Annotated in this window: 46 protein-coding genes (1 of these 46 running past the window's edge); 30 read left to right on the top strand and 16 right to left on the bottom strand. The window is 71.8% G+C overall.

Annotation, left to right across the window (positions count from 1 at the left end):
* Positions 1-472 precede the first annotated feature (472 nt).
* From WMF27_RS10165 to WMF27_RS10155, 3 genes are all read right to left on the bottom strand, one after another.
* Positions 473-1,039, bottom strand: coding sequence for a hypothetical protein (locus WMF27_RS10165; RefSeq protein WP_437769106.1), 567 nt, complete (start codon positions 1,037-1,039; stop codon positions 473-475).
* Between the two features lie 37 nt (positions 1,040-1,076).
* Entirely contained in the window at positions 1,077-1,850 is a 774-nt protein-coding gene (locus tag WMF27_RS10160) for an esterase/lipase family protein (protein WP_437769107.1), read from the bottom strand.
* Between the two features lie 209 nt (positions 1,851-2,059).
* Positions 2,060-4,120: a hypothetical protein gene (locus WMF27_RS10155; protein ID WP_437769108.1), complete on the bottom strand. Its 2,061-nt coding sequence runs from the start codon at positions 4,118-4,120 to the stop codon at positions 2,060-2,062.
* Positions 4,121-4,182: 62 nt separating this feature from the next.
* Here WMF27_RS10155 and WMF27_RS10150 point away from each other — a divergent pair, with 62 nt between their 5' ends.
* The 3 genes from WMF27_RS10150 to WMF27_RS10140 all read left to right on the top strand — a co-directional run bounded on the left by WMF27_RS10150 (position 4,183) and on the right by WMF27_RS10140 (position 6,958).
* Entirely contained in the window at positions 4,183-4,710 is a 528-nt protein-coding gene (locus WMF27_RS10150) for a tetratricopeptide repeat protein (protein ID WP_437769109.1), read from the top strand.
* Positions 4,711-4,754: 44 nt separating this feature from the next.
* Positions 4,755-6,152 (top strand): Si-specific NAD(P)(+) transhydrogenase, encoded by a 1,398-nt coding sequence (gene sthA / locus WMF27_RS10145; protein ID WP_437769110.1) that lies wholly within the window; start codon positions 4,755-4,757, stop codon positions 6,150-6,152.
* A gap of 161 nt (positions 6,153-6,313) precedes the next feature.
* A complete protein-coding gene (locus WMF27_RS10140; RefSeq protein ID WP_437769111.1) occupies positions 6,314-6,958 on the top strand; it encodes a Uma2 family endonuclease in 645 nt (214 codons plus the stop codon).
* A 56-nt stretch (positions 6,959-7,014) separates the two neighbouring features.
* Here WMF27_RS10140 and WMF27_RS10135 read toward each other — a convergent pair whose 3' ends face one another.
* Together WMF27_RS10135 and WMF27_RS10130 are read right to left on the bottom strand one after the other, a co-directional pair.
* Positions 7,015-7,776, bottom strand: a complete 762-nt coding sequence (locus WMF27_RS10135) for a hypothetical protein (RefSeq protein WP_437769112.1) — start codon at positions 7,774-7,776, stop codon at positions 7,015-7,017.
* Complete coding sequence (locus tag WMF27_RS10130) at positions 7,773-7,964, bottom strand: hypothetical protein (protein WP_437769113.1); 192 nt, start codon at positions 7,962-7,964, stop codon at positions 7,773-7,775. The genes WMF27_RS10135 and WMF27_RS10130 overlap by 4 nt, the downstream gene beginning before the upstream one ends.
* 362 nt (positions 7,965-8,326) lie before the next feature.
* On the opposite strand from WMF27_RS10130, the gene WMF27_RS10125 reads away from it, so the two are divergent.
* From WMF27_RS10125 to WMF27_RS10065, 13 genes are all read left to right on the top strand, one after another.
* The gene (locus tag WMF27_RS10125; RefSeq protein ID WP_437769874.1) at positions 8,327-9,088 is read left to right on the top strand and encodes an SDR family NAD(P)-dependent oxidoreductase; all 762 of its coding nucleotides are present in this window, start codon (positions 8,327-8,329) and stop codon (positions 9,086-9,088) included.
* Entirely contained in the window at positions 9,085-9,510 is a 426-nt protein-coding gene (locus tag WMF27_RS10120) for a RidA family protein (protein WP_437769114.1), read from the top strand. Before WMF27_RS10125 ends, WMF27_RS10120 begins: the two co-directional genes overlap by 4 nt.
* A 32-nt stretch (positions 9,511-9,542) precedes the next feature.
* Positions 9,543-10,085 carry a MarR family winged helix-turn-helix transcriptional regulator gene (locus tag WMF27_RS10115; protein WP_437769115.1) on the top strand — a complete coding sequence of 181 codons (543 nt, stop codon included), beginning with the start codon at positions 9,543-9,545 and terminating at the stop codon, positions 10,083-10,085.
* Positions 10,086-10,125: 40 nt separating this feature from the next.
* Positions 10,126-11,013 carry an enoyl-CoA hydratase family protein gene (locus WMF27_RS10110; RefSeq protein ID WP_437769116.1) on the top strand — a complete coding sequence of 296 codons (888 nt, stop codon included), beginning with the start codon at positions 10,126-10,128 and terminating at the stop codon, positions 11,011-11,013.
* Positions 11,010-12,299, top strand: coding sequence for an acyl-CoA dehydrogenase family protein (locus WMF27_RS10105; protein ID WP_437769117.1), 1,290 nt, complete (start codon positions 11,010-11,012; stop codon positions 12,297-12,299). Before WMF27_RS10110 ends, WMF27_RS10105 begins: the two co-directional genes overlap by 4 nt.
* Positions 12,300-12,301: 2 nt before the next feature.
* Complete coding sequence (locus WMF27_RS10100; RefSeq protein ID WP_437769118.1) at positions 12,302-13,786, top strand: NADH:flavin oxidoreductase; 1,485 nt, start codon at positions 12,302-12,304, stop codon at positions 13,784-13,786.
* Between the two features lie 2 nt (positions 13,787-13,788).
* Entirely contained in the window at positions 13,789-15,492 is a 1,704-nt protein-coding gene (locus WMF27_RS10095; protein WP_437769119.1) for a benzoate-CoA ligase family protein, read from the top strand.
* A gap of 3 nt (positions 15,493-15,495) precedes the next feature.
* Positions 15,496-16,290, top strand: a complete 795-nt coding sequence (locus WMF27_RS10090; RefSeq protein ID WP_437769120.1) for a creatininase family protein — start codon at positions 15,496-15,498, stop codon at positions 16,288-16,290.
* Positions 16,291-16,804: 514 nt separating this feature from the next.
* A complete protein-coding gene (locus tag WMF27_RS10085) occupies positions 16,805-18,670 on the top strand; it encodes a DNRLRE domain-containing protein (RefSeq protein ID WP_437944113.1) in 1,866 nt (621 codons plus the stop codon).
* Positions 18,671-18,850: 180 nt separating this feature from the next.
* Complete coding sequence (locus WMF27_RS10080) at positions 18,851-20,902, top strand: L,D-transpeptidase family protein (RefSeq protein ID WP_437944112.1); 2,052 nt, start codon at positions 18,851-18,853, stop codon at positions 20,900-20,902.
* Positions 20,903-20,964: 62 nt separating this feature from the next.
* On the top strand, positions 20,965-22,149 hold the full coding sequence (locus tag WMF27_RS10075) for an acyl-CoA dehydrogenase family protein (protein ID WP_437769123.1): 1,185 nt from the start codon (positions 20,965-20,967) through the stop codon (positions 22,147-22,149).
* 134 nt (positions 22,150-22,283) lie between these two features.
* On the top strand, positions 22,284-26,795 hold the full coding sequence (locus tag WMF27_RS10070; RefSeq protein WP_437769124.1) for a HipA N-terminal domain-containing protein: 4,512 nt from the start codon (positions 22,284-22,286) through the stop codon (positions 26,793-26,795).
* A 4-nt stretch (positions 26,796-26,799) separates the two neighbouring features.
* On the top strand, positions 26,800-27,732 hold the full coding sequence (locus WMF27_RS10065) for a type II toxin-antitoxin system HipA family toxin (RefSeq protein WP_437769125.1): 933 nt from the start codon (positions 26,800-26,802) through the stop codon (positions 27,730-27,732).
* Between the two features lie 325 nt (positions 27,733-28,057).
* Here WMF27_RS10065 and WMF27_RS10060 read toward each other — a convergent pair whose 3' ends face one another.
* The 4 genes from WMF27_RS10060 to WMF27_RS10045 form a co-directional block, all read right to left on the bottom strand.
* Positions 28,058-28,675 carry an SAM-dependent methyltransferase gene (locus WMF27_RS10060; RefSeq protein ID WP_437769126.1) on the bottom strand — a complete coding sequence of 206 codons (618 nt, stop codon included), beginning with the start codon at positions 28,673-28,675 and terminating at the stop codon, positions 28,058-28,060.
* 69 nt (positions 28,676-28,744) lie between these two features.
* On the bottom strand, positions 28,745-29,443 hold the full coding sequence (rplC, locus tag WMF27_RS10055) for a 50S ribosomal protein L3 (RefSeq protein WP_437769127.1): 699 nt from the start codon (positions 29,441-29,443) through the stop codon (positions 28,745-28,747).
* A gap of 442 nt (positions 29,444-29,885) precedes the next feature.
* A complete protein-coding gene (locus WMF27_RS10050) occupies positions 29,886-30,299 on the bottom strand; it encodes a cupredoxin domain-containing protein (protein WP_437769128.1) in 414 nt (137 codons plus the stop codon).
* Positions 30,300-30,429: 130 nt separating this feature from the next.
* Entirely contained in the window at positions 30,430-31,176 is a 747-nt protein-coding gene (locus WMF27_RS10045) for a Bax inhibitor-1/YccA family protein (protein WP_437769129.1), read from the bottom strand.
* A 167-nt stretch (positions 31,177-31,343) separates the two neighbouring features.
* Between WMF27_RS10045 and WMF27_RS10040 the strand changes: the two genes are divergently transcribed.
* The 8 genes from WMF27_RS10040 to WMF27_RS10005 all read left to right on the top strand — a co-directional run bounded on the left by WMF27_RS10040 (position 31,344) and on the right by WMF27_RS10005 (position 41,771).
* The gene (locus WMF27_RS10040) at positions 31,344-32,111 is read left to right on the top strand and encodes a hypothetical protein (RefSeq protein ID WP_437944111.1); all 768 of its coding nucleotides are present in this window, start codon (positions 31,344-31,346) and stop codon (positions 32,109-32,111) included.
* Entirely contained in the window at positions 32,108-33,229 is a 1,122-nt protein-coding gene (locus WMF27_RS10035) for a DUF4419 domain-containing protein (RefSeq protein WP_437944110.1), read from the top strand. Before WMF27_RS10040 ends, WMF27_RS10035 begins: the two co-directional genes overlap by 4 nt.
* Before the next feature lie 144 nt (positions 33,230-33,373).
* Positions 33,374-34,627 (top strand): hypothetical protein, encoded by a 1,254-nt coding sequence (locus tag WMF27_RS10030; RefSeq protein ID WP_437769131.1) that lies wholly within the window; start codon positions 33,374-33,376, stop codon positions 34,625-34,627.
* Between the two features lie 45 nt (positions 34,628-34,672).
* Positions 34,673-35,791 carry a hypothetical protein gene (locus tag WMF27_RS10025; RefSeq protein ID WP_437769132.1) on the top strand — a complete coding sequence of 373 codons (1,119 nt, stop codon included), beginning with the start codon at positions 34,673-34,675 and terminating at the stop codon, positions 35,789-35,791.
* Between the two features lie 25 nt (positions 35,792-35,816).
* Positions 35,817-38,246, top strand: a complete 2,430-nt coding sequence (locus tag WMF27_RS10020) for a DUF2169 domain-containing protein (RefSeq protein ID WP_437944109.1) — start codon at positions 35,817-35,819, stop codon at positions 38,244-38,246.
* Positions 38,243-39,982 carry a pentapeptide repeat-containing protein gene (locus WMF27_RS10015; RefSeq protein WP_437944108.1) on the top strand — a complete coding sequence of 580 codons (1,740 nt, stop codon included), beginning with the start codon at positions 38,243-38,245 and terminating at the stop codon, positions 39,980-39,982. Before WMF27_RS10020 ends, WMF27_RS10015 begins: the two co-directional genes overlap by 4 nt.
* A gap of 16 nt (positions 39,983-39,998) precedes the next feature.
* The gene (locus WMF27_RS10010; protein WP_437769135.1) at positions 39,999-40,691 is read left to right on the top strand and encodes a DUF3540 domain-containing protein; all 693 of its coding nucleotides are present in this window, start codon (positions 39,999-40,001) and stop codon (positions 40,689-40,691) included.
* A gap of 12 nt (positions 40,692-40,703) precedes the next feature.
* The gene (locus WMF27_RS10005) at positions 40,704-41,771 is read left to right on the top strand and encodes a S41 family peptidase (RefSeq protein ID WP_437944107.1); all 1,068 of its coding nucleotides are present in this window, start codon (positions 40,704-40,706) and stop codon (positions 41,769-41,771) included.
* Positions 41,772-41,970: 199 nt separating this feature from the next.
* On the opposite strand, the gene WMF27_RS10000 is transcribed toward WMF27_RS10005, so the two are convergent.
* The gene (locus WMF27_RS10000) at positions 41,971-44,001 is read right to left on the bottom strand and encodes a hypothetical protein (RefSeq protein WP_437944106.1); all 2,031 of its coding nucleotides are present in this window, start codon (positions 43,999-44,001) and stop codon (positions 41,971-41,973) included.
* 454 nt (positions 44,002-44,455) lie between these two features.
* Between WMF27_RS10000 and WMF27_RS09995 the strand changes: the two genes are divergently transcribed.
* Positions 44,456-44,665, top strand: a complete 210-nt coding sequence (locus WMF27_RS09995; RefSeq protein WP_437944105.1) for a hypothetical protein — start codon at positions 44,456-44,458, stop codon at positions 44,663-44,665.
* Between the two features lie 57 nt (positions 44,666-44,722).
* Here the strand turns inward: WMF27_RS09995 and WMF27_RS09990 are convergent, their stop codons facing one another.
* On the bottom strand, positions 44,723-46,756 hold the full coding sequence (locus WMF27_RS09990; protein WP_437944104.1) for a hypothetical protein: 2,034 nt from the start codon (positions 46,754-46,756) through the stop codon (positions 44,723-44,725).
* Between the two features lie 124 nt (positions 46,757-46,880).
* Between WMF27_RS09990 and WMF27_RS09985 the strand changes: the two genes are divergently transcribed.
* Positions 46,881-47,678 carry a sulfite exporter TauE/SafE family protein gene (locus WMF27_RS09985; RefSeq protein ID WP_437769140.1) on the top strand — a complete coding sequence of 266 codons (798 nt, stop codon included), beginning with the start codon at positions 46,881-46,883 and terminating at the stop codon, positions 47,676-47,678.
* An 8-nt stretch (positions 47,679-47,686) separates the two neighbouring features.
* Here WMF27_RS09985 and WMF27_RS09980 read toward each other — a convergent pair whose 3' ends face one another.
* Together WMF27_RS09980 and WMF27_RS09975 are read right to left on the bottom strand one after the other, a co-directional pair.
* Positions 47,687-48,307 carry an SAM-dependent methyltransferase gene (locus WMF27_RS09980; protein ID WP_437944103.1) on the bottom strand — a complete coding sequence of 207 codons (621 nt, stop codon included), beginning with the start codon at positions 48,305-48,307 and terminating at the stop codon, positions 47,687-47,689.
* A 15-nt stretch (positions 48,308-48,322) separates the two neighbouring features.
* Positions 48,323-49,456 carry a lysylphosphatidylglycerol synthase domain-containing protein gene (locus WMF27_RS09975; protein WP_437944102.1) on the bottom strand — a complete coding sequence of 378 codons (1,134 nt, stop codon included), beginning with the start codon at positions 49,454-49,456 and terminating at the stop codon, positions 48,323-48,325.
* Between the two features lie 114 nt (positions 49,457-49,570).
* Between WMF27_RS09975 and rfbF the strand changes: the two genes are divergently transcribed.
* The 4 genes from rfbF to WMF27_RS09955 are packed head-to-tail and all read left to right on the top strand — an operon-like array spanning position 49,571 to position 53,395.
* Positions 49,571-50,341, top strand: coding sequence for a glucose-1-phosphate cytidylyltransferase (gene rfbF / locus WMF27_RS09970; RefSeq protein WP_437873846.1), 771 nt, complete (start codon positions 49,571-49,573; stop codon positions 50,339-50,341).
* On the top strand, positions 50,338-51,414 hold the full coding sequence (rfbG, locus tag WMF27_RS09965; RefSeq protein ID WP_437944101.1) for a CDP-glucose 4,6-dehydratase: 1,077 nt from the start codon (positions 50,338-50,340) through the stop codon (positions 51,412-51,414). The genes rfbF and rfbG overlap by 4 nt, the downstream gene beginning before the upstream one ends.
* Positions 51,411-52,361 (top strand): NAD-dependent epimerase/dehydratase family protein, encoded by a 951-nt coding sequence (locus WMF27_RS09960; protein ID WP_437944100.1) that lies wholly within the window; start codon positions 51,411-51,413, stop codon positions 52,359-52,361. Before rfbG ends, WMF27_RS09960 begins: the two co-directional genes overlap by 4 nt.
* Positions 52,358-53,395, top strand: coding sequence for a glycosyltransferase family 2 protein (locus WMF27_RS09955; protein WP_437944099.1), 1,038 nt, complete (start codon positions 52,358-52,360; stop codon positions 53,393-53,395). The genes WMF27_RS09960 and WMF27_RS09955 overlap by 4 nt, the downstream gene beginning before the upstream one ends.
* On the opposite strand, the gene WMF27_RS09950 is transcribed toward WMF27_RS09955, so the two are convergent.
* The 3 genes from WMF27_RS09950 to WMF27_RS09940 all read right to left on the bottom strand — a co-directional run.
* Positions 53,353-55,086, bottom strand: a complete 1,734-nt coding sequence (locus tag WMF27_RS09950) for a DUF6798 domain-containing protein (protein WP_437944098.1) — start codon at positions 55,084-55,086, stop codon at positions 53,353-53,355. The genes WMF27_RS09955 and WMF27_RS09950 overlap by 43 nt on opposite strands.
* Positions 55,087-55,213: 127 nt before the next feature.
* On the bottom strand, positions 55,214-55,945 hold the full coding sequence (aqpZ, locus tag WMF27_RS09945; RefSeq protein ID WP_437944097.1) for an aquaporin Z: 732 nt from the start codon (positions 55,943-55,945) through the stop codon (positions 55,214-55,216).
* 211 nt (positions 55,946-56,156) lie between these two features.
* Positions 56,157-57,671, bottom strand: partial view of a GNAT family N-acetyltransferase gene (locus WMF27_RS09940; RefSeq protein WP_437944096.1) — the 3' portion only. 426 nt of this gene lie beyond the right edge of the window; only the last 1,515 of its 1,941 coding nucleotides appear in the window; its start codon lies beyond the right edge, outside the window — the gene reads right to left on this strand; it ends in the stop codon at positions 56,157-56,159.

Raw genomic sequence — 57,671 nt, 5'->3', positions numbered from 1 at the left:
TCGGCATAGAGACAGAACACGTCGATGAGACCACCCCGCTAATGCCGGCCGGGCGGGGTGGTCTGCCTCACGCGATTCCGGCCCGTCCCGTCGCCCACTTCGTTCACATCTAATTCGCGGCATCGGCGGGATCTGGGACTTCAATCCCACAGAGGCTCGACTCGTCTTACGGTTGATCTCGCCGTCGCGGCAGGACGGCCCTCGCCTTGCTTCGGGTATGGACAGCCGTCCACGCGTGACATCCGATCCGGCGAGGGGCAACGTGAATGAACGCGAGGAGGAGGATGACGAACGCGGCGACGACATCTATGACGCCCCCTGGCCGCACCCTCCCGGGGTACGACTTCGCCGGTCAACCGGCCTCCGCTGCGCCAATGCGCGTCGCGCGTCCGGTCTTCGACCGCCCCCTCGACTGCCCACTTCCCGGCTCGATGGCTCCCCATCGTGTCCGGAGAGATGCGTCGCGCGCCCTTCAGCGCGAGGCGACGTCCTGCCCGCGCTGCTGCGCGGGGAACGGGTTCGGCCACACCGGCAGGAGCGACTGCCGGTAGACGGTGAGACGCAGCAGGTCGACGCCCGCGATGGCGGCGAACGCCATCGCCTTGTCGGTCCCGTAGCTCCCCTGGAGCGAGAGGCTGATACCGAGCGGCGCCCCCAGCGTGAGCGCGCCGGCCACGCCCGTGGAACCTGCGCCCCAGAAGCGGCGGTAGCCGCCCGCGTCGAGGGCGAGGCCCAGCTGGCCAGCCTGGAAGCCGCGCGTCGCGACCCGGGCGAGCAGCGCGAGATCGATGCCGCTGTCGAGGATCGGCGTCGCGCGCATCAGGCCGCCGACGATGACGGGCGCGTCGGGCGTGGTCCCGACGCCGACGTCGCACGACAGCGCGCCGTCGAAGACGAGATCGCTTTCTCCCTGCTTCCAGCCGATCGCGCCGGCGCCCACGAAGGTCCACGCGGAGGCGTCCGCGCGCGAAGGCGAGGACCAGGCGAGCGGGGCGAGCAAGGCCCCGACGGCGGCGAGGCAGGCGATGGGCGAGCGCACGCGAGCGAGCTAGCACGAAGCGCCGAGCGGCGATAGGTCAGCGCGCGGGGCCGCGCCGCTCGACGATGCGCCGCGCCACGAGCGCGGCCACCTCGGGATCGAAGAGGAGCGAGTTGTGCCCCCGCCCCTCGATCACCCGCACCTCGCCGCCCGGCAGCGCGTGCGCGATGGGCGAGCGGACCAGCGTGTCGGCCCCCGCGACGATCGACAGGTGCGGGACGCTCGACCGCGCCGTCCCGAGGAGGACGCGCCGGAGGACCGGGCTCGACGCGTCGAGATCGCGCGCGCCGCCGAAGCCGAGCAGCCCTGCGCGCGGGATGCCGCCGAACGGGCTCGCCATGGAGATGGTCTGCGCGACGCGCGGATCGCCGACCTCCTGCGCGAAGAAACGGCACACGATGCCGCCCATGCTGTGGCCGACGAGGTGCAAGCGCGCCCCGTCCGGCAACGCCGCGACGAGCGCCTCGAGGCGCGCCGACAGCGCCTCGACGCCGGGCCCCGGCGCGTAGGACATCGTCGCCGTGTGGACCGACCACGACGGCTCGGCGCGCGCCGGATCCGTCCGGCCGCGCGCCCGCGAGGCGCGCGACATCGCGGCGTGGCGCTCGATCGCCGTGCGCAACGGCCGGAGGACGCCGGCGGAGGCGAAGAGCCCGTGAAGGATGACCACCACCTCGTCGCCGTCGCGCGCCCCGTCGGGGATCACCGGCGCGAGGGTGTCGTACGGCAGGAGGACCGCCTGCCTCGCGAACGAGGCCACCTCCCTGCCAGCTGTCGCCGCGAAGGCCGACGCACGGAACCACCTCGCCACGTGGTGGCTCTTACCATGGATCCGTCGCGCGACGTCCTCGTGGCGCGCGACGCGCTGTGTCGCGGTCGGACGATGGGCGCGGGCGGCAAGGAGGCCGCTCACGGGTAGTGCTCAAAATTGAACATGAAGGCGGGAAGGCGGGAAGAAAAGATCAATGATCTTCCCGCCTTCATGTGAACTCTCTCCGGGCAAATTCGAGCACTACCCGCTCACGGCCGCAGCAGCCAGACATGGAAGCTGCGGAACGTCCCCCGGAGCGCGCGGATCCGGACGATGTCCCCCGGCGCGATGTCGCGCAGCGGCACCCGGATCTCGGACCAGCGGTCCGGAGGGCGCTCTGGCACCTCGACGCGCGCCTCGTCCGCGGCGCGCTCGATCGCCACGCCGATCGCGATCGGGCCGCCCCCGTCGGTGCGCAGCGCGAGCACGGCGGGCCCGCGGGCGCTCGCGGCGGCCGCGGCGGCCGCGGCGTCTGCTCTGATTGCGAACGACTGCTCGCGCCCCTCGGGGATGATCCTGCCGGCGTCGAACCGCGGCGCACCGCCGCCGTCGCTCCCGTCCCGCAGCACGGCGCCGACGACCCAGCCGCCGCGCGGCGACGGGAACGCGTAGCCGTGCGCCCGCTCGTCGACCAGGTCGGCGATGTCCACCTCGTCGATGGCCCCGTCGCGGCGCTCCCCCGGCGGCGCGAGCGCCGACCAGTCCGCCTCGTAGATCACCTTCTCGTCGGCGGCGCACATCACGTTGTCCTCGATCTTCACCGCGTCGACGCGCCGGCCGAAGACGTCCGCGAGCCCGCCCCACCAGGAGGGATACAGGGCGAAGACGTCCGGCCGCTCGGCGGCGTCGAGCCGCTCGATGAGCTCGACAACGGCCGGCACCCCGTGCACCGAGGCCCGCGCGAACGGCATCCCCCGGTACCCGCCGAGCCCGAGCCCGTCGATGGCGGGGATCCCCGACAGGTACGGGATCGCGCCCGCGTCGCCGAGCAGCACCCGCCGCGGCCGCGGCGCTCGTGCGGCGAGGCGCCGCGCGACCTCGACCTGCTGCCCGGCGATGTTGGCCGAGGAGCGGGCGAAGTGGTCGATCTGCCGCGCAAACCAGGCGGAGGGCGCCGCGAGGGCCGCGAGCGCGAGCGCCGCGGCGGCGCCCGCCGCGAGCCGCCCCCGCCGCGCGAGCGCCTCGGTCCCGAGGGCCGCCGCGACGAGCAGCATCGCGAGCGCCGGGGCGGCGTAGCGGAGGTTCTGGTAGCGCGCCGTCGCGTTGAGCGCGACGAGGAGCAGCGAGCCGTAGGCGCCGATCAGGAGCGGCACGGCGAGGCGCCGCGCGCGCCGGTCGAGCGCCGCGATCGCGCCGAGCAGCGGCAAGAGGAGGGCGTAAGACGGGCCGCCGAGCGCGCTCTCCAGCGCCTGCACCCGCAGCGCGGCGAGGTTCTTGATCACCTCCAGCGCCTTCTCGAGCGGCGCCGGGTACGGGTTCGCGAGGATGAGCTTGCGCACCGCCCCCGCCGCGCTCCACTCCCCCGTGAGCGCGCGGTTCGCGGCGGCCTGCGCGGCGAGGAGCAGCGCGGTCGGCAGGGACGCGCGCGCGAGCGACGCCGCCGCGCCCAGCGAGCCCGCCGCGTGGGCCACGGCGACCGCGAGCGGCGCCGCGAGCGCGACGGCCTCGGGCCGGGTCGCGACGAGCAGCGCGGCGAGGAGCCCTGCCCGGAGCTGCTCGGCCGGGCGCTGCGCCGGGGGGGCGAGCTCGGCGCGCCGCACCGCGACGAGCGCCCGGCCCATCACCGCGCCGAGCAGCGCGACCTCCATCCCGGAGAACCAGCTCCAGTCGAGCAGCGGCACGGCCACGACGAAGAGCGGCGCTGCCCAGGCGACCCAGCGGGAGTACGGGGCGCCGGGCCCGCCGCGCGGATCGAGCAGCCACCGGAGCGAGCGGCAGAGGTCGAGCAGCGCGGCGCACGCGAGGAGCGCGGCGAAGAGGCCGAGCCACGCGCCGCGAAAGCCGAGCAGGTACCCGGGCGCCAGGGCGAGGGGGTACGCCAGGCTGGTCCCGCCCGAGGAGTAGCCGTTGCCCGGGATCCACGAGAACGGGTGGCCCAGGGCCGCGGCGCGGGCGAACCCGAAGTGGATGTAGACGTCGTCGAGGGGCGCCGGCCAGACGCCGCCCGTCCTGGCGAGCGCGGGCCCGTAGAACGCCGCGGCGGCGCCGAGCACCGGGAGCGCGGCGCTCGCGTGCCACAAGAGCAGCCGGATCCACGGCGGGCGCCTCACGGCCCGGCCGGTACCACGAAGGAGCCCGGGACGGCGCGCCGATTCTGGCTAAACTGCGCGCCATGGTGCTCAGAGCCGTGGTGGACGAATCGATCGACGCCGCCCACTGGGAGGCCGTCGAGGAGGCGGCCGAGCTCCTGCAAGAGGAGCAAGTCCAGGAGGCGCTCGTCGTGCTGCGCGACGTGATCAAGGCCTCCCCGTCGAACCCGTACGCGTACAACCTGCTCGGGCACGCGCTCTACGAGCTCGGCCAGCTCGAGCCGGCGCGCGACGCGTACCGCGCCGCCGTGCGGCTCGCGCCGAGCTTCCTCGGGGCGCGGGTGGCCCTGTCGCACGCGCTCCGTCGCCTCGGCGATACGGACGGCGCGATCGCGCAGGCGAAGGAGGCGCTCCGCCGGTTCCCGAAGGACGGCGAGGCGATGCACGCGATGGGGCTCTCGTACGCGGCCCGCGGCAACCGCGCGCTCGCGCGGAAGCACCTCCAGGGCTTCCTGGACGCGGGCCCGGAGGTCGAGGCCGCCATGGAGGTGCGGCAGATCCTCGAGATGCTCGGCGTCGGGGGCGACGACGAGCCGCTCCAGTTCGAGTAGCCTTCCCGGCGCGCGCGCGCGGCGCGCCGGAGGCAAGGAACTCGATGGCGACCACCCCGCACTTCGATCTCATCATCATCGGCACGGGGCCGGGCGGCGAAGGCGCCGCCATGACGGCCGCGAAGCATGGCAAATCGGTCGCGGCGATCGAGCGTTACACGCGGGTCGGCGGGGGCTGCACCCACTGGGGGACGATCCCCAGCAAGGCGCTGCGCCGCGCGATTTACCACATGAACCTGATCAACCAGAGCCCCATCTACAAGCGGATGGATGTGGTTCCGGAGTACCCGTTCGCCGAGCTGCTCGCGAACGCGAACCGCGTCATCGACGAGCAGGTCGACCTGCGGGAGAGCTTCTACGACCGGAACCGCGTCCAGCTCGTCCCGGGGCAGGCCAGGTTCGTCGATCCGCGCACGATCGAGGTGGAGGGCGACGGCGGCCAGCGCCGGCGGTACACGGCCGACAGCTTCGTCATCGCGACCGGCTCGCGCCCGTACCGGCCGGCCGACATCGACTTCAGCCACCCGCGCGTCTTCGACAGCGACACGCTGCTGCGCATGGATCACACCCCGCGGAGCATCACCATCTTCGGGGCGGGCGTCATCGGCTGCGAGTACGCGTCGATGCTGCGCAACATGCAGGTCGCCGTGAACCTCGTGAACACGCGCGCCCATCTGCTGGAGTTCCTCGACGACGAGATCACCGACGCGCTCGGGTACCACTTCTGCGACAAGGGGATCCGCGTCCTGAACGGCGAGGAGCACGAGGCGGTCGAGGCCACGAAGGAGGGCGTCGTGCTCTCCCTGAAGAGCGGGAAGAAGCTCCGGAGCGAGGTCTTCCTCTGGGCCAACGGGAGGTCGGGCAACACGGCCGATCTCGGCCTGGAGAGCGTCGGCATCACGCCGAACAAGCGCGGTCAGCTCGAGGTGAGCGAGACCTTCCAGACGAGCCAGCCGCACATCTACGCGGTCGGCGACGTGGTCGGCTTCCCGGCGCTCGCGAGCGCGAGCTACGACCAGGGCCGGTACGCGGCCAGCCACCTCTGCGGCCACGCCGACGACAAGCTGGTCCGGGACATCCCCACGGGCATCTACACGACGCCCGAGATCTCGTCGCTGGGCAAGAGCGAGCGGGAGCTCACGGCGGAGAAGGTGCCCTACGAGGTGGGGAAGTCGACGTTCAAGACGCTCGCGCGCGCGCAGATCACGGGCCAGCAGGTCGGGATGCTGAAGCTGATCTTCCACCGCGAGACGCTCGCGCTGCTCGGCATCCACTGCTTCGGCGAGAACGCCGCGGAGATCATCCACATCGGGCAGGCGATCATGTCGCAGCCTGCGCCGCAGAACACGATCCGGTACTTCGTGAACACGACGTTCAACTACCCCACCATGGCCGAGGCCTACCGCGTCGCGGCGCTCGACGGGCTGGGGCGCGTGTTCTGAGGGCGCGGCTGCCGGGCGCGCCCGGGCCCGCCCCTGGCAGCGTCCGGCGAGGCCGTGGCGCGCGTCAGGGCCGTCGAGGAGGACAGCGGCGCGCGGGCGCTCGGATCGGCGGTTGCCAGCGCGCGGCCCGGCGGTGATACTCCGCAGAGGAGCACGCTGTCATGGCCGCCGCTGCACCCCTCCTCGCCCCCCCTGCCGGCGCCGCCGACGCTGTCGCGGCGGACGGCTCGGAAGACCAGATCTTCGTCGTTCATGACGTGTCGTGGGAGCAGTACGAGGCCATCCTGGCCGCCCTCGGCGACCGGGCTGGCGTGCGGGTGACGTACTGCGAGGGAGTGCTGGAGCTGATGAGCCCGGGCGGACCGCACGAGGGGCGGAAGACGATCCTGGCCCGCCTCGTCGAGGCCTACGCGGAGGAGGCGGAGCTGCCGCTCAGCGGGTACGGCAGCATGACCGTCCGCAATCGGCTCGCGGAGCGGGGGGTGGAGCCGGATGAGTGCTACGTGCTCGGGACGGTCGACGACGGGGAGATCCCGGAGCTCGCGATCGAGATCATCGAGAAGAGCGGGACGATCAACAAGCTCTCCGTCTATGCGGGGCTCGGCGTGCCCGAGGTCTGGTTCCTGAAGAAGGGGAAGCTCTCCCTTCACGTCCTCGGCCCGGATGGCTACGCCGAGACGGAGCGAAGCCGGTTCTTGCCGGGGCTCGACACCGCGGAGCTGACGGAGTTCATGGTGCGCAAGGGTGACCAGACGACGGTCGTGCGCGCGTGGCGAGCGATGCTCCGGAACCGCGGCCGACGGTGAGCGCGATCCGCTGAGCGGCGAGGCGCCGCCTCCGCCGCTACCCCCGCGCCGCTCGCCTACCCCCCGCCGCTCGCCCGCGCCGCGCACGCCGCCGCGATCGCCTCCGACCCCGCCTCTCGCGCCACGATCTCGCACGCGCGCCACGCCGCGAGCCGCTCCGGCCCCGCGGCGCCCCGCGGCGCCGCCGCGACCCGCGCCTCGACCGAGCGCGCGAAGGCGTCCAGCGCCGCCTCGTCCCCGCGCTCCGACAGGAGCGCGCCCAGCGCGAGCGCCGCGTGCGCGACCTGCCGCTCCGCGCCCGGGTACATCTGCTCCGCGAGCGCCTCGACGAGCGCCGGGAGATCGCGGCGCGCCGCGGCCTCGTGCGCCCGCACCTCGGGCGCCGCGGCCTCGGCCCCTGCGACGCCGAGGCGCCGCTCCAGGTAGCCGACCACCGAGCGGGCGACGCGCTGGAACGAGGCGAGCCCGTCGGTCGGCGCCTCGAGCACGCCGCCCCCGGCGCGCGCGCCCGCGACGTCGAGGTCGAGCACGATGACGAGATCCTCCCGCTCCCCGATGACCAGGAGGTCATGCGCCCAGTCGAGCGAGCGCTCCTCCGCGAGCCACGCGGTCGCCCGCGCGACGTCGCCGCGCGGCAGGATCAGCGTGCCGTCCGGGAGCGCGATGCCGTCCGCCGCCGCGTAGAGCGCCGCGAGATCCGGCGGCTCGGCCAGCGCGAGGGACCACGCGCCCGCCCCTGCCGCCGGGGGCCGCGCCTCCACGCCGGCGCATGCGAGCAGCGCGGCGACGCGCGACGCGAGCACGCCGGCCGCGCTCACGGCGCCCGCCCCGGCAGCTGCAGCGGCGCGCCCATCGCCAGGGCGTGCACCTCGATGCCGCGAGGCGGCGCGTACGTGTCGCCGGTGCCATCCGGCTCGATGCCCTCGGTCATGTGGATGCTCTTCGTCGCGAAGCCGTCGCGGGGCGCGACGAACAGGCGCGCAGCGTAGTGGATCGGATCGACCACGTCGACGATCGACTGCGCGAGCGAGATCGCGGGGTGGAGCTCGCGCTCCGCGCCCCGGCGAGCCCGGAGCAGCCGTCGAGCCGGACCATGCCGCCCTCGCCGGCGCGGATCGTTCGGCCACGCCCGCTCAGGTCTTCGTCCATGCTCTCCGCCCACTACGTTCCAGACGACGACGCGCCGCGCGGCGCGCGCGGCGAGCGCAGCGTGCGCCGGACGAGCGAGGAAAACGAGGAAAACGAGGCCGAGCCGCGCGTTCCGTCGCGAGGTGGCCGACGCCGACCTCAGCAGACGGGCGGCGCTGCGAGCGCAGACGAGGGTGACTTCGCCTTGTGCTTCATATATATATGATTTAGGTGCTCCGGATGTCCCTCGAAGGCAGGATCGCGCTCGTCACGGGCGGGGGTCGCGGCATCGGCCGGGCGATCGCCGAGCGGCTCGCGCAGGGCGGCGCGCGCGTCGCCGTCGCAGGCCGCACGCAGGCCGAGATCGAGGAGACGGCGGCGGCCATCGGGGGCGTCGCCGTCCGGCTCGACGTCGGCGATCGCGAGGGCGCGCCGCCGGCGATCGCCGCGCTCGAAGCCCAGCTCGGGCGCATCGACGTGCTCGTCAACAACGCGGGCGTCGCCGAGAGCGCGCCGTTCGACAGGACCAGCGACGCGCTCTGGGACCGCATGCTCGCGGTCAACGTGACCGGCGCCTTCGCGCTCTGCCGCGCCCTGATCCCGAAGATGATCGCGCGCGGGTTCGGCCGCGTCGTCAACGTCGCCTCGACCGCCGGGCTCGTCGGGTGCGCCTACTCGACCGCGTACTGCGCGTCGAAGCACGCCCTGGTCGGCATGACCCGCGCCATCGCGCTGGAGATCGCCCGGACGCCGGTGACCATCAACTGCGTCTGCCCCGGGTGGGTGAGCACGAGGATGGCGGACGAGGCGATCTCCCGCATCGCCGAGAAGACCGGGCGGGGCGAGGACGCGGCGCGGCGGTCGCTCGAGTCGATGTCGCCTCAGGGCCGGATGGTCGAGCCCGGCGAGGTCGCGCTCGTCGTGGCGATGCTCTGCAGCGACGAGGCGCGCAGCATCCATGGCCAGGCGATCCCGGTCGACGGGGGGCAGGTGATGCGGTGAGCGGCGCTCTCGAGATCGTGCAGCCGGCCGGGTGGCCTGCGCCGCAAGGCTACGCCAACGGCGTCGTGACGAGCGGCAGGACGCTGCACATCGCGGGGCAGATCGGGTGGGACCCCGCGTCCGGGCGGTTCCGGAGCGACGATCTGGCCGAGCAGTTCGCCCAGGCGCTCGACAACGTGCTCGCGGTCGTCGCGGCCGCCGGCGGAGAGCCGGGCGACGTCGCGCGCATGACCGTCTACGTGACCGATCTCGAGGCGTACAGGGGCTCGCTCCGCGCGATCGGCGCCGCGTGGCGGGCGCGGTTCGGCAAGCATTTCCCGGCGATGGCCCTCCTCGGCGTCGCGGGGCTCGTCGAGCGGCGCGCGCTCGTGGAGATCGAGGCCGTCGCGGCGCTCGACGCGCGCGGCGGGGGCGGCCCGTGAGGCGCGGGGCGCCGGCGAGGCGGCCGCTCGCCGTGGTCCCCCCGCCGGAGAGCGCGCGCGGCAACCAGGCCGCCGTGCGCGCCTGGGTGCGCATCCTTGCGGTCCACAAGCGCGCGCTCGCGGCCATCCGGGAGGACCTGGAGCACGAGATGACCCTCCCGCGCTTCGACCTCCTGGCGAACCTCGTGCGCAGCGACGGGCAGACGCTCGCGTCGCTCTCCCGCAGCATGCTCGTCACGGCGGGCAACCTCACCGGGCTCGTCGATCGCGCGGCGCGCGACGGCATGGTCGAGCGGCGGGCCGACCCGAGCGACCGCCGCGCGTGGCGGGTGCACCTGACCGCCAAGGGGCAGCGCGCGTTCCGCGACGCCGAGCGGCGGCACGCCGCGCGCGTGGCGAAGGTGTTCTCCGGGCTGAGCCCGGCCGAGCTCTCCACGCTGACGCGGCTGCTCGACAAGCTGCGCACCACGCTCCGCGAGCCGGCCACGCCCGTCCCGTCGCGCCCCGGCAGCGCCCGCGCGCACGCCGAGCGGAGCGCGCGGAGCCCCCCGCGGCGCACACGGACGAAGCCCTGATCGCGCGAGGCTCGCGTCCGGCGCGCGCCGGACCCAGGAGATGCCCATGACCCTCACTCCCCGCTCCTTCCATCTCGATCTCAGCCGCGGCGTCGCGGAGATCACGCTGAGCCGCCCCGACCGCCTGAACGCCCTCACCTTCGAGGTCTACGGCGAGCTCACGGCCACGTTCCGCTCGCTCGAGCGCTCGGCCGCGCGCGCGGTCGTGCTCACCGGAGCGGGGCGCGGCTTCTGCTCGGGCGGCGACGTCGAGGGGATCATCGCCGAGCTGTTCGCGCGCGACGCGCGGGGGCTGCTCGAGTTCACCCGCGCGACCGGCGCGCTCATCCAGAGCATCTGCGAGCTCCGGCGCCCGGTCATCGCCGCCGTCAACGGGGTCGCCGTCGGCGCGGGCGCGGTGATCGCCGCCGCCTGCGACCTGCGCATCGCCGCGGCGAGCGCCCGCTTCGGGTTCATCTTCCCCAAGGTCGGCCTGTCCGGCGCCGACATGGGCGCCTCGTACCTCCTGCCCCGCATCGTCGGCCGGGGGCGCGCCGCCGAGCTGCTCTTCTTCGGCGATCTCATCGGCGCCGACGAGGCGCTCCGCATCGGCCTCGTGAACCGCGTCGTCGCCGACAGCGACGCGCTGGGCGTGGCGCGCGGCTGGGCCGAGCGCCTCGCGCGCGGGCCGGCGTTCGCGCACGCGATCACCAAGCAGATGCTCGAGAGCGAGCGCACGATGCCCCTCGCCGCCGCGATCGAGGCCGAGGCGCAGGCGCAGGCCATCTGCATGGCCCACCCCGACTTCCGCGAGGCCCACGAGGCGAACAGGGCGAAGCGCCCGCCGCGCTTCGAGGGCGCCGACCTGGGCGACGCGCCGGCCGCGCCCGGCGACGCCGACGCGCCCCCCACCCCGCGGTCCACCGGCCACGAGGCGCACCGCGTATGAGCGGGCTCGCGCTCTCCTCGGCCGAGCTCCCCGTCTTCTTCGAGGAGCGCCACGCCGCGCTCGCCGCGCGCCTGACGCCCGAGGCGCTCGCGCCGCTCGCGCCGCTCGTCGAAGCGCGCGACGCCGCCGCCCTGGCGCGCAGCATGGGCGAGCCGCTCGGGCTCTACGCGCACCTCGTCCCCGAGGCGCTCGGCGGCGCGCCGAGCGGCGGCGGCCTCCCCGCGGACGCGACCGCCATCGACGTGCGCTCGCTCGTCCTCATCCGCGAGGCGCTCGGCCAGGTCGCCCCGCTCGCCGACGCGATCTTCGCGGTGCAAGGGCTCGGCTCGTACCCGATCGTGCTGGCCGGCAGCGACGCGCAGCGCCGCGCGATCCTGCCCGACGTGCTCTCGGGGCGGCGCATCGGGGCCTTCGCGCTGACCGAGCCCGAGGCGGGCAGCGACGTCGCCTCGCTGAGGACCGAGGCCCGCCGCGAGGGCGACGGATGGGTCCTCGACGGCGAGAAGGTGCTGATCTCGAACGTGCCGCTCGCGCACCACCTCGTGGTCTTCGCCCGCACGGGCGCGCCGCCCCACGACGGCGGCGGCGGCGCGGCGCGCGAGCGCGAGCGCGGCGGCGGGCGCGCCGCGATCACGGCGTTCCTCGTCGACAGCGGCGCGGAGGGCGTCGCCTCGGAGCCGCTCCCGATGTCGGTCCCGCACCCGATCGGCCGGCTCCGCTTCGAGCGCTGCCGCGTGCCGGACAGCGCGCGGCTCGGCGAGGTGGGCGGCGGCTTCAAGCTCGCGATGCAGACGCTCGACGCCTTCCGGATCTCGGTCGGCGCGGCGGCGAACGGGATGGCGGCGCGCGCGCTCCGCGAGGCGATCGCGCACGTCACGCGGCGGAGGCAGTTCGGTGCGCCCCTGTCCGAGCAGCAGATGGTGCGCGCCTACCTCGCCGAGATGGCGACCGAGCTCGACGCGGCCCGCCTGCTCGTCGCCCGCGCGGCCCACAAGCGCGACACGGCGCCGGCCGGCGCGGCGGCGCGCGTCTCGACCGAGGCGGCCATGGCGAAGATGTTCGCCACCGAGGCGGCGCAGCGGATCATCGACCGCGCGGTCCAGCTCCACGGCGGCATGGGGGTCATCGAGGGGACCGAGGTCGAGCGGCTGTACCGCGAGATCCGGCCGCTGCGCATCTACGAGGGGACGACGGAGATCCAGAAGCTCATCATCGCGAAGGGCATCCTGGAGCGCGCCGCCGCGGAGCCCCCGGCCGACGAGCGCGCTCGCGACGGGGCGCGGTAGCCATGTGGAGGCCGCCGGAGCGGATCCGCCACGCGCTGCCCCGCGAGGAGCCCAAGGCCGCGGGCGAGGCGGCGCGCGCGCGCCTCTTCTCGCCGCTCCGCCTCGCCTCGGGCCTCGAGCTCGCCGAGCGCTCGTGGGTGCCCGCGATGGTCCCGTGGCGCGCGACGGAGGAGGGCGTCGTCACGCAGGACGTGCTCGACTGGTACGGCCGCTTCGCCGAGGGCCAGCCCGGCGCCCTCGTGGTCGAGGCGACCGGGATCCGCGACGTGCCGAGCGGCCCGCTGCTCCGCGCCGGGCACGATCGGTTCGTCCCGGGGCTCCGGGAGCTCGTCCGGACGGTCCGCGCGCGGAGCGCCGGCAGGACGCGCGTGTTCCTGCAGCTCATCGACTTCCTCCGCATCCGCAGGCGCCCGGCGAAGGACAGGTTCCTGCGGGAGTTCCTCGAGATCACCGGCGCGCACCGGCGCGCCCTGTCCGAGGCGCTCGGGGAGCCGCCGCTCCGGGACGCGCCGGAGATCGAGGTGCGCGAGCGGCTGCTCGCGCTCGACGACGCGCGGCTCGAGGCCGTGCTCGCGCCCCGCGAGCTCGAGGCGCTGCGCTTCGGCGAGCGCGAGCGCGTCACCGACGTCGCGCTCCCTCACATCCGCGATCTGCCGCGGACGCTGCCGGGCCTCTTCGCCGAGGCCGCCGTGAGGGCGCGCGAGGCGGGCTTCGACGGGGTCGAGCTCCACTACGCGCACGCCTACACCATGGCCTCGTTCCTGTCCGCGCTGAACACCCGCCCGGACGGCTACGGCGGCGATCGCGAGCGCCGCGCGCGCCTCCCGCTCGAGGTCTACGCGGCGGTGCGCGCCGCCGTCTCCGCTCGCTTCACGGTGGGCTGCCGCTTCCTCTGCGACGATGTCATCGCGGGGGGCAGCCGGGTCGACGACGCGGCGTTCTTCGCGCTCGCGTTCGCGCGCGCCGGCATGGACTTCCTCTCGCTGTCGACCGGCGGCAAGTTCGAGGACGCGAAGCAGCCCAAGGTCGGCGAGGCCGCGTACCCCTACACCGGCCCGAGCGGGTACGAGTGCATGCCGACCGCGCTCTCGGACGCGGCGGGGCCGTTCGGGCGGCAGGTGCCGAAGCAGGCGCAGATCCGGCGCGCCCTGCGCGAGGCCGGCCTCGGGACGCCGGTCGTCGTGGCGGGGGGGATCTGCACGTTCGCCCAGGCCGAGGCGATCCTCGCGCGCGGCGAGGCCGATCTCATCGGGGCGGCACGGCAGACGCTCGCGGATCCCGACTGGTTCCTGAAGGTGCGGCTCGGGCGCAGCGGAGAGGTCCGACGTTGCATCTATTCCAATTACTGCGAGGCGCTCGATCAGCGCCACCGGGCCGTGACGTGCCAGCTCTGGGATCGCGAGGGGCTCGACGAGCCGGGGGTCGCGACCACGGAGGGCGGAAAGCGGCGGCTCACGGCGCCGCGATGGAGGCGAGAGGAGGCGTGACGATGACCGCACCGACGTTCCCTGACGAGCTCAACCTCGCCGACTACTTCCTGTTCGATCGGCTGCGCGAGGGGCTCGGCGACAAGGTCGCGCTGCTCTTCGGCGATCAGCGGCACACCTACGCCGACGTCGCCGAGAAGGTCCGGATGCTAGAGGCGCACCTCGCCGTCGAGGGCGTCGCGCTCGAGCAGCGGGTGCTCATCGTCCTGCACGACTCGCCCGCGTTCGTCTGGGCCTTCTTCGCGGCGCTGAGCCACGGCGCGGTCGTGGCGATGGGCAACCCCGAGGCGCCCGCGCCCGACCTCGCGCACCTCGTCGAGTACACGCGGGCCGCCGCGGTCGTCACGATCCCGCGCGTGGCCGAGGCGCTCGCGCTTCAAGGCGCGCTCGCGGCGGCGAACGTCCGCACCGTCGTGCTGGTGCCCGAGGTCCCGACCGGCGGCGATCTCGAGGCCGATCTCCCGGTCTCGCCCGCCCTCGCGGCGCTGCGGGGCACCTCGCTCCGCGGCGCCCTCGCGCAGGGGCGCGCGGCGCTCGCGGCGAAGCGCGCCCCGGCAGGCCCCCGCCCCACCCGGCGCGACGACATCGCCATCTGGCTCTTCACGTCCGGCTCCACCGGCAGGAGCAAAGCGGCCATGCACACGCACCGCGACTTCGCCTTCAACACCGAGCGCTACGCCAAGGCGACCGTGGGCTACCGCGAGGACGACATCACCGTCTCGGTGCCGCGCCTCTTCTTCGGCTACGCCACGGGCACCAACCTGCTGTTCCCCTTCGCCGTCGGCGCGACGTCGGGCCTCTTCGTCGAGCGGCCGACGCCGGAGTCGCTCGCGCGGTACATCGAGCGCTATCGCCCGACGGTCGTCACCAACGTCCCGACGATGATGGGCAAGCTGCTCGATGACGACGACGCCCGCGCGGCGCGCGGCGCGCCGCGCCTCGACCTCGCGAGCGTCCGCTTCCACCTGTCCGCGGGCGAGGCGCTGCCGCCGGCGCTCCTCGAGCGCTTCCGCGCGCGGTTCCACGCCGACGTCTATGACGGCATCGGCTCCGCGGAGATGTTCCACATCTACTGCACGAACCGCCCCGGCGACGTGCGTCCGGGGTCGCTCGGCCGCGTCGTGGAGGGGTACACGATCAAGATCCTCCCCTCGGACGCGGCCGGGCCTGGCGCGCCCGAGCTCCCGCCCGGCGAGACCGGCGTCATGTGGGTGAAGGGCGACTCGGTCGCGCTCGGCTACTTCCAGGATCGCGAGAAGAGCTGGGGCACCTTCCACGGCCACTGGTGCCGCACCGGAGATCTCTTCCGCATGGATGCCGAGGGCTACCTCTGGTTCAGCGGGCGCGCCGACGAGCTGCTCAAGGTGGGCGGCGTCTGGGTCGCGCCGGTCGAGGTGGAGGAGTGCCTGACCGAGCACCCGGCCGTCAGCCTCGCCGCGGTGATCGGCGCCGAGGAGGCGGGCCTCGTGAAGCCGAAGGCGTTCATCGTGGTCCGCGACGACGCGCGCGGCCGCGTCGCCACCGACGAGGGGAGGGCCGAGCTCGCCGGGGAGCTCAAGGCCTTCGTGAAGGACCGGCTGAGCAAGCACAAGTACCCGCGCTGGGTCGCCTTCGTCGATGACGTCCCCAGGAACGATCGCGGCAAGGTCGATCGCAGGGCGCTCCGGCAGCGCGAGGCCGCCGGCGAGACCCCGGCGGGCCTGTAGACCATGCAGGCCGCGCCGCGCCTCGCGGACCTCACGACGGAGGAGCTCGCCGCGCTCCTGTCGGGCGGCGCGCCGTGCGTCGCGCTCGTGCCGGTCGGGTCGGTCGAGCCGCACGGCCCGCACCTGCCGCTCGGTACGGACACGCTCATCGGCGAGGCCGCGGCCGAGCAGGCCGGCCGCCGGCTGCGGGCGCGCGGCGTCGCCGCGCTCCTCGCCCCGCCCGTCGGTTATGGCGTGACCGACTTCGCGGCGGGCTTCGCCGGCGCGATCTCGATCCCGGCGCCCGCGCTCACCGCCTTTCTGCGCGCCGTCGCCGAGGCCTACCTGTCGGCCGGCCTGTCGCATGTCTGCTTCATCAACAACCACCTCGAGCCGGCGCACGACCGCGCCGTGCGCGCCGCCACCGGCGACCTGCCCCTGGGCCGCGCCTCGGTCGCGTGCCCGCTCGCGCGCCGCTGGGCACGGACGCTCTCCGCGGAGTTCCGGAGCGGCGCCTGCCACGCGGGCCGTTACGAGACCTCGCTCGTCCTCGCCGCGGCCTCCGCGCTCGTCCGGAAGGACATCGCCGAGGCCCTGCCGGACCTCGACCTGAGCCTGTCGGAGGGCATCAAGGCAGGAGCGAAGAGCTTCCGCGCGCTGGGCATGGACGCCGCCTACACGGGATCTCCGCGCGAGGCGTCCGGGGAAGAAGGCCGCGCGTTGCTCGATCTGCTCGCGACGATGATTGTCACCGAGGTCGAGGAGGGGCTCTCCAGGGCTGCCGGTCACGAGCCCATGCCAGGAAAAGGCAGCGGGTAAGCCAAAGGGCGGCCAGGTAGACAAAGCAGGCATTTCTGCTCCATCGCCGCTGCCTCACGCTCGCCTGAACGGCAGAATCCGCCATCGACTCACGCGCCTCGGCAAGCTGAACAGCTCACTCAGGCCGCGCATGCCGCGCAGAACGCAGAACGTGAGCGGCATCACAAATGTGCTTCACGGCGCTCGACAATCACCATCGACTTGAGCAATAATAATTATTTTTGTTCTGACATCACAAACAAATTTATCCGATTTTTGACAACAAACCTCGCTTCCCAATTGACGTATTCAAAGAGAAGCCGTAAAACGGTATCGTTTTCCTCGCGCGCTGTTTTGACGCCAGAACGATCCGACGGCTGACCTGATGAAGGTGATGCTTTACGGCGCGCATCCGGATGGTGGCTTTGGCGGGGGCGCTCTCTGGCGTTCCTGCGCGACGGCATCACATGCAGCCTCGCGGGCGGAGCTGGCCCGGCGATGCGGATCGGAGAGCATCATGAGGAATCGAACGTTCATGAGAGGGTCTCGGCATCTGCTCCTGGCCACCTTTGCGGCCGCCTCCGGCGCGGCGCTCGCCGGGTGCGTCGGCGCGCAAGACGAAGGTGGCGAGCTGATCGGTGAGGCCCAGCAGGCGGCGAGGGTCTGCGTGACGCTCAAGCGCACCGGAGCTACGGGCGGGGCCACGGATGCGCACATCATGGAGGCGTATCCCAGCTACGTGCCCGGCGGAACGGACATGTATGCCGGGGTGAGCTCCGACAAGAGAATCTATTCGCTGCTCGCGTTCGATCTCTCGTCGATCCCAGCCGACGCAATCATCGTCTCCGCGGACCTCGGCGTGAACATGGGCGCCGCGATTCCCGAAGAGATGCGCGTACACAGGGTCACGGCGCTATGGAACGAGAGCACCGTGACGTGGAACAGCCACAGTACGTCCTGGGATCCCGAGGTCCTAGGGAGTCTCAGGGCAAGCGCGGGATACATCTACGGATACCATACGCTCAGCCTGACCGGGCTCGTACAGAGCTGGGTGAACGGCACCCCGAACCATGGGGTGCTCTTCGAACAGACCGTGAATCGAACCGGAATCAAGTCGAGCGAGACCGCCGAGACCGCCACGGATCCCAAGCGGCCGTATCTCTACGTCTGCTATGACAGCGCCACGGGCACCGGCTCGACCACGAGCTCCACGACCACCGCGGCCACGACCACGAGCTCCACGACCACCGCGGCCACGACCACGAGCTCCACGACCACCGCGGCCACGACCACGAGCTCCACGACCACGACGTCGAGCGCCACCGGCACGGGTGGTGCTGGGGGCGCCGGTGGTGCTGGGGGCGCGGGCGGCGCGGGCGGTGCCGGCGGCGGGGGCGGCGGGGGCGGCGGCGGCGTGCCTGGCCTGCCGATCAGCTGCGACAGCAGCACACCTGGCGCAGGTGCCAATTGCGGCGTCGAGGGGAGCGATGACTGCTGCTCGACCCTTCCGGTCCCGGGCGGCACGTTCGACCGGCTCAACAACGCGGGCCTGCCGGCAACGGTCAGCAGCTTCTACCTCGACAAGTACACGGTCACGGTGGGGCGCTTCCGGCAGTACCTCGAGCAGACCGGCGGCCCGACCCAGGCCAACCCGCCGGCCGCCGGCGCGGGTGCGCACCCGAAGATCGCGAACAGCGGCTGGGACCCGTCGTGGAACACGTATCTCACGGCCAACACGAGCGCGCTCAAGACGGCGCTCATCTGCGATCCCTATGGATGGCCGTCCTGGAGCGACACGCCGGGAGCCAAGGAGAAGAAGCCGATCGTCTGCGCGACGTGGTACGAGCTGTTCGCGTTCTGCGCGTGGGACGGCGGCCGGCTGCCGACCCAGGCGGAGATCAACTACGCCTCTGCCGGCGGCGACGAGCAGCGCATCTTCCCGTGGGGCGGCACGGGCTTCGAGAGCATCATCGGCGTCAACCAGGACGGCTCCACCGATGTCACACGGTATGCCTCCTGGTGCTGCCAGGGGGACGGCACGGTCGCGGGTGATGGAACGAACCGCTGCCTGGTGGAGCCGTACCCGAGCAACTATCCCTGCGCGCACTCGGATCTCACGGACGTCGGCGCCTTCCCCGCCGGCGCAGGGCGGTGGGGGCAGCTCGACCTGTCCGGCAACGCGTACAAGGCCACCCGTGACGGTTCGGATAACTATCAGCTGCTGACGCCCTGCAACGACTGCTCGCGGCTCGACAACACCTCGAACGCACGCTTCATGCACGGCGGCAGCTTCCTGGCCGCCGGGTACAAGCAGACGACGGACTTTCGGGCTTCCTACGCGGGCACCTCGCGGCGCTACTACGTCACGGCGACGTGCGCGCGCGATCTCCCCACGCCGTGACGCCGCTCCAGCCGGCGGCGCGGCGAGGCGACCGCGCGCCGCCCTGGTGAAGCCGGCGGGCGCGGAGCCGCCGCACACCGCGCCAAGGCGCCCGCCGGCCCTGCCGGGCCTCCCAGGCGGGCGCCTCCTGCCGGCGAGCCGCTCGCCCCGTGCCCTTCCGCTCTCCTGAATGATCCCCCCTTGAATTTGGCCCTCGCCGGCGCCTCCTGGTACGCGCGCTCCATGCGCGTGAGAGGCGTTTTCCTCCTGCCGGCGATGGCGCTCGCGACGCTGAGCGTGAGCTGCCCGCGCCCTGCCTCCGAGCCCGCCGCGACGTCCCCGGCCCCTGCGCCCGCCTCCGCCGTCACCGCGCCGCTCGCCGAGGCCGCGCCCGCCGTCGCTGCCCCGGCGCCCTCCGGCGCCCGCGCGGAGGACGTCGCGCCGCCCGGCGAGGACGCCACGATGGCGCCGGGCGCGCTCGCCGCGGCGCCGGGCGGCGACCCGCTCGCGTTGCCGGCGCTGCCGCCGGAGCTCGTCGACGACGGATCCGACGCGCTGCCCGAGATCGATCCTCCCCCGGCCACCGCGCCGACGGCGGCCGAGGAGGAGGTCCACGAGCTCGCGAGCGTCGCCAGGGAGACGTGGATCTTCGCCGAACCGCGCTGGACCAGCCGGCGCATCGGGTACCTGCGCGCCGGCGCCGTTGTCGCGCGCAGGCCGGAGCCGTCCGGCAGGACGTCGTGCGCCGACGGCTGGTACCACATCGAGCCGAACGGCTACGTCTGCATCGGCGCCAGCGCGACGCTCAACATTCACGACCTCGCGGTCGAGGCATCGTCTCGCCGACCGGTCCGCCGGTTCGCCTCGCCCACCTTGCCGGTCGTTCGTGGCGAGGCCGCGCCTGCCGCGACGCAGCCGGGCGAGACCGTACTTGCCGCGATGCAGCCGGGCGAGACCGCACTTGCCGCAATGCAGCCGGACGCAAACGCACTTGCCGCGACGCAGCCGGACGCAAACGCACTTGCCGCGACGCACCCGGGCGCAAACGCACTTGCCGCGACGCACCCGGGCGCAAACGCACTTGCCGCAATGCAGCCGGACGCAAACGCACTTGCCGCGACACACCCGGGCGAGACCGCACGTGCCGCGACGCAGGCAGGAGACGCGACAACCCTGCTCGGCGGCCTGCCCTACACATACGTGATGTCTCGCTCCCCCACCCCGCCGCTCTATGCGCGCCTTCCGGACGAGGACGAGCAGCGCGGCGCCGAGCCCGACCTCGCCGCGCACCTGCTCCGCGCCGCGACCGCCGCGCGCGCGCCCGACTTCGTCGCGCCGCCGCCTCCGGACGCGACCCCCTCGGTCCTGCTCTACGGGCGGCCGGCGCCCGGGCTCGCCGGCGATCGCCGCTCGCCCGGCGCGCTCGTCCTGGGCCGCGCCCGGACGCGCTCCGGCTTCGCCCTGCTCTCGACGTTCGATCACGACGGGCGCCGCTTCGGCCTGACGACCGACCTCGCCGTCCTGCCGCTCGACCGCACCCGGGTCATCCGGCCGAGCGCCTTCGCCGGGCTGGCGCTCCCGGAGGGCGTCCCCTTGCCCGTGGCCTTCGCCAGGCGCCGCCACGCCGCGCGCCTCGTCCCGGGCGAGCGCGGCGGCGTCACCCGCGCCCCGCTCCGCTTCCGCGAGGCGATCCCGCTGTCCGGCGCCTCGCGGCGCCTCGGCGGCATCGACTACCTCGAGGCGCGGGACGGCTCGCTCGTCCGCTCGGACGAGGTCGTGCGCGTCGACCCGCTCCCCAGGACGCCCGCGTGGGCGGTGCGCGGGCGGAAGTGGATCGACGTCTCGATCGACAAGCAGAGCCTCGTCGCCTACGAGGGCACCCGCCCGGTCTACGTGACGCTCGTCTCGACGGGGGCGGACGGCCTCGGCGACCCGAAGACGACGCGCTCTACCATCCAGGGGCTGTTCCGCATCCACACGAAGCACGTCACGGTCACGATGGACGGCGACGAGGAGGACGAGGATCCGTTCGACTTCCGCGACGTGCCTTTCGTCCAGTACTTCACGGAGGGCTTCGCGTTCCACGCGGCCTACTGGCACGATGATTTCGGCACCCCGCGCAGCCACGGTTGTGTGAACCTCTCTCCGCTCGACGCCGCCTGGCTGTTCGAGTGGACGACCCCCGAGGTCCCGGCCGAATGGCACGGCGCGCTCTCGCTACGGAAGGGCACGCTCGTCTCCATCCGCCCCTGAGCCGGCGGCCCGCCGGCGCTGCCCCTTCCGCGCCGCGCGCAGGCACGCTACACGCTCGCTCCATGGCCACCCAGGAGCCCCTCTCGCTCGATCAGCTCATGGCGTTCGATCCGCTGCTCTCCGAGGAAGAGCGCATGATCCGCGACGCCGTCCGTCGCTTCGTGCGCGAGCGGTACCTGCCGCGCGCCGCGGACCTGTTCGCGCGCGAGGAGTTCGCGACCGACCTGATCCCCGAGATCGCCGCGCTCGGCCTGCTCGGGGGCTCGCTGACCGGCTACGGCTGCGCCGGCATGAACTCGGTCGCTTACGGCCTCGCGCTGCAGGAGCTCGAGTATGGCGACAGCGGCCTGCGCAGCTTCGTGAGCGTCCAGGGCTCGCTGGCGATGTATCCGATCTGGAAGTACGGCTCCGAGGCGCAGAAGCAGCGCTGGCTGCCGAGGATGGCCGCCGCCGAGCTGATCGGGTGCTTCGGCCTGACGGAGCCCGACAGCGGGTCGGATCCGAGCTCGATGAAGACCCGCGCCCGGAAGGACGGGAGCTCGTACGTCCTGACGGGCACGAAGATGTGGATCACGAGCGCGCCCATTGCGGACCTCTGCGTTGTGTGGGCCAAGGTCGACGACGGAGGGGCCGAGTCCATCCGCGGCTTCGTGGTGGAGCGCGGGATGAAGGGGCTGGAGACCCCGCTCATCCACGGCAAGATGAGCCTGCGCGCGAGCCCGACCGGGGAGATCGTGCTCAACGAGGTGCGCGTGCCGGAGGAGAACGTGCTGCCGGGCGTGGTCGGCCTGAAGGGCCCGCTCGGCTGCCTGACCCAGGCGCGCTTCGGCATCGCGTGGGGCGCGCTGGGCGCCGCGCGCGCCTGCTACGAGACGGCGGTCTCCTATGCGCGCGAGCGCGTCCAGTTCGGCCAGCCGATCGCGTCGCGTCAGCTCATCCAGTCGGAGCTCGTCGAGATGGCGACGGAGATCGCGAAGGGGCAGCTCATGGCGCTCCACTTCGGGCGGCTGAAGGACACGACCGGCATCAGCCCGGTGCAGGTCTCGCTCTGCAAGCGGAACAACGTGGGCTGGGCGCTCAAGATCGCGCGGACCGCGCGGAGCGTGCTCGGCGCGAACGGGATCCTGCTCGATTACCCGGTCATCCGGCACATGCTCAACCTGGAGAGCGTGTACACGTACGAGGGCACCGACGAGGTGCATTGCCTGATCCTCGGCAACGCGATCACGGGGCACAACGCGTTCTGAGGGGATATCGGCGGGTGGTCCGCGCTGGCGGGCGGCTGCGCGCGTGACCCGCCGCGCGCCGAGGTAGGGCTCGCCCGTCGGCCAGGCGAGCGAGAGGAGTCGTGGTACGCTCGCGGCCTGGAGGCTAGCGGAGCGTGGTCCATCGGAAGCCTGTCACCCTGCTGCACCTGTCCGATCTGCAGTTCGGCCCGCACCATCGCTTCGAAGGGCCGAGCTCGCCGGGCAGCCTCCTCCAGCGCCTCCGCGACGACCTCGATCGGCTGCGCGAGGAGGAAGGGACGCGCCCGGACCTCGTTCTCCTCACCGGCGACCTCACCGAGTACGGCATGAAGTCGCAGTTCGATCAGCTCCTCTCGTTCGCCCACGGGCTGACCGAGGTCACGGAGCTGCCGCCGCGCCGAGTGGTCGTCGTGCCCGGAAACCACGACGTCAACTGGAAGCTCTGCGAGGCGTACTTCGCGGAGCGCGCGGGCAACGAGCAGCAGCCATCGCTACCGTACTGGCCGAAGCTGCGTCCCTACGCGGAGTTCTTCGCCCGCTTCTACGAGGGGCAGACCGGCATCGAGTTCACCGAGGCGGAGCCGTGGACCCTGTTCGAGTACCCCGACCTCCGGGTGGTGGTCGCCGGCGTGAACTCGGCGATCGCCGAGAGCCATCGGGCCGAGGACCATTACGGCTTCGTTGGCGAGCAGCAGCTCCGGTTCTTCGCGGGCAAGCTGCGGCCTTACAAGGAGCAGGGGTTCCTCAGGATCGCGGCGATCCATCACGATCCGCTCCATCCGGGCGAGAACGACATCGCGAGGCAGGACGCGAAGGACCTGAAGGGGATGCTCCGGCCCTACCTGAACCTCGTGGTGCACGGGCACCTCCACGAGGAGCAGCTCGGGTGGCTCGACAACGACGTGCCGGTCCTCGGGATCGGCAGCGCCGGCGTGAAGGTGCCGGAGCGGCCGCCGGAGGTGCCGAATCAGTACCAGATCGTGCAAGTCTACCCGGATCGGCTGGCGTATGGCACGCGGGCCTATGTCCCTGACCAAAAGAGGTGGATCGGCTGCCTGAGATCCGACCCCGAGGGGCGCACGTGGCGGGTCGAGAAGAGGGTGGGGTTCGAGCGGGTCGAGGGCACGTTCTCCGGCAGCGCTGAAGCGGTTGCGTCCCCGCTCGCCGATCTCGCCCAGATGGTCGATGCGTACCGCCGTCACTGGGCAGACTTTTACCGGCGGGAGACGTTGTTCGACCTGGCGACGATGGGCGAGGACGCGGACATTCCGGCAGGGCTCGACCTGCTGCACGTCTTTCTGCCGCAGACTGCGCGCCGCGAGCCACCCCGCCTGGATCTGCCGCGCGACCTCGGCGGCGATCTGGACGACGAGGAGAGGCTCGGCAGGTTCCCGCAACGAACCAACGCGGAAGATGCGAGGCATCGCACGGCCATCGTCGGTCCACCGCAGCCGATCGATCGGGTCGTCACCTCGTTGGGGGAATCCTGGGTCCTGATTCTAGGCGCCCCCGGAGCAGGCAAGAGCGCCCTCACCCGCTGGCTCGTCCTTAAGCTCTGCGCGCCAGGCGAGTCACTCGGCGACCTGCCCGCCGACCTGGTGCCGGTGCGCGTCGAGCTCCGGCGGTTCGATCTCCATTATCGTCAGTGCCAGCAAGCAAGCCGATCCTGCGATTTCTTCGACTACCTCGACAAGGTCCATCGGGAGCACAACCTTTCGCTCCAGGGAGAGCCATTGCGCCGACTCGCCGAGGCGGGGCGCCTCCTGTGGCTCTTCGATGGGCTTGACGAGGTGGCTGACCCGCATGCCCGGCGGGACTACGCCGCCATGATCGTGGGCTTGCGCGACCGCTATGCGGGGCGGGGCATCGTGACGAGCCGAATCGTCGGCGCCCGCCCGGCCCAGCCGCTCTTCCAGCAAGCCGGGCTCGCGACCTACACGCTGCAGGAGTTCGATGAGCAGCAGATCGAAGCCTTCCTGGAGCGCTGGCACCGCCTCGCCTTCCCCGGCGCACCGGAGGCCGCGGCGCGAAGGCTGGAACGCCTACGCCAGACGCTCAAGGAGAGCAGGCCCGTGCGCGAGCTGTGCAGCAACCCTCTGCTACTCACGCTCATCGCAATGCTCAACCGCGGCGCGGAGTTGCCTCGGCAGCGGCACCGGCTCTATGAGCGCGCCGTAGACCTCATGGCAGAGCAGTGGGAGGTGAACAAGCACCTGGCCGCGGCCGGTGCGGTCCAGTTCGATCTGCCCAGCAAGAAGCGGTTCTTGCGGAAGCTCGCCTTCCAGATGATGACCGAGCTCACGGGCGGCAGCGGTAACGCCGTCCAGCAGCGGGACCTGAGCACCTTCGCGGCGTCCTTCTGCACCGAGGAGTACGGGCTCAGGGCCGAGGAGGCGCAGGCGACGGCCGAACAGCTCATTCAGCACCTGCGGGAGAGGAACTACATCCTCGCATTGATCGGCGGTCAGACCTTCGGGTTCGTTCACAAGACGTTCCTGGAGTACCTCGCTGCAGCGGAGATCCATGCGCGGTTCCGGGCTCATGACTGGGGGCTCGACGAGATCAAGGCGGTCTTCCAGATGAATTGGCTGGACCAGGCATGGAGCGAGACGCTGACCCTGATCTGCGGGATGATCGAGGAGGAGCGCCCGCAGCAGGTGATCGAGCTGCTGCAGGGAGTCCTAGCGCGGTTGGGCCCCTTCGACGACGGCAATATGAATTCATTCGTAACGTTTGCGCTTCGATGCCTGGCCGAGATCCGTCTGCTCGATCAGGAACCCGTCCGCACCTTCGCGCGCGAGATCACAGACTTCATCCTGGTTCCCGAGTTCCCTTCATGGCCACGTGACGATGAGCAACTCTCGTCTGCCCTCCGGCTTCGCGGTCCGGAGTGGCCGGATGCCGCCCGCTTCACTACTGCTGCCCTTGAAGCGAGCTCGCGCGATGTCAACCCCAACAAGATCGCCTTGCTGAACGAGCTCGCCCTCGCCGTATGCCCCAGGCAAGATCGAATCAGCCTACTAACACAGAATCTCCTGGACCAACTTGACGACTACCTGCTCGCGAATTTGTTCAAGGAAGCGGGCCATCTGGGAGAATGGGCAGAATCCGAAGTCATGCAGCTGCACCGCGCCGTAGAGCAGCTCTCGGAGCCCAAGAAGACCAGCGCCTGGCTCGCGATGCTAGACGGCGGCATATCCTCGGCATCTAGACCGATCGCTGCGATCATGCATCACGCCAGGACACCTCGCAGGCGCTACACCGCGGCCGTCGCACTGCTACGAGTTCCAGAATGGCGAAATGAGGCCGTGAGCCTCGTGGTCGACACGATCCGCCGCGGGCTATTGCTCGGCGCCAGCAGCGACATCCATGCTCTAATCAAGGCAGCGGACGATTCCACCATGCGCGACCAGGTGCGCTCCCTGCTCCACATAACCAATGCTCGATCGAGGGAGGACATTGCCCGAGAGCTGACCCTGCGCTGGCATGACGAAGAGGCCGCAACGACATGGATGAAAGCGATATTCAACGACCCAGACACGACGAAATCTACCTACATCAACACTCACAGACTTCAGGAGCTAGCTCGCAACAGCACCGCAGCGCGCGAGATACTATCGCACGCATCACACAACATCAACAGTATCGCACGACCCGACGCAAAGATCACTCTCGCCCAATGGATGGTCGCCCACGAGGACCCACGCGGGATGAGCATATTGCACGAGATGGCAATTTCAGCGTCGTTGCCGGCACACATTCGACTTTGGTCTGCGTGGACACTGTTTGATACACCACGGGGGCGAGAACTGGGTGCCGCTGCATTGACACGACTAGCCCAAGAATCCGACCAACTCACAAACAGCCAGTGCATCGAAACTCTGCGACAGTATGCGCTCGTTGTCCCAGCGGCCCATGAAGGTCTCTCGCAGCTAGCGAGCAGCGACCCGCGCGAGCATGTTCGGCTTCGGGCATGCGGGGCGCTCGCTTCCCTGGGTGGCCCAGATCGCCCCAAGGCCCTCCGTCTCCTCGGCCAGCTCGCCACCACCGCGCACGACGAGATTGTTCGCGCTTTCGCCGCTGCGCATCTCCACCGCCAGGGTCTCCCGGACCTCGAGTGGCGCCCGGTCCTCACCCACCTCAGCCGGCATGGCAAGCACGGCGCCACCCGCCTCCTCGCTGCGAAGGAACTTCTTGACGAGGCGCGCATCGCTCGCCTCGCCGAGCGCGCCAAGCGCACCGAGGTCCGGAAGGAGGCCTCCGCCGCCCTAGAGCGGCTCCGCATCTACCGCAGCCTCCTCCAGGTCGGTCGCCCCCGCCGTGGCATCGTCTCGCTCGATGGCACACGCGCCGGCGTCATTGAGGAGATCCCCGGCGGCTCCCGCTTCATCTACGACCGCGCCTACCTCGCCCGCCCCGACGCCGTCCCCCTCTCCCCAACCCTCCCGCTCCGGCCCGAGCCCTACGACAGCCGCGGCCTTCACCCCTTCTTCGAGAACCTCCTCCCCGAGGGCTGGCTCCTCGACCAGACCTGCCGCAAGCTCGGCCTCGACCGCACCGACGCCTTCGGCCTGATGCTCGCCACGTGCGCCGACTGTGCCGGCGCCGTGGAGATCGTGCCGGAGAAGCTCTCGGTGGCCGCGTAGCCGCATGACCGCCTGCCTGATCTGCCTGGGCGGGAGCCCTCCCGACGACTCCGGAGGCCGCTACCACCGCGCCTGCCTGCGCCAGCTGTTCGGCGCCGAGGAGGCCCCGCGGATCGATCTGGATCTCCTCCATCTGCCAGCCCGGATCCAACCCGAGATCGGCAAGATGTCGATCTCCGGCATGCAACGAAAAGCGCTCATGCAGCTGTCGGAGGATAGGAGCTGCCTCGAGGTCGCCGACAAGAGCAGCCGTTACATCCTCAAGCCGCAGCTCGAGCGGTACTCCCATGTGCCCGAGAACGAGCACGTGAGCATGCGGATCGCCGTCCTCACCGGCGTGCGGGTGCCGCGCCTCGGCCTGTTCCACCTCGCGGACGGGAGCCTGGCGTACGTCATCAAGCGCTACGACCGCACCGGCAGCAAGAAGCCACGCAAGCTCCACCAGGAGGACTTCTGTCAGCTCGCTGGCCGACCGGCCCACGAGCGCGACAAGGGTACCGCGGCGGAGTGCGCGGACATCGTGGCGCGGTATTGCGGTGAGCCCGAGGTCGAGCTGCGCCGGCTCTACCGGCACATGCTCGTCGCCTACTGGATCGGGAACGGCGACATGCATCTCAAGAACCTATCTCTCCTGCGCGGAGCGGATGGTATCTATCGGCTAGCACCGGCTTATGACCTGATATGCACCTGGATCTATGGGGACAAGACGCTGTCGCTGCGCCTCGGCATCCGCAACAGGGATCTGCGCCGCCACCATTGGCTCGATCTCGCCGAGCAGCACATGCGCCTCCCGCGCGCCGAAGCCTCGACGGTCATCGACGCGATGCTCGGCTGCACGAGCGAAGCGCTGGCCTTGCTGCAACGTTCACCGATGCCGGAGGAGATGCGGAAGAGCTACGCGCGCCTTCTGAGGAAGCGAAGCCGCGCGCTCGCATGACGGCAGTGCATTCCCGCCCCGCAGCGCCTCATCAGGAGACGGTCGATTTATCGGCAGGCGTAGGCTCCCGCCCAGGGTGTTCGCAGGCGGCGCAGGAGACGGACCACCGTCCGCAGGGATATAAATCAACAGAACCGTAGGCCCCCGGAGAGGGTGTTCGTGGGGCGGCGCGGGGGACGGACCGCTGTTTGAGCCCAATTGACTTTCTATCTCCGGCGTGCACAGCGCGCCGGAGATAGAAAGTCAATTGGGCGAGTTCGGTGGGGCCCCCGCGCCGCCCCACGAACACCCTCTCCGGGGGCCGGGCAGTGCGGCAAGACCTCCCCTACCCCGTCTTCCCCGCCGCCTTCCGCTTCAGCCCCACCAGGAAGATCTCCACGCTGCTCGCCCGCGTCCCCTCGGGACGGATGCTCCGGACCTCCTCGAAGAGGTTCCTCAGCGCGTCCCGGGCCTTCACGAAGTCCTCGCTCATGAAGATCTTGCCGACGAACGCCCCGCCCGGCGCGAGCAGCGCCTCGGCCACGGCCACGGCGCGCATGAACAGCTCGTAGCTCCGGGCCTGGTCGGCGATCTTGCTGCCGCTCGTCGCGGGCGCCATGTCCGACAGCACCACGTCGTACGGCGCGAACTGCGCGAGCGCCTCGTTCGTGAGCGACAGCGCGTCGCCCTGCACCACCGTCGCCTGCGGCCCGAACGCCGCCGTGATCGGCGACAGATCCACCGCGAGCAGCTTGCCCCCCGCACCGATCCGCTGCGCCGCGTACATCGACCACGACCCCGGCGCGGCGCCCAGGTCGAGCACCCGCTGGCCGGGGCGGAGCAGCCGCACCCGGCGATCGATCTCCTCGAGCTTGAAGACGCTGCGCGCAGGGTAGCCCTGCGCCTTCGCCGCCTTCGTGAAGGCGTCAGGGCGCTTGTACGGGTTCTTCGGCTTCTGCGACACGGAGGGACACTCGGCGGGCACGACCGGCGGGGCGCTCGCTCATGGGAGCTGCCCCGCCGGCGGCCGGGCTCAGCCGCCCTTCTTCTTGGTCGGCTGCTGCACCGGCACGATCCCCTTGCCGCCGCGCTTCTTCACGGCGCCGCGGATCGTCACCAGCTGGTTCTTCGGGCCGGGGACCGGACCCTCGATGAGGATCAGGTTGTCCTCGGGGAGGAGCTTCGCGATCTTGAGGTTGAGCGCGCTCACCGTCTCGTCGCCGTAGTGGCCGGGCATCTTCAGGCCGGGCAGCGTGCGGCCGGGGGTCATGTTCGTACCGATCGAGCCGCCGTGGCGGAAGTACTCGTGCGTGCCGTGCGAGCTGACCGCGCCGGCGAAGCTCCACCGGCGGATGACGCCGCTGAAGCCGCGGCCGCGCGAGCGGCCCTGCGCGTCCACCCGCTGGCCCACCTCGAAGATCTCGTCGACCTTGAGCGTGCTGCCGAGCTCGTACTTCGCCGCGTGCTCCGGGCTGCAGCGCAGCTCGCGCACGATCCGCTTCGGCGTCTGCCCCGACTTCTTGTACGCGCCGGCGAGCGGCTTCGTCGTGTGCTTCTCCGCCCGCTCGCCGAGGCCGAGGATGAGGGCGCTGTAGCCGTCCTTCTCGAGCGTGCGCTTGCCGACGACGACGCAGCCCGCCTGCACGACCGTGCAGCGCAGGACCTCGCCCGTCTCGTTGAAGATCTGCGTCATGCCGATCTTCTTGCCGATGATGCCGGGATGCTGATTCATGATGGGATCGCCTTGCTCGCTCCGTCTGGGGTGGCTGAAACTGGCTCCGCGCGGCGCGCCGCGAGAGCGATCCCCTCGGCGCGCCTCGTCACGAGCCGGTTCGGAGCGAAGAACCGGGGCGGTTTCCCGCCGGGCACGTTGGGGGGCGCAGAGCTTACTCACGGGGCCCCCAAAGGGAAGCGAAAACCACCGCCACAACGGTAATACAGGCCACATCAAGTCGAGACGCGCCGCGTCGCGACCGCTCGAATCGACCTGGCCCACGCAGGCGCGCGCTCGAGGCGACGGGGCGCCCCGGGACGACGCGCCGGGCAGCGCGGAGGAGCCCGCCTCGGGGAGGCGCCGCGCGGCAGAGGACGCGGGCGGCGGCGCGAAGCGCTACGACGCCGAGCTCTGGCTCATGCTCTGACGGCGCGCGCGCCTCGCGACGGGCGCGGCTGCGTCACGAGCCGACCACGTTGATGGTCGCCTTGACCATCGCCATCCAGCACTGAAGCACCATCTTCCCCTCCTTCTGCGGGGTGATGGCCACCTCGACCTGCGTGTTCAGCGGCAGGTCCTTCTCGATCTTCAGATCGGGAATCGCGATCGCCTTCAGACACTCGCTCTTCGTCGTCCGCGTGAAGCGCAGCACCACGGGCTCTCCCTTCTTCAGCTCGATCGTCGACGGGGAGAAGCCGCTGTCGTTCACCGCGATGTCGATGCGCTTGACGCTCGCCGGCGCGGCGAGCTCGGCGGCCGCCACCGCCACCGCCACCGGCGCCTCCTCGGCGGGCTTGTTGCAACCGAGCAAGGAGAGCGATGAGAGCGATGAGAGGGAGAGGGCAAGCGCGGCGACGAGGAGCTGAAGGCTCATGGTCAGCGCGTTCTTACCCGGCCCAAATGGCGCGTCAAGCCGCCCTCCAGCCGTCCGCCCCGGGCGAGAGACCCAAGGGAGGCCGGGGGCGGACGGGCGCGCGCCGCGACGTGAACGCGACGCGGCCGGCTCAAACGTGGCGGCCCGAGAGGATCTGCAGAATCGACGAGAAGAGGTTGATGAAGTTGAGGTAGAGGTCGAGCGCGCCGCCGACCGGGTCCTCTTCGCTCGAGTGGAGCAGGCGCGACGTGTTGTAGAGGACGTATCCCCCGAACACGAGGACGGACACGCTGGCGATCGCGAGGCCGAGGACCGTGCTCCCGAGCAGGGCGTTCAGCAGCATCGCGCCGAGGACGACCATGGCGCCCATCACCAGGCCGCTGGCCATGAACGACAGGTCCTCCCTCGTGAGGAAGACCCCCAGCGTGAGGCTCCCGAACGTGAGCACCGTCAGGATGAAGGTGTCCCGCACCGGGGCCGACGACAGGGTGCCGCCGAGGCCCGCCGCCGCCTGGGCCATGTAGAGCGCAGGCGCCGCGGTGACGCCCAGGACGGCCGCCATCCCGAAGAGCGCGAGGACGTTGACCCCGGGGATCTTGCGCACCGCGCGCGCGCCGAACATCACGCCGAACACGACGCCCATCGAGAGGATCGGGTGCTGCGCGAAGAGCTCGACCAGCGGCGGCATCGCGCGCCCCAGCGTCCCCTCCTCCACGTCCGGCGCCCCGATGTACAGCGCGCACATGGCGCCCAGGGAGGAGACGACCAGGCTCGCCGTGAAGAGCCCGTACACCTTCTTGAGAAAGTCGATCCGCAGCGCCAGCTTCGGGCTGGCCGATACGCTCGCCCCGAGGGGACTCGCCTGGCGTGAGTTCATCTGCTGCGCTCCTCCTTCGGGGCGTATCGCCGCGGCTGCACGAGCGCCTAGTCGTGCACCATTCACCACGGACATGCAACACCGCCCCGGCAAAGCCCCCGGGCATCTGTTGACCGCAAAAAAATCACGCTCCAGCGGCATCGCGCGTATGGAGGAGCCGGCGCGGCGTGAACGGCGCGCCGGCATCGCGCCAGCTTCCGACGAAAAGCAGCCTGGATCCAGAGAAAATCCTCTCGATGCCGGTTAAACACAGCCTGAATCCAGAGAATAAGCTCTCGATGCCGGTTAAACACAGCCTGGATCCAGAAAATAAGCTCTCGATGCCGGTTAAACACAGCCTGGATCCAGAAAATAAGCTCTCGATGCCGGTTAAACACAGCCTGGATCCAGAAAATAAGCTCTCGATGCCGGTTAAACACAGCCTGGATCCAGAAAATAAGCTCTCGATGCCGGTTAAACACAGCCTGGATCCAGAGAATAAGCTCTCGATGCCGGTTAAACACAGCCTGGATCCAGAGAAAACGCTCGGTTCCGACGACACCCCGCTCGGCTGCGACGAGGACGCGCTCGGCTGCGACACCAGCGCCGGGCGACAGCGCCGTCGACGTGGCTGCGCGCGCCGTGGGAAGGACGAGAACGAACTCCTGTCTTCTCGGAGGTCCGGAAGAACGACCGCACTCGCCTCCCAGCGGCCCCGGAGCACGACCGCTCGCGACCCATCGCCAATCGATGCTCGGGACAGGCACCTTGCCGGGCTCCAGCGCTCACGCCGGACAGCAGAAATGTGCCGCGCCCGGGCGCGCTCCGCCCCATGCAGCGACGCCGCGGTGGGCGCCAGCGCGCGGCCCGTTGTCGCGCGCCGCACGCTCGTGTACGAAGGACAGCGAAGGATCACGAGCGCGCCGCGCAGCCCTGGAGAGGACGAGGTCTCATGAACGTCACGACGATCGCCGTTGCCGACGTCGAGCCCGCAACGGCGCCGTTGCCGGGATTCGATAGCGAAGCTTCGGTGCAGAGCCTGCTCGTCTCGAAGATCGAGGCCTCCTACCGCCACCGCCTGCCCCTCGTGGGACGCACGGACCACCACCCGCTCGTCCAGGCCGCCCATACCGCCTTCACCCAGCGCTATCCCCTCGTGCTCTCGCCCGACGTGGTCTGGCTCTGCCTGGCGCGCGGCTTCACGTTCCACCTCGCCGCGAACGACGAGCAGCGGCGCCGCTTCCTCCCCGACGATCACGAGTTCTCGCTCGTCGTCGATCGCCGGGACTTCACCCTCGGCGAGGTGAACCCGTGGCCGGCTTTGTTTCCGGACTTTTCCAGGCAAATTTCGGCGCGGGTCGGCTCGCTGCGGGACCTCGTGACCTCCAATTTCTCCACCACGGGGCCTGTCGAGCGGGTGTCGTCGGAGCTCACGGTCGCGACCCCGCTCGCGCCGCACCACGCGTGGGAGCCGCCGTTCCCGGGCGACATGGTGTTCCCGCGGCGCGGGATCCCGCGCGTGTACCTGCTCGGCACGTCCGACGACTGGCGCTGGGTGCGCCAGCGCGTGGCGATGCTCGGCTCCGTCGGGCAAGATCGGTGGACCCGCGCGCTCCTGCCCGTGCTCGACCAGATCGCCGCCTCGGCGGAGGGGCGCGCCGACACGATGTTCTGGCGCGCGTTCTTCCGGTACGAGAGCTCGGCCGACGAGCTGACCGGGTGGATCCACGTGCTGTTTCCCTACCTGCGCGCGTGGCCCAACGACTACTTCGCCCCGAATCCCTATCTCGAGAGCTGGCACGAGCGATGGCGGACGGCGGAGGCCCGGAGCGACGCGCTCGGGGGCCTCGGGAACCCGCAGGGACCAGGGCTCTCCGAGCTGCCGCCCGGCCTGACCAGCGCCCAGCTGCGCTTCATCGACGGGAGCAGGCGCGAGCACCCCATGGAGTTCATCAGCGGCCTCATCGGCGTGACGCAGGATCCGCACTCCCTCGCGCTGCTGCCGGAGTTCGTCTGGGCCATCGCGCACCAGGCCCCCGAGTCGGCGGCGCAGCGCCCCGCCGAAGCCTCGTGAGCCACGCAGCCCCGCTCGCCGCGCGCTCGATCACGACGATCGCGGCGAGCGATTCGGCGTGGACGGGCGGCTCACCGTGTCATAGGATCGCGCGGTCCGCGACACGGCGACGCCGTGCGTCGTCCATCACGCTCGGAGGCTCCAGTGTCCGGAGGCAAGTTCGCGCTCCTCGAAGTACCGGATCTGAATGGTGGGGAACCGTCCTACCTGCGCCTCGGGGCCGCCGCGCCGCTCGGCGAGAGCGCGGGCGACGATCTCGCCGAGCGGATTCAGACGTTCACCGACGACGACCGCAAGCGGGACGGCTCGCCCGATTTCGTGCCTGTGGGCGAGCGACAGGCCGAGACCGCGAAGCTGCACACGAAGGGCGGCTGGCGCGATCACACCGACGGCAACCGCATCTCGACCACCAAGGGCGACAAGGTCGAGGTGATCGGGGGGAACTACCGCCTGCTCATCCTCGGCCGCGGGGAGCACCAGGCGGGCTGGGACGTGTCGGGAGGGCACGTCACCGAGGTCAGCGAGACCTTCGGCGGCGGCACCACGATCGAGTGGGTGCAGAACTACGGCGGGACGTGGAAGGTCGTCGAGACGACCATCAAGGGCGAGGTGCACACCCTCTACCACGGCGACGTCTACGACCATTACTTCGGGAAGGTCAAGGAGAGCCAGACCGGCACGGACACGTTCCCCACGCTGGATGTCACCGACGATTTCATCGATGACAAGAACCCGCCCTCGCCCCAGGCGATCCCGACGGAGAACCCCACGATCGTCGACAGGACGTGGGCCAAGAGCATCGAGTCCTATACCGGCTCGGAGAAGCTGCCTGTGCCGTCGATCACCGACGAGACCTGGGCGGAAGTGATGGTGTCGAAGACGAACGCCACCTCGATGACCGACGAGACGACGGTCAAGGCGGAGTCGAAGTCCACCATGAAGGCCGCGTCGATCACGTCGTCCACCAAGGTCGACGGGACCATGGATGACCGCACCGAGGCCGACATCATCAAGAGCTACACGAAGGCGAGCAAGATCGTCTCCGAGACCCACGCCGACACCGAGGACGATATGTACGGCGACGCGGACTCCTACACGCAGGGCAACAGCAACACCGTCGTCGCGGGGATCGAGACGACGATCAACCTCGGCATGGTCAACGAGGTCGTCCTGGGGGGGATGATCGAGGCGACGCTCGGCGCGGAGGTGACCTTCACGGCCGGCGGCATCGTCGACGTGACCGTCGGGCTCAAGGCGGATTTCAGCTTGACCGGAAAAATTGAAGTCTCCGCCGGCCCCACGCTCGAGATCAGCCCGGCGGGCGTGGAGCTCCAGATGAGCAAGACGGAGATCGCGCTCGCCAACAAGGTCATCTCGGCGTTCAACCTCTTCGTTTGAGGGCGCGGGCACCACGCTCCACGCGCCACCGGATACGGAGCTCCCATGGCCGGCGATGGCAAGTACGGTATCCTCCATGTGCCTGATTTCGGCGACGGCATGTCGTCGTACCTGCGCATCGGCGCGGCCGAGGGCGACGAGTACACCTGGCGAGATCACACCGACGGCAACCGGATCATCACCACGCGGGGCGACAAGGTCGAGGTCATCGGGGGCACCTACAAGATGACCGTCCTCGGCCGCCGCGAGTTCGAGGGCGGCTGGAAGGCGGAGGACGGGCAGATCAACGAGAAGAGCATCACCTTCCACGGGTCGGGCGAGTTCGACTTCATCCAGGGCCCCCGCGGCGAGAAGCGCCTGCGCGAGAAGACAGTGAAGGGCGAGGTGCACACCACCTACCACGGCGATGCCTTCGAGTTCCATTACGGCAGCAGGCTGGAGAGCGTCACCGGACACGACAGCCCGCCGCGCAACCTGGACGAGATCACGGACCCCTGGGGGCTCCCTCGATCAGGCGTCCTCGGGGAGAACCCCACCATCGTCGACAGGACGTGGGCCAAGAGCATCTCGTCCTATACCGGCTCGGCGAAGCTGCGGGTGCCCTCGATCTCCGACGAGACCTGGGCGGACACGATGGTGTCGACGACCCACGCCACGTCGATGACCGACGAGACGACCATCGAGGGACCGTCGAAGTCGACGATGAAGGCGGGGTCGATCACGACCTCGACCACGGTCACCGGGACCATGGATGACCACACCGAGGCCGACGTCATCAAGAGTTATACAAAGGCGAGCAAGATCATCTCCGAGACCCACGCCGACACCGAGGACAAGATGTACGGCGACGCGGACTCCTACACGCAGGGCAACAGCAAGACCGTCGTCGACGGGATCGAGACGACGATCAACCTCGGCATGGTCAACGAGGTCGTCCTGGGGGGGATGATCGAGGCGACGCTCGGCGCGGAGGTGAGCTTCACAGGCGGCATCTCGGCGAGCGCCACAATGGGCCTGGAGGTGTCCGTCACCGTCGCCGCGTCGCTCGAGGCCAGCATCGGGCCCAAGCTCTCGATGGGGACGGAGAAGATGAAGGTCACCCTGGACCGGGGCAAGGTCGTGCCCGTCCGCACGAACATCGCGGCAGTCCACCTCATGACGTGACGCGCAAGCGCGGCGACCCTCACGGATGGCGAACAAGAACCTCACCCCGTTCCTCTTCGGCAGCAAGGTCACCTCGCGGAGGCCGCCCCAGCCGGAGATGACCCTGATCGTCCGGGCGAAGTTCACCCTGACGCCCGGAGCGCCGCTCTCCCTGCCCGAGGGCCACCCGGCGCTCGCGCAGGAGACGCTGCGCGGCGACGTGTTCCACGACGACGATCTCGAGCAGACCGGCGAGTGCCTGTACCCGAGCGATCTGGCGGACTTCAAGCCCCACGCCGACGTGCTCCTGATCGGCACGTGCCACACGCCGGGCAAGGCGCGCATGACCGAGTGTCCGGTGCGGTTCGGCGTCGGGTCCTGGTCGAAGATCCTGCGCGTTGTCGGCGAGCGCGTGTGGATGGATGGCCTGCTCGGGCCCGCCATGAGCGATCCCGTGCCGTTCGACCGGATGCCGCTCGGCGATCGGCGCAGCTTCGGAGGGCCGGGGCACCCGCTCAACCCGGTGGGCAGGGGCCACGGGACGCGCGAGCTCCCCAACGTCGAGGGCGCGGACGATCTGCTGCTGTCGCGCTCGGATCGGCCGGCGCCCGCGGGGTTCGGGCCCCTGTCGCCGAACCGGCCCGATCGGCGCGCCCGGGTCGGGAAGAACTACGGCAAGGCGTACCGAGAGAAGCGAGCGCCGTACTTCGCCGACGACTTCGACTGGACCTATTTCAACGCGGCCCGGCCCGATCAGTGGCTCCCCTACCTGCGCGGGGACGAGGAGCTCCTGTTCCAGAACCTCCACCCCGACGCGGACGTCTTCCGGTCGCGGCTGCCGGGCCTCCGGATTCGCGTCTTCGCGAACGACGCGGACCGCGGGTTCCGGGAGGTGCCGATGCACCTCGACACGCTGCTCGCCAACGTGGACGAGGGGGCCCTGTTCCTCACGTGGCGCGGCCTCACGGAGGTGACCGACGACGACCTCTCGCGCGTCACCACGCTCGTCGCCTCCGAGCCGCTCGACGGGCCGGCGCTGCCCGAGGAGCATTACCGGGAGCTCCTCGCGCGCTTCGAGGCCGATCCGCTCGAGATCGAGGAGCAGCTCGCGCCGGAGCTCAAGGAGGAGTGGGGGGCGCTGCAGGCGCTGCAGAAGAAGGGCGACGGCGCGGCGCCGGGCGACGGCGCGGCGGGGCTCGACCCGCTGTCGGCGCTGCTCAAGGCGCGGCTCGGCGACGTCGCGAAGCCGCAGCAGGAGAGGATCGGCCGGGCGATGGCGGGGCTCGCGGGCGTCGCGTTGCCGGGGGGCAAGGTCCTCGGCAGCGTCATCGCGGAGGCGCTGCGCAACCTGCCGAAGGCCTCGCAGGCCCTGCCGCCGATGAGCTCCGGCGCGTCGCCCATGCTGATGGACGCGGCGCTCCGCACGGCCTTCCGGCGCGTCGCGCGGGCGGTGGAGGCGGCGAAGGCGCTCGCGGCCGCGCGCGGGGCGCAGGTCCCGGCGCTCGCGGCGTGGGACAAGCTCGCCGGCGATCCGAAGCTCGCGTCGATGGGCCTCTCCATGGCCCCGCCGCGGCCGCCCGGGCAGATCGGGCCAGGGAGCGACCTCCGCGACCAGGACCTGAGCGAGCAGGACCTGAGCGGCCGCGACCTGACCGGCGCGGACCTCACGGGCGCCCTCCTCACGGGCGCCAACCTCCGGGGCGCCAGGCTCACGCGCGCCATCCTGAAGCAGGCCGTGCTGTTCGACGCCGACGTGAGGGAGGCGGATTTCACGGGCGCGGACCTGAGCCTCGCCACCCTGCAGAGCGCCTGGGCAGAGCGCGCCGTCTTCCGCGGCGCCACGCTGGAGGGCACCACGTTCGACGGCGCGCGGCTCATGGAGGCCGATCTCTCGGGCACGCAAGGGTCGCAGCTCGTCTTCTCGAGGGCGGACATGACGGGGGCCGTCGCGCGCGGGGCGGCGTGGGCCGTGGCCTTCCTGGAAAGCACCGTGCTCGAGCGCGCGGACCTGTCGCAGGCCTCGCTCACGCGGTGCTTCGTGTCCAAGGTCAAGGCGACCTCCGCCACGTTCGCGGGCGCCACCCTGACCGGCACGAGCTTCTCCGGCTCCGACCTGACCGGCGCGGTCTTCGCGGGCGCGCGGGGCGACGGGAGCGTGTGGATGGGCGCGACCCTCACCGGCGCGGATCTCAGCCTCGCCGTGATGACGGGCGCCCTCTTCATCGAGGCCACGGCCGACGGCGCGAGCTTCTTCGGGGCCAACGTGCGGGGCGCCCGGTTCGACCGGGCGGACCTCACGCGCGCCGACTTCACGCGGGCGAACCTCTTCGAGGCGGACCTGCTCAGGGCGCGGGTCCCGGAGGCGAAGTTCGTCGACGCGAACCTCTACGATGCAAAATTCTACGAGACCTCGGGATCCGGCTGTGATTTCAGGGGGGCGAACCTGAAGAAGTCGACGCTGGAGCGAGATCGATGACCCCGGACGAGCTGAGGGCGCTGCTCCAGGCGGGCGAGGCGCTCGAGGGCAGGACGCTCGGCGACATGGATTTGCGGGGGGCCGACCTCCGCAAGGCGCGGCTGCGCGGCGTGAAGCTCGGGCGGGTGCAGCTGGAGGGCGCGGACCTCTCGGGGGCCGATCTCCGCGGCATCAAGATGGCCTGGTGCGCGCTCCGCGGCGCGGACCTGTCGGGCGCCGATCTCCAGGGCGCGGCCGTCGCCCAGAGCGACCTCTCGGGCGCGAACCTCGCCGGCGCGAACCTCACGGGGGTGAGCCTGGTCCGCGGGCAGCTGACCGGGGCGAACCTGCGCGGCGCGCTGCTCCAGGAGGCGAACCTGGCCGAGTCGAAGCTCGCGGGGGCGGAGCTGTCCGGGGCGACCCTGAAGGGCACGCGGCTCGACCTGGCCGACCTGTCGGGCGCGGCGCTCGACGGCGTGACCATCTCACAGTCGTCGTTCACGCGGGCGGATCTCTCGGGCGCCTCGCTGTCGCAGGCGCGGATCGAGGGCTCGTCGTTCGCCGAGGCGAACCTGACGCGGGCCGACCTGTCGGGCGCAGAGCTCGACACGGTGGTGTTCCTGAAGGCCGATCTCCGGGAGGCCGTGCTCCCGAAGAAGCTCACGAAGACGGTGTTCGACGGCGCGCGCCTCGGCCGGCTCGACCTCTCCGGGGCGGACCTCGCGGGCGCGGCGCTCGACGGGATGGACTTCGCGGGGGTGAGCTTCGAGAACGCGAACCTCACGCTGTCGTCGCTCCAGGGCGCGGACCTCCGGGGCGCGAGCTTCCGGGGCGCGACGCTCGACCAGACGGTGCTCGCGGGCTGCGACCTCACCGGCGCGGACTTCCGGGGCGCGACGGTGAGGTCGTGCATGCTGTACCGGGCGCGGCTGCCGGGCGCGGATCTCTCGGGCAAGGACCTCGAGATGGTGGTCTTCAAGGAGGCCGATCTCTCGGGCGCCGACCTGTCCGGCTCGCGGCTCGTGCGCTGCGTGCTGGAGGGGGCCAACCTGACGGGCGCGAACCTGACGCGCGCGCTCGTCTCGCAGACCACGCTGCGGACCGCGGTCGTGGAGGGCGTCACCTTCGAGAAGGCGATCTTCGACTGCGTGGACTTCTCCGGCGTGGACCTGACGCGGGCGCCGCTCTCCGGGCTGACCCTCTCGCGGTGCTTCTTCGCGCTCGGGGACCTCTCGGGGATGGACCTCTCGGGGTGCAACCTGTCGAACTGCGACTTCACCTCGTGCAACCTGGAGCGGACCCGGCTCGACGGCGCCATCCTGGCGAACGCGAACTTCAAGGGGGCGAACCTGCGGCAGGCCTCGCTGGCAGGCGCGATGGCGAAGGCCGCCTTCTTCGGCGAGGGCGTGCTCGCCGGCGCCGGGTTGACGCAGGCGATGCTCCGCAATGCGATCTTCGTGAAGGCCGATCTCTCGGGGGCGAACCTCGCGGGGGCCGACATCCGGGAGACGGTGATGCACGAGGTCCGCGCGGCCGATGCGCTGTTCGTGGGGGTCAAGGCGCACCACGCCGATCTCTCGCACGCGGACATCTCGGGCGCCGACTTCACCGGGGCGGACCTGCACTGGGCGAACCTGCACCACGTCCGCGACGAGAAGACACGTTATCTCGATGCCAACCTCGCCACGGCGAGGCGCACGGACGTCGATCGCCTGGAGGCCGAGGCATGGATGCCGCCCGAGCGGCGCTCGCAATGAAGGAGGAGCGATGTCGATGGGAGCCATGAAGGAGAGCGATCGCGCGGCGGCCGTGCGGGTGGACGCGCCGGCGGGCGAGGAGCACGCGCTCCCGGCGTACGGCGCGCACGGCGCGCGCGGCGCGGACGTGCTGCGGATCGGCCTCCCGCGGGCCGGGGCCGCGGCGGCCGACGGCGCGGGCCGGGACGGCGCCGCGGCGCTCCCGAGCGAGTACCTGGGCCCGGGCCGGGTCACGGCGGCGGAGGGGGGCGCGATCGCGGTGGAGCTGCCGGGCGGCCAGCCGGTCGCCGTCGAGATGGCGCTCGCGCTGCCCTACGAGCCCGCGGTGGGCGACACGCTGCTCGTCATCGGCAGGGAGGAGCGCTACTACGCCATCGGCGTGCTCCACGGCGCGGGTCGGACGGTGCTGTCGCTCCAGGGGGACGTGGCGCTGCACGCGAGGGACGGAGAGCTCTCGCTGTCCGGGGACAAGGGCGTCGCGATCCGGGGGCCGGAGCTCGAGGTGCAGGCGGGCAAGATCCGGATGGTGGCCGACGCCGTGGTCCAGCGGTTCACCTCGATGGTCCAGCGGGTGAGCGCGCTGCTGAGCGTGCAGGCGAGCGAGTCGCACACGGTCGTGGAGAAGACGGCCTTCACGAAGGCGAAGAACGCCACGATCCTGACCGAGGAGACGGTCACGGTGAACGGCAAGCAGATCCTCTTGGGATAGGAGGCCGGCGCGATGCTCCCTGCGAACAACAAGTGTACCGGCATGAGCGCCGGGTACCCCGACGTGTGCATGTCGCCTGCGCTCGGCCCGTTCCCGTTCCCCAATTTCGACCCGAACGCGGTGAAGTTCCCGTTCTCGTTCAACGTGTGGTTCTCGATGGGGCCTGCGCTGAGCCTCCTGGCGCGCGCGATCCTCACGATGGGCGACTGGCTGGGCACGCTGCACTGGACCTTCATGGGAACAGGCCAGTACACGTTCGGCAACGTGCGGGTCTTCATCAACTATGCCCCCGCCACGTCGCTGCTCTCTCCGAGGTCCGGCAACAACTACAACTGCTTCATCGGCGTCCAGGTGTTGCCGAGCGTGACCAACGTCTTCATCACGTACAACGCGGGCAGCGCCGGGGGCGCGCGGCCCGCCGGCGCCCCGATGCTGGCCGATCTGGACGCGCTGGTCGCGTCGCTCCACCCGTGCGGCGGCGCGTCGCCCGTCGAGAGCGTCCAGCTCGAGCCGGGGGTCGGGTACGTGAAGATCCGCACCTTCTCGCTGGACGTGCCCGCCCGGGTCCACACGGCGCTGAGGGCGCTCGCGGCCGGAGGGCTGGAGACGCTCGTGCTGGATCTGCGGGACAACCCCGGTGGGGAGCTGACGGCGTTCCTCGAGCTCGCGGGCGACTTCCTGGAGCCGGGGAGCGTCCTCGGGAGGGCGATCGACGCGGACGGCGACGAGATCGTGTACCGGTCGAGCCACCGGGATCCGTGCCGCGCGCCGCTGTGGATCCTGGTGAACGGCGGGACGGCGTCGGCGGCGGAGCTCTTCGCCGGCTGCCTCCAGTGGCACGGGAGGGCGGTCGTTGCGGGGGAGCGCACGTACGGAAAGGGAACGGCGCTGAAGGTCGCGGCGGATCCGGAGGATCACGCGCCGGTCCTCGCGCCGGCGGCGAGGATGGTCCTGCCGGGCGGAGAGCCGATCCACGGGACGGGGATCCGGCCGGATGTCGAGCTGGGGGCGATTGAAGGGGCCGATCGTGGCGGGGAGCGGCGATCGCTGATGGACTTGATCGCCGGCGCGAAGGCCTGAGCGCTAGTTCCGCCCGCCAGAGGTCCGGCCAGGGATCCGGAGAGAGATTTCAACGCAAAGGCGCAAAGGCGCAAAAAAGAACCGATTTTTGTTTCTTTGCGTCTTTGCGCTCTTGGCGTCTTTGCGTCGAACTCTCTCTTCATTTGCGAGACAGATCCCTGGCGGGATTTGTGACACGCGGGACTAGCCGCCGCTCGGCTCAGGGACGTACCGCGAGGTACACGGTGCTCCAGAGCTGCACCGCGTTCGACTCGTCATGGTGCAATCGCTCCGCGCCGAAGGGGACCAGCTTGTAACAGCCGCCCTCGAAGGCCCAGCTCCAGAGCTCCCGCGTGCTCGCCTCGCGCGTCGCCGCGATGACCTCCCAGAGCGCGCTCCGCGCCCGCTCCAGCGCGCCCCGCGCGCGGGCCGGCAGATCGCCGCGGCCGAGCTGCCGCTCGAGGCCCGCGGCGAGCATCGCCTGCTGCCACGACCAGGTGACCGTCCCGTGGTAATGGGCCGCCGTGAAATCCCTCTGGATCGCCGGATCCTGCGCGAACGCGGGGTTCGCGACCAGGATCCCCACCGGCGTCCGCAGGCCGGCCGGGAACGGGCGGATCAGGCGGCCCGCGATCGCCTCCAGCGCAGCGGGCGGCGGCTCCGTGAACAGGAGGACGAAGCTGTCGTCGGAGTGCATGACGGGAATCGGCTTCCCGTCGTCGTCGAGCGCGAGGGCAGGAAACGAGAGCGTCCCCGAGAGCGACGCGAGCGCCGGCGCCGCGTCCAGGCCCAGCGACGCCGCATAGGCCGACGCGCGCCGCCTGGCCTCGTCCTCCGGCAGCTCCACCTGGAAGAACACGCCGGCGTCCTTCCACGCGCGCGCGAGCCGCTCCGCCCGGCCGGCGCGCTCCGCGTCCGCGCCGAGCAGCGGGCTCGCGAGCAGCCGCGCCGACGCGCGGAGCGCGGCCGGAACGAGCGCGGCGTTCACGTCGTAGGGGATCCGGCCGCCCGCCAGGCCCTCCTGGCTGTCACGCCACTCGCCCACCTTCGTGCCCGCCTTGAGCCGGATCAACTTCATCGGATCCCCCGTCTCGGCGAACGGGGCGGCGAGGTGGAGCACGAGCGCCACGTTCCGCGCGAGCGCCTCCGCATACGTGTCGCCCCCCGGCGTCCGGCGCGACAGGAACTCGGCGGCGCGTTCCCGGCCGGCCGCGCTGCCGAGGAGATATTCAGCGGCGACCGGCGCGAGGAGGAAGTCGTCGTCGATCATCTTGTAATCGTAGACAGGCTCGCGCAGCGCCCCGGGGATGCCCGAATCGAGGTGCATGAGCGCGGCGTACTCGCCGATCGCCTCCTCGTGCGCGACCTCACCGGCCAGGCTCAGCCGATCGAGGACCGAGCCGAGGCCCGCCTCGACCACCGCCGGCTTGAGGACGGGCAGGAGCATCCTCACCGCGAGCAACGTGTCCCGGCCGAAGTACGTGAGGAAACGCCAGGACCCGGCCAGCAGCTTCTCCCGGTACGCGAGGAAGGCGAGCGCCTGGCGGTGGCGCGGATCGTCGCTGGCGCGCTCCGTCACGAGCTCCTCGAGGGGCACCGGCGTGAGCGGCGCCTCGTCCGAGAGCGCCGTCACCCGGACCCGGAGGCCGCTCGGCCCTGCCACCAGCGCGATCCGGCCGTCGTCCCCGAGCGCGGCCGTCGTGCCGTCCTGCGGCTCGATGAGCAGCTCGAGGTGATGATCGCCGTCCAGCATCGTCCGCCGCACGGCGATCGCCGCTCCCCGCTGCGAGGCGAACGCCTCGACGTCGTTCTCGAGCCAGGCCGGGACCTCGGCGTCGCGCCCCACGTCGCGGAGCGTACGGACACTCCCGAGGAGCACCCGATGGACACGCAGCACCGGCGCCTCGCTCGCGAGGAGCGCCGACACGCCGCGCATGACGCCGGGCCGCTCCACGCGCTCGACGCGCTCCACGCCAGCGACGTCCCCCTCCACCGAGAGATCGACCGGCGCGGGCAGAGAATCGAACCACACCGCGACTCCCATGTTCCCTGCCGGAAAAGCGACGATGAGCCGCGGCGACACGCCCGACGTCGTCAAGAGATGAGCGGCGATATGACCACGACGGAAGAAGTGGTTGTCTATCTGGCCTTCTTTCAGCTCGAAGGCCAAGAGCTCGGCAGGCGGCGGCGCGGAGGGCGCCTCGCCGTGCGGTGCGCGGGAGACACAGGAGGCGGCAAGCAGCGTGGACAAGGTGGTTCCCCTCAGAAATCGCTCGATCTTCGTGGGCCTCGTGGGCACCGCGGGACCGTACCCAGCCGGGGCGCGCCTGCCAAGGACCAAGGGTCTTCGTTGGCCGCCAGCTTACGTCTCCGACACGCTGGCCGCTTATCGCGGGTTTTCAGCGAATTTACCGAGGTAGAGCGATTCAGCGGGACGCGCGGGAGGGCGCCGCCACGGCCTCACTCCGCGCGGCACGTGTGGCCCCGGGAACGGACGCAACGGACGCAACGGACGCAAACAACGCGACGGACGCAAACAACGCGACCAACCAGGGCACCAGGGGGCGCGATCGCGATGAGGAGATGACAAAGAAAGAGCTCACGCCTTTGTTGCCCTGTGATAACCCATCCGAGAGCTCAGCTGTCGATAGTGAGTTCGCAGCAGGCCAGTGACCTGCGCGCCATTTTGAGGAAGGGGGTTCGAGATGGACGAAAGCATCTCCGGCCAAGCCGCGGCCGGCAGCGATGGTTCTGATCGCGCGAAGCTCAGCGTTCCGCAAGAGGGCCTGATCACCGCCGGGGTTGATGGCAGCCTCGAGTTGAATTGCCTGAAAAGCGCGGATTTTCGAACCGCCGACACCAAGAGCGCAAATATAGAATCTTATCTTGGCGTCCTTGGCGCGCTTGGCGGTTGATTTCTCGCTTGATCGACGAGATCGCTATTCCAGGCAGGGGAGTGAGGCGTACGCCGGTCAGCGCCCCTCGCCCCCCCGCCCAGGCTTCCCCCGGCGGTAGAGCCCGATGACCAGCGCGAGCACGGCGGCCCCCAGCCCGGCGACGGCGATGAGCCGCGCCGTCGTGCTCCACCGGCCGAACGGCCGCGGGCTGGCCTGTCCCGCGCGGGGGAGCGGGACGAGCGCGCGGCGGGCCGCCGCCGCCTCGGCGAGCGCGCGGCGGACGCCGGCGGCGTCGAGCGAGGCGTCCGCCGGGATGAGGGCGCGCAGCGCGGAGCGCGCCCTGAAGAACGGGGCGCCGTCGCTGCTCCACGCGGCGGGCGCGCTGTCGAGCGCCTCGTCGAGCGCGGCCGGGATCACCTCCTTGACGATCGCGTCCACCGCGCCGGGCGACGCCGACCTCGCGAGCGCGATGTAGCCGGCGTCCTGGATCCCGCGGCGAAGGCTCTTCAGGCGCATCGACGGGAACACGCCGGGAAAGCCGACGGATCGGGAGGAGAACGCGCCCCGCTGCGTCCCGGGATAGAGCAGCATGCCGTCGCCGAGGCACGCGTCGCCGTCGCGGTTGTGGAAGTTCTCGGCGACGGTGAACGGGTCGATGGGCCCTCGGCCGCCGCGGTTGCCGTCGTGCCAGAACGCCGTCTCCCACAGGAACCAGCGGTCCACCTCGTGGGAGGCCGCGATCCAGCCGTCGGCCATGAGCCCGGTGAGCGGCGCGTCGATCATGAACGTGCCGGTCCGCGGCAGCGCGCCGTTGTACACCCAGAGCCGCTGGCCCGCCTCGCGCGCGGCCCGCGCCCACGTGGAGTCGAAGCGGTTCGCCGGCGTGAGCACGAGGTCGACGTCCTGCTCCACCGGAGGGACCTCGCCGCACGAGTGCCCGACGAGGACGCGCGACGACAGGCGCGAGCCGCGGATCAGCCGGCGCCAGCCGGGCCCGCGGGGGCTCTCGCACTGCTCGTCGATCGCGTAGAGCATCACGTCGTCCACCGTCGGCGGGAGGAGGTCCGCGACCGCCTCGACGCGGTGGAGGGTCGCTTCCCCGGGATCGCCGAAGCTGCCATAGGCGCCGAGCGCCACCGCCCCGGGCGGCACGCCCGCGCCCGGCCCCCTGTAGCCGCGCGCCTCCGTGAAGAGCGAGCCGTCGATCGCCGCGCGCAGCCGCTCGACCTCGGCGGGGCTCCGGACCGACGCGAAGCCGTCGACGTGGTGCTCGTGGAGCAGCTGCCAGAGCTGCTGCTCGACGGCGGGCCCGCCGCCGACCCGCTCGGCGACGGGATCGGCGTCGTAGAACGCGATGAAGTCGACCGCGCCGTACGGCAGCACCGCCGGGGCGACGTCGAGCTTCAGATCGAGCGACGCGAGCTCGCCGTGCGACGCCGATCCGACCACCACCCTCCCCTCGTAAGCGCCGGGGAGGGCGCCCTCCGGGACGTGGAGATCGATCCAGACCGCCCGGGTCTCGCGAGCGCCGACCTCGAGCGGGTACGGCGCCCAGGGGGGCGCGAGCTCGACCGGGATGAGCGCGTCGGGGAGGAACCCGAGGTGCACGTCGTCGGGCGGCCGCGCCGCAGGGCTCCACCCGAGCGACTCCAGGGGGCGCTGCTCGTTGCGCGAGCGCCGCGTGATCTCGACGTAGTGCTCGACGAAGCGGCGGATCGAGATCGTCCCCGCGGGCGCCGCTCCCTGCCCCTGCGCGGGCGGCTCGGGCGCGTTGGCCGGCGCGCCCGGGCCGGCCGCGGGGCCGAGCGCGGAGAGCTCGACCGTGACGCCGCGCACGGGCTCGGCGCCGGCCTCGACGACGACCTGGAAGGCGACGACCTCCGCGCGGAGCGCGCCGAGCCGGATCGGCTCGCCGGGCCGGAAGACCGCGTTTCCTTCGCCGCGCGAGAGCGGCAGGCCGACGTCCTCCCGGCGGACGCGCGTGCCGTCGTCGGCCACCCAGACGCGCGCGCGCTCGGGCTGCCCCTCGCCGGCGGCCGCTTTCGCGAGCGCGCCGCACGCCATGGCGGAAAGCAGCGCGGCGGGGAGGTGCGGGAAGGATCGCGGCATGTCGCTCGGCTCTCCGAGGAGGAGCGACCGCCGGGGTCGGCCGCAATGCCATCCTAGGGGCGCCGCGCCCGCCCCCTCAAGCGCGGCGGTTGACAGGCCGGCGGGGCTCGGGCGATCTCGCGCCGTGGATCTGACCAGAGCGGCACTGCTCGCCGGCGGCGCTGCTGTCGCCGGCGCCATCAACGCTGTGGCGGGGGGCGGCACGCTGGTGTCGTTCCCCGCGGCGATCGCGGCGGGGCTGCCCCCGCTCGCCGCGAACGCGACGAACGCCGTGGCGCTCACGCCGGCGTCGCTCGCGTCGGCGTGGGCGTATCGCCGGGAGCTCTCCCGGGACTACCGGGTCCTCGGCGTCCTGTTCCTGCCCTCGCTGCTCGGCGGCGTCGTGGGCTCGGCGCTCCTGCTCGTGACGCCGCAGCGCGTGTTCGACGCCGCGGTGCCGGGGCTCGTGCTCGTCGCGACGCTGCTCCTGCTCTGGCAGAACCTGCGCCCGGCGAAGCCCTCCGCGGCGCCGTCCTCCGCGGCGGATGCCGGCGCGGAGCGCTTCGCGCTGCCCTCCCGGCCGTGGCTCGTGTTCCTGCTCCAGTTCCTCGTGAGCGTCTACGGCGGCTACTTCGGCGCGGGCATCGGCATCATGATGCTCGCGCTGCTCTCCTCGTTCGCGGGCGACGTGGACATCCACCGGCTGAACGGGATCAAGACGGTGCTCGCGAGCCTGATCAACGGCGTGGCGGCGCTCGCGTTCCTGTTCGCGGGCGCGGTCGACGCGGTCGCCACGCCGATCATGATGGCGGCGGCGGTGGTGGGCTCGCTCGCCGGCGCCGTGGTCGCCCGCCGCATCGAGCCCAGGAAGGTGCGGTGGTTCGTGGTCGCCCTCGGCCTCACGCTCACGGCCAAGCTCGCGTGGGACCGGCTCGGCGGCTAGCCCGGGCGCTACGCGACCCGCGGCGCCTCGAGGCTCATCATGAAATGGGAGGCGGGCATCCTGAGGGTGTCGCCCACGAAGCGCTCTTCGATCCGGCCGAAGGACCGGTCGGCGAGCCGCCGGAACGCCTGCGGGGTGCGGATGTAGTCGCCGCGATCGTTCTTCGCGATGAGCCGCGCCAGCGAGGACTGGCCCTCCCAGAGGGCGGTGTCGAGCGTGATCACGCGGCCCGAGGGGCGGATCGAGCGCGCGACCAGGGAGAGCAGCGAGCTCGCCACCTCGTCGTCCACGTGGTGCAAGAGGCCCAGCATCAGGACCCGGTCGAAGGGGGCCAGCGCGCGCGCGTGCAGCTCGCCGAACGGCTCGTCGTAGAACCTGGCCCGATCCCCGTGGCGCGCGCGAGCCGCCGCGATGTGGCGGCGGTCGGTGTCGAACCCGTGGTAGTCGACCGACGGCAGGCGATCGAAGTAGTACGCAGGGCCGCAGCCGATATCGAGCACGCGATCGCCGGGGCGCAGATCGAGCGCATCGAGGCACGCGCGCCGGGCCAGGTCGGCCCCGACGAGGCGCTGGGAGAGGACGTACAGGGCGGCATGGCCGCGATCGAGCAGGTGGGAGGAGAGCGCCATGAAAGGGCGGCGAGCCTAGCTCGCGCCCGGCGGCGAGGGTAGCCCCTGCGGCCTCACGTCCTCGGCCGGATTTTCCGCGAACGTCTGGCTCAGCGGCGCCCCCTCCACCGCGAGCGCGAGCGCGCCGAGCAGCACCGCGAGCCCGATCTGCAGCGAGTAGGTCGAGAAGACGAGCGCCGAGCCGGGGCCCATCACGACCTCCGGCGCGAAGTAGAGCGAGAGCGCCGCGTAGACCGCCATCTGAAACGTGCCGAAATACCCCGGCGCGTTCGGGAGGAGGACGCCGAGGTGGAGCACGCCGACGAGGACAGCCGCCCGCGCGAAGTCGATGGGCAGAAGGCCGCACCCGAAGGCCAGGATCTGCATCGCCCACACGTTCAGGAGGAAGTACCCCGCCGTCGCCAGGAGGAACGGGGCGGTGTACCGGAGCCGGGGCAGGAAGCCGAGGCCCGAGGCGACCCGCTCCACGGCGTCGGCCAGGCGGCCCGCGAGCTTCGTCGAGACGAGCCCGACCACGCGCTCGGTCGCGCGCCGCGCCCAGGCCCTGCGGAAATAGAAGACGCCGATCGCGAGGAACGCGGCGCCGAAGACGGCGAGCGCCAGGTAGGCGGCGCGCGGGACGGCGGCGGCGGGGACCGCGAGATCGCCGATCCGATCCGGGAGCGGCTCGCTGGGGCGCGCGAGCGCGAGCCCGGCGAGGAGCAGCGCGCTGAGGAACAGGCCGTCGATGATCCGCTCGGCGGCCACCGTGCCCGCCGCCGCCCACGCCGACAGGCCGCGGCGGCGGATGAGCAGCGGGCGCACCGCCTCCCCGGTGCGGAACGGCATCAGCACGAGCGCGCCATAACCGATGAAGGAGACGGCGACGACGCGCCGGAGCGGCACGGGCTCGATGGGCTCGAGCAACCACGTCCAGCGGTGGGATCGCAGGTAAAGCGCGCCGACGTAGAGCACCCCGTGCAGCGCCACGGCCCACCACGCGACGCCCGCGAACGCGGCCCTGTCCGGCACGACGGGCAGCCCCCCGGCGCGCAGCACCCACGCGCAGCCGAGCGCGACGACGAGCGACGCCGCGATCGCGAGGCGATGCCTCTGCAAGCTCCGGAACCGGAAGAGGCCTCGCAGCGACGCCCGCTTCGCCATGCTCATGCGGCCGCGTCTACCACGACCCCGCTGCCCGAGGTAGCGAAGCACGATGTGCCCACAGTTCGCGCCGTGTAAGTTCCGTCGTTCTGATCTATCCTCCGGCGCCCCATGGAACCCATGAAGGTCGTCCTGCTCGCCGGAGGCTTCGGAAGCCGGCTCGCCGAGCACACCGAGGCTCGTCCGAAGCCGATGATCGAGATCGGCCCGTATCCGATCCTCTGGCACATCATGCAGATCTACGCGGGCCACGGGTTCAACGACTTCGTCGTGGCCTGTGGCTACAAGGGCGAGGTCATCAAGGATTACTTCCACAACTTCTACGTTCGCAGCGCGGATTACGTGGTGAACCTGCGCGACGGCGCCCAGCGCTTCGTCCGCAGCGCTGCGCCCGACTGGACCGTGGCCCTCGTGGACACGGGGCTCCACACGATGACGGGCGGCCGGCTCCGGCGGCTCGACGGCTGGCTCGACGGCCCGCGCTTCATGTGCACCTACGGCGACGGCGTGGGCGACGTGGATATCCGCCGCCTCGTCGAGTTCCACAAGTCCCACGGCAAGCTCGCCACGGTCACGGCCGTCCGCCCGCCGGCGCGCTTCGGCGGGCTCTCGCTCGAGGGCAACCTCGTCCGCGAGTTCTCGGAGAAGCCCCAGTCCGGCGAGGGCTGGATCAACGGCGGGTTCTTCGTGTTCGAGCGGCGCGCGCTCGACTACATGACCGACGACACCACCGTGCTCGAGCGCGAGCCGCTCGAGCGGCTCGCCTCGGAGGGCCAGCTCGCGGCGTACCGGCACGACGGCTTCTGGCAGCCGATGGACACGCTGCGGGAGAAGCGGCTCCTCGAGTCGCTGTGGGAGTCGGGCAAGGCGCCCTGGAAGACCTGGGCATGACCGGCCGCGGCGGCTCGTTCTTCGCCGGGCGCGCGGTGCTCGTCACCGGGCACACGGGCTTCAAGGGCAGCTGGCTCTCGCGCTGGCTGACGCTCATGGGCGCGCGCGTGGTGGGCTTCTCGCTGCCGCCGGAGGGGCGGCCGAACCTGTTCGAGCTCGCGGGCATCGCGGGCGACGTCGCCTCCGTGACCGGCGACGTGCGGGATCTGCCGGCGCTGCTCTCCGTGGTCGAGGAGCACCGGCCGGAGATCGTGCTGCACCTCGCGGCCCAGCCGCTCGTCCGGCGCTCGTACCGCGAGCCCGCGGAGACGTTCGCGACCAACGTGATGGGGACGGTGAACGTGCTCGAGGCGTGCCGGCGCGTGGGCTCCGCGCGCGCCATCGTCGTCGTGACCTCGGACAAGTGTTACGAGAACCGCGAGTGGGTCTGGGGCTACCGCGAGGACGAGCCCATGGGCGGGCACGACCCGTACAGCAGCAGCAAGGGCTGCGCCGAGCTCGTCACGGCGGCCTACCGGCGCTCGTTCTTCTCCGGCAGCGGCGCGGCGGTGGCGTCCGCGCGGGCGGGGAACGTGATCGGCGGGGGCGACTTCTCCGAGGATCGGCTGGTGCCCGACATCGTGCGCGGCGTCGCCGCCGGGGAGCCGATCGTCATCCGCAACCCGCTCGCGACCCGGCCCTGGCAGCACGTGCTCGAGCCGCTCGGGGGCTACCTCCTGCTCGCGCGGCGGCTGTGCGAGGCGCCCGCGGCCCACGAGGGCGGGTGGAACTTCGGGCCGCGCGACGGCGACACGTGCGCGGTCGGCGGCGTCGCCGAGCGGCTCATCCGGCAGCTCGGGCGCGGCGAGCTCAGGCTCGTGCCGCCCGAGCACCGCTCCGGCCCGCACGAGGCGCAGCTGCTGCACCTCGACATCAGCAAGGCGCGCGCCCGGCTCGGCTGGACGCCGCGGCTCACGCTCGACGAGACCGTCGCGCTGACGGCGCGCTGGTACCGCGCGTACCTCGACGACCCCGCGTCGAGCCGCGCCGAGCTCGACGCGCAGATCCGCGCGTACGGGGTCGACCTCGCATGAGCGCCGGGCTCGGTGCGGTCCTCGTCACCGGCGCCACGGGGTTCATCGGCGCGGCGCTCGCGGCGCGGCTCGCGGCGACGGGCGCGCGGACGGCGTGCATCGTCCGCGCGGAGAGCCCCCGCCGGGCGCGGCTCGCGGGCATCGCCGGGGTGGAGATCACGCCCGTCGCGTCGTTCTCGACGCCGGAGCTCGCGCGGGCCGTCGCGGCGATCCGGCCCGAGGTGGTCTTTCACCTGGCCGCGTCCGGGGTGAACCCGAGCGAGCGGGATCCGGAGCTCGTGGTGGACGGGAACGTGGGGTTGACCACGCGCCTGCTCGCGGCGCTCGAGGCGCACCGGCCGGCGCGCTTCCTCCACGCGGGCTCGTGCTCCGAGTACGCCCCGGCCCCGGAGCCCGCGCGCCTCCGCGAGGACCACCCGCTCGATCCGGCGTGCGTCTACGGCGCGGCCAAGGCGGCCGCCTACCTCTGCGGCAAGGCCGTCGCGGCGCGGCTCCAGATCCCCTTCGTCGCGCTGCGGCTCTTCGGCGTCTACGGCCCGGGCGAGGGCCCCGCGCGCCTCATCCCTCACCTCATCGCGCGCTTCCGGGCGGGCGAGGCGCCGGCCCTGACGCCCGGCGCGCAGGCGCGCGACCTCACCTACGTCGACGACGTGGTCGAGGCGCTGATCGCCGCCGCGACGTCGAGAGGCCTCGAGTCCGGTGTGTACAACGTGTGCTCGGGCGCGCCGGTGCGCGTCCGCGAGGTGGCCGAGCGCGTCGCGCGCGCGGCGGGCTGGCCCGGCGGCGACCTGGGCCTCGGGCGCCTCCCCTACCGGGACGGCGAGCCCATGTGGATCGTCGGGGATCCATCCCGCTTCGCGGAGGCGACCGGGTGGCGGCCCCGGATCGCGCTCGACGAGGGGGTGCGGCGCATGATCGAGGCCGCCGATGCAGAGAGGGCGCCGTGAGCGACGCGGGGAGCAGGCGCAGGCTGATCTCGATCGTCGTGCCGGTCTACAACGAGGAGCGCAACGTGGCCCCGCTGTACGAGGCGATCACCGCGGTGATGCGCCGCATCGCGGATCGGTACGACCACGAGCTCGTCTTCACCGACAACCGCAGCACCGACGGGACCTTCGACGAGCTCGTGAAGCTGGCGGCGCGGGACGAGCGGGTCCGCGTCTTCCGCTTCTCTCGCAACTTCGGCTTCCAGCGCTCCATCTACACGGGATACATGAAGGCGCGCGGGGACGCGGCCGTGCAGATCGACTGCGACCTGCAGGACCCGCCGGAGCTCATCCTCGATTTCGTGAAGGAATGGGAGGCGGGCGCCCAGGTGGTTTACGGGATCCGCCGCAGCCGCAAGGAGGGCTATCGCATCACCCTGCTCCGGCGGGTGTTCTACCGCCTGATCGATTTCCTCAGCGAGGATCACCTGCCCCACGACGCGGGCGACTTCCGGCTGGTGGATCGCCGGGTGCTCGAGGTGCTGCGCCAGGTCGACGACACGAAGCCCTACCTGCGCGGGACGCTGGCCACGCTCGGGTTCAAGCAGACGGGCATCGCCTACGATCGGGCCGCGCGGGAGCGGGGCGAGAGCAAGTTCCGGATGAAGGATCTCGTCGGGCTGGCGCTCGACGGCATCCTCAGCCACTCGACCGTACCGCTCCGGGTCGCGACCTACACGGGGCTCGTGGTCTCGGCGCTGACGCTCCTCGCGATCGCGGGCTACGCCGTCGGCAGGGTCGTCTATGGCGCGGACTGGCCTGCTGGCTTCGCGACGACGACGCTGCTCATCCTGCTCTCGCTGAGCATCAACGCCCTGTTCCTGGGGATCATCGGCGAGTACGTGGGCCGCATCTACCAGCAGGTGCGCAAGCGCCCGCTCACGATCATCGACCAGAGCGTGGACCGGGCGCCGCCGCGCGAGGCGGGCGCAGCGCCCCAGGCCGAGATCCGTTATTCGCGGACGTCCAGCACGGTGAACCCGCGGTTGGAATAAGCCGTCTTGTACCTGCGCAGCTCCTTGTTCTGGCCGCGGCGCACGACGACGTAATCCACGCCGTAACGTTGCCGCAGGGCCTGGACGCGGGCCTCGTCGAGGCTGCTGTAGCCCCCGAGATCCCGGTGGCTGCGGATCTTGCGCCCGGTGACGTCCTCCAGCCGGCGGATCCACTCGAGCACCTCGCCCGGGACGATGGGGTTCGACTTCCAGTCGACGACGATCGGCCGCTGCCCGTGGTAACGCATCCTCTCGTTGTCCGGCGGCGTCAGGAAGATCGCGTCGACAGGGGTGCTGGCCTGCATCCAGGTGAAGAGGGCCCGCTCGTCGGCGCGCAGGCCGGAGAGGACGCTGGAGCTCCGGCGGACTTCCTGGAGCCTCGGCACGAGGAAGGTGAGCAGGACGGCGACCGCGGCGGCGAGCCCCACGAGCGCGCCGCCGCGCTGCCAGAGCGCGCGGGCGCGCGCGAGGCCGGGCTCGGGCACGAAGCGCCGGGCGGACTCCGAGGCGAGCCAGGACAGCGCGGCAACGGCCACGACCCCGGCGGCCAGCGCCGGGAGGCGCGCAGACTTCTCGACGCTGCCGTGCAGGGCGAGGGCCCCGAGGCCGCCGACGATCAGGGCCATCGCGGTGACGCCGTAGCGACGCCCGGCGGAGGGCTCGAGGATGACGCGCACCGCCCCCGCGCACGCCAGCGCCGTGAGGAGCAGCTCCACGTGCGGGGTGATGCGCCACGGGAAGAGCTGCGTGACCGGGCGCAGCTGCGCGAGCGCCGAGAGGCCGACGCCCATCCAGATCACGAGGAGGAGCGCGAGGATCAGGGTGACCAGCCTCGCCGCGGGGCCCTTGCGGTTCCTGGTGAGCGGCACGGCCGCGCCCAGCCCGAGCAGGTGCCACGCGATGAAGCCGAGGAAATCGCGCTCGCGGCCGTGGATCATGAAATGGTGAGGGGCCCGGATGGTGGTGTAGATCTCCTGCGCGAGCCGCGCGTCCTTCGCCCCGGCGGTGGCGAGGATCATCGGCGCGAAGAGCGCCAGCACCGCCAGCGGCGGCAGGAGCTGCCGCGAGGCGCGGCGCCAGAGCTCTTTCGGGTCGCGCACGCCGAGCCCGAGGTGCGCGAGCGCGTACGCGCCGAAGAAGAGGATCAGGTAGTTGGCGTGGAAGAGGCCGCTCACGGCGAGCGCGATGCCGGAGGCGAGCCACTGGCCCCGCACGAAGAACGGCACCGAGATGAAGAACGCCGCGGTGCCGAGCGATGAGGGCTGGAGGATATAATCGAACGCGAAGATGGCGCAGGCGCCCCGGGTGCGCGTGAGCGTGGCGAACGCGACGAGCAGGAGAAAGCCGGGCAGCGCGTGGCGGCGATCGACGAGGGCGCGCAGCAGGAAGTAGAGGGCTGCCGTGCCGGCGCCGATGACCACGGTCTGGGCGATGCCGACGGCCCACCCCTTCTCATTGAGCGCGAGGAGCCCGGCAGCCAGGTACTTGAACGTGGGGTGATAGTGCGTCGTGCTGGTCGCGAACCAGTCCCGCGCGAGGATGTCGGGGTGCACGAGCCGCAGCGACCCGAGCATGTACACGACCTGGTTGTTGATGCCGCAATTCCACCCGAACGAGGCCCCGAACAGCAGCGATACCACCGCCGCCAGCGTGACCTCAGCGCGATCCCTGATGCGTTCTAGCCCGGACATGGCGGCGCGAGACTAGCGCGCGGCCGAGCGCACCGCCAAGGGGCAGCTCGCTTGCTCTCGCGGCGTGTCCGCCGGCGTCTTCTCGGCCGCCTCAGCCTCCTGGGCCTTGTCCCCCTCGTCCCCCTCGTCAGATGACCGGCGGCGACGTGACGACGGCCCGGCCCGGCCTCGGGCCCACGAGCACCGGATAGAGGACGCCGGCGAGCACGCCGCCGGCGAGCGGGGCGAGCCAGAAGAGCCAGAGCTGAGACAGCGCCCCTCCGCCGACGAACAGGGCAGGACCGGTGGAGCGCGCCGGGTTCACCGACATGTTCGTGACCGGGATCCCGATGAGGTGAACCAGCGTGAGCGCGAGCCCGATGGCGATCGGCGCGAACCCGCGCGGCGCGCCGTGATCGGTCGCGCCGAGGACCACCGTCACGAAGCCGAACGTGAGGACGATCTCGGTCAGGAGGCTCGCGAAGAGCGAGTATCCGCCGGGCGAGCGCCCGCCGTAGCCGTTCGACGCGAAGCCTGCCTGCACGGCGAAACCGGCGGCGCCGCTGGCGATCGCATAGAGGATGCCGGCGGCGACGATGGCGCCGGCGATCTGGGCGAGGACGTACGGCAGGAGGTCTCGCGCGGGGAAGCGCCCGCCGGTGATCAGGCCGAGCGTCACGGCGGGGTTGAAGTGCGCGCCCGAGATGTGGCCCACCGCGTAGGCCATCGTCAGCATGGAGAGCCCGAACGCGAGCGCCACGCCGAGGAAGCCGATCCCCATCCTGGGATACGCCGCGGAGAGCACGGCGCTCCCGCAGCCGCCGAGCACGAGCCAGAACGTTCCGAGAAACTCTGCGGCCGTACGCCTGGACAACGACATCTCCATCTCTTCTTCTCCCCTGCGGAAGGCCCCCTCGGCGCGGGCCGAGGCGCGGCGGCGGCCGCGCCCGGCCGTGGGGCCATCCGACGGCTGGCGCAGGCCGCACGGTCGACCGGCGGGCACCCCGCCGAGGCGACGCTCCACCGGCCCTTCGTCGACATTGGATGAGCTCCGGCCCGCCGCGTTGCGGTCGGACCGCTTCGAGCGCCCCTCACGGATGCTCGATCTTCCGCAGCCGGTACGCCCGCGCGTCCCACAGCGAGAACGCCCGCTCGCCGCTCGCGAGGACGTCGAACCCGTGGCGGGCCGCGAGCCGCGCGGCGTCGGCCGCGTCGCGCGCGGGGTCGCCGCGGTACGAGTAGCCCAGGACGACGAGCTCCCCGCCCGGCCGCAGCGCCCGGCGCGCCTCCGCGACGAGCCGATCCACGACCTCCGCGCCCGCGGCGACGACGTACGGGAACGAGTCGACCGCGTACACGAGATCGAAGCGGGCCGACGGCGCGTCGCCCAGATCGACGCCCGACGAGACCGCGAGCACGACGTTCGAGCGCCCCGCGCAGCGGCGCCGCGCGGCCTCGATCATGCGCGGCGAGACGTCGAGCCCCCACGCCTCGCGCACCCTCGGCGCGAGCGCCGCCTCGAAGCGGCCGATCCCGCAGCCGATCTGCAGGATCGCGCGGTCCTCCCCGAGCACGCCCCACCGCTCGAGGAGCTCGACCACCTCCCGCGTCGCGCGCTCGAGGATCTCCGGATCGCCGAGCGAGTACGCGGCGACGCTCGCCTCCTCCGAGCGCTCGCAGAGCTCGTCGAACAGCCGCGCGGCGGAGCGACAGGCACCCCGGGCGTCCTCCCCGGCGACGCGCGCGTCCCGGTGCGCGCCCAGCATCGCCGCCACGGTCGCGCACGCGGCGCGCCGCTCGTCCAGGCAGCGGCGCAGCGCCTCGAGGCGCGCCGCCCGCTCCCCCTCCCCCGCCGCCGGCCGCGCGGCGTGCGTGGCGTGCGTGGCGTCGATCGCGCGCGCGGCGGCCTCGAGGTCCCCCGCGACGCCGAGCAGCCGCACCAGGCCGACCTCCGGCGACGCCTCGCCGGACATCACGGCCTGCACCGCGCCCTCGCCGTCGCTCTGCCCGTCGTCCCGCCCGGGCCCGCACGCGCCCCGGCGCCGCAGCCGCCGGCGGAACGTCCAGCGGTCGACGGCGCCCCAGTCGTACTTGTACGGCTCGCGGCCGCGGAGGAAGTCCACGGTCCGCGCGCCCTCGCGCGCCGCGTGCTCGATCGCGCTGGCGAGCATCACGAGCCCCGGGCTGTACCATGCGAGCTCCGGATCGAAGCCGGTGATGTACGACGCGAGCCCGCCGCGCTCGGCGAGCCCGTAGAGCGACGCGATGATCCGCCCGTCGAGCCGCAGGCCGAAGAGCCGCAGCGCGCCCCGCGCGCACAGCGCGCGCGCGGCCTCGCGGTGGAACGGCCGGAGCGCCTCGTCGAGCACGCCCCCCTCGCCGCGCGAGCGCCAGCGCGCCTTGTGGTTCGCGAACAGCGCGTCGAGCAGCTCGTCCACGCTCGCCGCGTCGGCCACGTCGAGGCGCAGGTCCCCGGCCCGCGCGAGCCGCTTCCGCGCGCGGGCGACGCGCGCGCGCATCCCCGCGGGAAACAGCTCGTCCGGCGCGGCGCCCTCGGGGATCGTCACCGCCGGACACGCCTCGTGCCTCTCGACCTCGTCCGACCA

The organism is Sorangium sp. So ce281 (genome assembly GCF_051527395.1).
Taxonomy (GTDB): domain Bacteria; phylum Myxococcota_A; class Polyangia; order Polyangiales; family Polyangiaceae; genus Sorangium; species Sorangium cellulosum_B.
This window is presented reverse-complemented; position numbering and strand designations above follow the sequence as displayed.

What these genes read in the sequence shown, in the direction of transcription:
- WMF27_RS09975 (WP_437944102.1), bottom strand. Translation starts at nt 49,456, where the DNA reads ATGAGCATGGCGAAGCGGGCGTCGCTGCGAGGCCTCTTCCGGTTCCGG.
- WMF27_RS10140 (WP_437769111.1), top strand. Translation starts at nt 6,314, where the DNA reads ATGGCCGCCGCTGCACCCCTCCTCGCCCCCCCTGCCGGCGCCGCCGAC.
- WMF27_RS10065 (WP_437769125.1), top strand. Translation starts at nt 26,800, where the DNA reads ATGACCGCCTGCCTGATCTGCCTGGGCGGGAGCCCTCCCGACGACTCC.
- WMF27_RS09960 (WP_437944100.1), top strand. Translation starts at nt 51,411, where the DNA reads ATGAGCGCCGGGCTCGGTGCGGTCCTCGTCACCGGCGCCACGGGGTTC.
- WMF27_RS09950 (WP_437944098.1), bottom strand. Translation starts at nt 55,086, where the DNA reads ATGTCCGGGCTAGAACGCATCAGGGATCGCGCTGAGGTCACGCTGGCG.
- rfbF (WP_437873846.1), top strand. Translation starts at nt 49,571, where the DNA reads ATGAAGGTCGTCCTGCTCGCCGGAGGCTTCGGAAGCCGGCTCGCCGAG.
- WMF27_RS10010 (WP_437769135.1), top strand. Translation starts at nt 39,999, where the DNA reads ATGGGAGCCATGAAGGAGAGCGATCGCGCGGCGGCCGTGCGGGTGGAC.
- WMF27_RS10005 (WP_437944107.1), top strand. Translation starts at nt 40,704, where the DNA reads ATGCTCCCTGCGAACAACAAGTGTACCGGCATGAGCGCCGGGTACCCC.
- rfbG (WP_437944101.1), top strand. Translation starts at nt 50,338, where the DNA reads ATGACCGGCCGCGGCGGCTCGTTCTTCGCCGGGCGCGCGGTGCTCGTC.
- WMF27_RS10105 (WP_437769117.1), top strand. Translation starts at nt 11,010, where the DNA reads ATGAGCGGGCTCGCGCTCTCCTCGGCCGAGCTCCCCGTCTTCTTCGAG.
- WMF27_RS09995 (WP_437944105.1), top strand. Translation starts at nt 44,456, where the DNA reads ATGGACGAAAGCATCTCCGGCCAAGCCGCGGCCGGCAGCGATGGTTCT.
- WMF27_RS10085 (WP_437944113.1), top strand. Translation starts at nt 16,805, where the DNA reads ATGAGAGGGTCTCGGCATCTGCTCCTGGCCACCTTTGCGGCCGCCTCC.
- sthA (WP_437769110.1), top strand. Translation starts at nt 4,755, where the DNA reads ATGGCGACCACCCCGCACTTCGATCTCATCATCATCGGCACGGGGCCG.
- aqpZ (WP_437944097.1), bottom strand. Translation starts at nt 55,945, where the DNA reads ATGTCGTTGTCCAGGCGTACGGCCGCAGAGTTTCTCGGAACGTTCTGG.
- WMF27_RS10125 (WP_437769874.1), top strand. Translation starts at nt 8,327, where the DNA reads ATGTCCCTCGAAGGCAGGATCGCGCTCGTCACGGGCGGGGGTCGCGGC.
- WMF27_RS10095 (WP_437769119.1), top strand. Translation starts at nt 13,789, where the DNA reads ATGACCGCACCGACGTTCCCTGACGAGCTCAACCTCGCCGACTACTTC.
- WMF27_RS10150 (WP_437769109.1), top strand. Translation starts at nt 4,183, where the DNA reads ATGGTGCTCAGAGCCGTGGTGGACGAATCGATCGACGCCGCCCACTGG.
- WMF27_RS10035 (WP_437944110.1), top strand. Translation starts at nt 32,108, where the DNA reads ATGAACGTCACGACGATCGCCGTTGCCGACGTCGAGCCCGCAACGGCG.
- WMF27_RS10075 (WP_437769123.1), top strand. Translation starts at nt 20,965, where the DNA reads ATGGCCACCCAGGAGCCCCTCTCGCTCGATCAGCTCATGGCGTTCGAT.
- WMF27_RS10110 (WP_437769116.1), top strand. Translation starts at nt 10,126, where the DNA reads ATGCCCATGACCCTCACTCCCCGCTCCTTCCATCTCGATCTCAGCCGC.
- WMF27_RS10050 (WP_437769128.1), bottom strand. Translation starts at nt 30,299, where the DNA reads ATGAGCCTTCAGCTCCTCGTCGCCGCGCTTGCCCTCTCCCTCTCATCG.
- WMF27_RS09980 (WP_437944103.1), bottom strand. Translation starts at nt 48,307, where the DNA reads ATGGCGCTCTCCTCCCACCTGCTCGATCGCGGCCATGCCGCCCTGTAC.
- rplC (WP_437769127.1), bottom strand. Translation starts at nt 29,443, where the DNA reads ATGAATCAGCATCCCGGCATCATCGGCAAGAAGATCGGCATGACGCAG.
- WMF27_RS10025 (WP_437769132.1), top strand. Translation starts at nt 34,673, where the DNA reads ATGGCCGGCGATGGCAAGTACGGTATCCTCCATGTGCCTGATTTCGGC.
- WMF27_RS10015 (WP_437944108.1), top strand. Translation starts at nt 38,243, where the DNA reads ATGACCCCGGACGAGCTGAGGGCGCTGCTCCAGGCGGGCGAGGCGCTC.
- WMF27_RS10090 (WP_437769120.1), top strand. Translation starts at nt 15,496, where the DNA reads ATGCAGGCCGCGCCGCGCCTCGCGGACCTCACGACGGAGGAGCTCGCC.
- WMF27_RS10100 (WP_437769118.1), top strand. Translation starts at nt 12,302, where the DNA reads ATGTGGAGGCCGCCGGAGCGGATCCGCCACGCGCTGCCCCGCGAGGAG.
- WMF27_RS10020 (WP_437944109.1), top strand. Translation starts at nt 35,817, where the DNA reads ATGGCGAACAAGAACCTCACCCCGTTCCTCTTCGGCAGCAAGGTCACC.
- WMF27_RS10045 (WP_437769129.1), bottom strand. Translation starts at nt 31,176, where the DNA reads ATGAACTCACGCCAGGCGAGTCCCCTCGGGGCGAGCGTATCGGCCAGC.
- WMF27_RS09990 (WP_437944104.1), bottom strand. Translation starts at nt 46,756, where the DNA reads ATGCCGCGATCCTTCCCGCACCTCCCCGCCGCGCTGCTTTCCGCCATG.